The sequence below is a fragment of the Metapseudomonas resinovorans genome, assembly GCF_002003485.1.
Taxonomy (GTDB): Bacteria; Pseudomonadota; Gammaproteobacteria; order Pseudomonadales; family Pseudomonadaceae; genus Metapseudomonas; species Metapseudomonas resinovorans_D.
In genome coordinates this window covers 56,375-114,045 of the sequence record NZ_BDMA01000049.1, presented here as the reverse complement: position 1 = coordinate 114,045, position 57,671 = coordinate 56,375, and the positions used below count along the sequence as shown (strand labels likewise).

The window sequence follows — 57,671 nt, the reverse complement described above, 5'->3', positions numbered from 1 at the left end:
TCGGTGAAGGCGTGTGCCGACGAGGAATCCTTGTTGATGCTCCACAGCACCATCGGCGGGTCGATCGACACCGAGTTGAAACTGTTGGCGGTCAGCCCATAGTCCTGCCCATCCGGGCCTCGGGTGGTGACGATGGTCACGCCGGTGGTGAAGGCGCCGAGCGCCTGACGGAATTGCTTGGGGTCGAAGGGAGAAGTATTCATCGACGGGTACTCCACCGCCACCGGACGGGCCGGCAGCGGCTGAAAATTGTTGAATCGGAGTGGCTCAGCGGTTGAGCAGCGGCATGACCAGACGGCCAAAGCGCTCGGCTTCTTCGTGGTGTGGGTAGCCGGAAAGGCAGAATCCGCTGCAACCGGCATCGACGAACGCCAGCAACTGGTCGGCGACCTGCTGCGGGTTGCCCACCACGGCGATCCCGGCACCGGGGCGCACTTCGGTGATGCCGGTCCACAGGTGCGGGGTCATCTTGCGGCCGACGGTCTTGGAGAGTTCTTTCATCCGTTGGTTGGCAACGGACTCGGCCATCATGGTCTTGACCTGTTCGGTCCAGGCCGGGTCGGCGCCATTGACCAGCGTATCGGCCGCCGCCCAGGCTTCCTCTTCGGTTTCCCGGCAGATGATCTGCAGGCGCATGGCGAACTCGATTTCTTCGCCGCGGCCGTACTTGGCGGCGCGCTCACGCATTTCCTTGATCTGGTCGGCGATGCGCTCCGGATAGTCGCCCCAGAACAGGTGCACGGCGGAGTGCTTGGCGGAAATTTCTGCCGCATGCTCCGAACCACCGCCAAGGAAGAACGGCGGATGCGGTTGCTGGAAGGGGGCTGGTATGACTTTCGGGCCGTGTGCCTGGTGGTACTTGCCGTCGTACTCCACGCCTTCCTCGGTCCACAGCCGTTTCATCAGCTCGACTTCTTCTTCCAGCTGTTCGTAGCGCGCTTCCTTGGAAACGATCTGCCCCTCGGCGTAGGCGTCTTTCTCACTGAGGCCGGTGATCAGGTTGATGTAGATACGCCCCTTGGACAGCTGGTCGAAGGTCGCGAACATCTTGGCCTGGGCGACGGGGTGGATGAAGCCGGGCTTCACCGCCACCAGGGCTTTGAGCTTCTGGGTACGGGCGATCACGAACGAGGCGGTCACCCAGGCATCCCAGCAGAAGGGCGTAACGGGGACCAGTACGTAATCGAACCCGGCCTGTTCGGCGGCGAAGGCTACCCGCTCGAAATGCTCAAGGGACTGGGGAATGCTCTTGCTGGGATCGCTGAAGGCAGTGGTATCGCCAATGGTTGGAATGAACCAACCCATCTGCAGGGGTTTCTTGTTGTTCATGTGGGGCTCTCGCGCAGTGAAACTGTGGAGCCACTACAACAAAGCCTTTGCGATGAAGGAAGTGAATATGTAGCATTCGACGAATGCACAATATTAATACAAGAACCCTCGACCTGAACCTGCTGGTGGTCTTCGCCACTCTGTGGGAAACCCAGAACGTCACCCGCGCCAGCGAGCGCCTGTCGCTCAGCCAATCGGCTGTGAGCCACGCGCTGCGTCGCTTGCGTGAGCGTCTTGGCGACGAGCTGTTCGTGATCGGGCGCGGCGGCCTGGTGCCGACGGCACGCGCGGCCGAACTGATCGGCCCGGTGCGCGACGCGCTGTCCCGGCTGGACGACGCTTTGCAAGGTTCTGCGCCCTTCGTGCCGGCAGCGGTGCAGCGCAAGTTCCGCATCGCTTCCGGCGACTTCGTCGAGTTCCTGATCCTGCCGCGGCTGATCCAGCACATCGCGCGCCAGGCACCGGGGGTGATGATCGAGGTGGTGCCGCTGCCGCCGAAGAATGCGGTTTCAGCGCTGCTGGAAAGCGGCGAAATCGACCTGATCATCAGCGCGCCGATGACGCTTGGCGCGGTCCTGCGCCAGGAGCCAATCACCACCGTTTCGTTGCTCACGCTGATCTGGCAGCGTGAAGGCCTTCCGCCTGGGCGCTTCCCGCTCGACCTCTACCTGGAGAGGCCGCAGGTGATGATCGAAATGCATCAACGGGATGGCAACATCATCGACCAGACGCTACAGGCCCAGGGGTTGGCGCGGCGCATTGGCGTACTGGTGCAGAACTTCATGGCGATGCCGGTGATCGCCTCGCAGACCGGCTACATCTGCAACCTGCCGGGGCCCATCGCCGAGGCGTTCGCGGCGACCTTCGGTCTCAGTTGCCACGAGCCGCCAGTCGACTTCCCGGCGCCCGAGCTAGTGGCGTACTGGCACTCGCGGTTCGACGTCGACCCGGGTTTGCAATGGTTGCGCGACCAGGTGAAGAGCTGCGCCGTTCAGCTTCCGTGAGTGACACAGCCTACGCACCATTTTGAGTGATCGCGGGGGTTGGTGCGGGTATCCATATGCATGCCCTACATATGTGAGATTTCAAGAATTCATTTTACTCATTGCATTACTGCCAATTCCAATGGAGGCCAGCCCAACAATAAAACGCACAGGGACAGCCATGACCGCCATTGATCCGCGCACACGCCTGCTATTGGAAGCCCCCATCGTGCCGACCGTCCTGCGACTGGCGGCACCCAATGTAGTGGTAATGATCGTGCAGGCCTCTGTCGGCCTCATCGAAACCTATTTCGTCGGCAAGCTTGGCAGCGACGCGCTGGCTGCAATGGCGCTGGTATTTCCGATTGTCATGCTGATGCAGATGGGTTCCGCAGGTGCGATAGGAGGTGGCGTCGCCTCGTCGATCGCGCGAGCCCTCGGTGCGCAACGCCGGGAAGATGCCAATGCTCTGTTGCTGCACGCGATGATCATTGCGCTCGGTTTCGGCCTTGCATTCACGCTGGCCCTCCTGCTGGGAGGGCGGTGGCTGTATGCGCAGATGGGCGGCACCGGGGCGTCGCTGGAGGCGGCGTTGGTGTACTCGCACTGGGTATTTGCGGGCGCTGTGCTGGTGTGGCTGTTCAATGCGTTGTCTGCGGTAATCCGGGGCACCGGCAACATGGCAGTGCCCGCCAACGTGACTGTCGCAGGTGCTGTCGTGCTTATCCCACTGTCGCCCTTGCTCATCTTCGGCTGGGGGCCGGTTCCCGGCATGGGCATCGCGGGCGGCGCGGTGGCCCTGCTCCTGTATTACCTCGGCGGTACGCTCGTGCTCTGGACGTATCTGCGCTCACCGCGCAGCCTGCTCAAGGCGAAGCTGATGGGCGTGCGGCTTCGCTGGCCGCTGTTTCGCGACATCCTGCGGATTGGCCTGGTCGGTCTGATCGCAACGGTGGCTACCAACCTTTCAATCGGCATCGCGACGGCGCTGTCGGGGCACTTCGGCCCGGATGCGATTGCTGGCTACGGCACCGCCGCACGTCTTGAATACTTGCTGGTGCCGCTGGCATTCGGCTTTGGTGCACCGCTGCTGGCCATGGTCGGTACCTGCATCGGTGCCGGTGACAGGGCACGTGCCCTCAAGGCCGCGTGGGTTGGCGCGGCGATAACCTTTGCGATTACAGAAACGATAGGGCTGGCGGCGGCAATCTTCCCGCGCCCTTGGCTGATGCTGTTTGGCAATGAGCCGGCCATGCTTGAGGCTGGCACCCAATACTTGCAGGTGGTCGGTCCGTTGTACGGTTTCTTCGGCCTGGGGCAGGTTTTGCATTTCGCATCGCAGGGCGCGGGGCGTCTGTTCTGGCCTGTGATTGGCAACCTCGCACGTCTGGTTGTGGCGGGCCTTGGTGGCTGGCTTGCCTTGCACTGGGGCGGCAACCTGATGCACGTATTCGTCGCGCAGGGCGTGGCGTTCGTGGTGTATGGCCTCGTCGTCACTGCCACCATAGCCGGTGGTGCGTGGTTCGGCCGCGTGAGTTGGCCGCGCAGCACTACCGCCTTGATGCAGCGGATCCAGTCGACTTGATCATTTCGGCAGAGAACGACGAACTCGGCGTGAAGGCCTTCCCTTATGCGTGCTTGCTCGATTAGGAAGAGGATGGGCTATCACCCACCCAGCGCAATGATCGCGAATATCAGCGCCGTGCCAACGAGTGCCAACACCGCGCCTGTGGCCCACGGGTTGCCGCCGGAATAGCGGGCCAGCAGCCAACCTGAAAGAAACAGCATCGCCAACGACACCAGGTTGGAGGTTCGAATCGCCGGTCCGGTCTGGTCGATCAGCAGGAAAGGTATGACCAGGGGGAACGTCGACAGCACGACCAGCAGGAAGGTGCCCAGTGCCCCGACGAAATCTTGCAGATCCAATCGTGCGCGAGCGGGTTTTTCCGCATTGGCCTGTAGGCGCGAACGCAACGCTTCCAGTCCGTCCGGGCCTGCGGCCTCGGTAATGCGCAGTGGCAGGGCGTCGGCTATCAGCTCCCGACCTTCGGCCGGACTTGCACCGCTTTGCAGGCGCGCGAGCAATGTGCGGCTGCGGGTGCGTTCGGTCCAGGTACGCAGCAGGTAGATGACGGCATCGGCCAGGCCCCATGCGAGGTTGCAGCCGAACGCCGCGATCAGCATGGTTCTGGCTTCTTCACGGCCTGCCGTGGCAACGCTCAACGATCCAATGAAGGTCATTGCCATCAGCAGTCCGAATATCACTTCGGTGATACGGTCGACGGGTTCGAGTATTCGCTGCCGGGTGTCCCTTTCTTCGTGTTCCATCGCATCCCCTCGCTCTGTCAGTTACGCGAGAGAAGTGTAGGCAAGGTGTCAGCCGCGCGCGGGTTTAAGGTGCAAGAGGAACCCGCTTTCTGGCTGCAGTCGTGATCCGGCGCATGCCTCTGAATAGTCTGTGATGTGGACTGGAACTCGGCATGCCGCCAGCTACGCTTGAGCCTGTCCCCCCAGCGGGGATCGCCCTGACCCTCGGCCTTATAGCGGGAGCGGAGGCGAGGAGTCCGATTCTCTTTTCCGCACTTTGCATCCTGTTTTCCAGGCAGCTGAAGGCGGAAATTCAGGTTTTTCCAAGGGGGTTTCACCATGCGTTCGAACTTGATTGCGGTAACGGTCGCTGCACTTCTGGCCACGGGGGGATGCTCGAGCACAATGGTCGAGCCCGCCAAATACTCGGGGTTCCTCCCCAACTACAAGGTGCTGCAAGAGCAGGAGTCTGCCAGTGGGGTGAAGGTGGCGCGTTGGATAGATCCCGACATCGACCTGTCGCGCTATAGCAGCGTTTATCTCGAGCCCAGCCAGTTCTACCCGCGTCCCCAGTCCAGCTCGCAGATACCCCAGGCGACGCTGGATGAGATCACCCGCTACTACGATGCAGCGCTCAAGCGAGAGCTTGGATCGGTGGTGAGGATCAGCGACACGCCCACAGCCGACAGCGTCATCGTGCGTCCGGCCATCACGGCTGTTTCGACGTCCACCGAGGGGCTCAAGCCTTACGAGGTGATTCCCATCGCCCTTGTCGTCGCCGCGACGTCCACCGCGATTGGCACCCGAGACCAGCAAGTGGAAATCGCCACCGAAGCGATGTTCCTCGATGGGGGTAATACCAAGCTTCTGGCAGAGGTCGTGCGCAAAGGCACCGGCGAAAGCCTGGAGAACAAGGAAGCCGTGCTTTCGGTGAAGAACATCCAGCCGGTAATCGACGGGTGGGCGAACGACATGAGACTCGCCTATCTCCAGCTCCAAAAACGTCCCTGACTCAGGCCTGCTGCCGCAAGGTGATCCGGCCAGGGAGCAACGTCAGTCTCGGCACAGCTCTCTCTCGCACGCAAAAAAAGCCCGCCTCAAGGCGGGCTAAACGCGTCCAGGCTTCGGCGGTCAGGGCCTTGCTGGCGCGGTCGATCAGGCGCAGATGAAAGTCACCGCTGCAGCAATCAGCCCCGTGGTGAGCGACACAAAGGAAATGAATGAAACCAGGCGAAATGCCTTGGTGCTGTCCACTTTTTTGGAAAACGCCATTGGGACGAATGTCAGCGGGTTAACCACCCCACCGAATATCACCAGCGCGGCGGCCCAACCGGGAAGCTGAGGAACGGCCAGTGCGGTGACGGCCATTACCGTGCCCATGATGATCCAGTCCAGGTGCGCTTGGCGCAGCCGCATCGGGTTGATAACGCCTGCTGCACGCAGCATCGCCGGATAGTCGACGGCGGCGAGCACCGCAAAGCCGGAAAGCGCACCCAGGGCGATGGATAGCAATGCGGTAGCCAACAGTATTTGAACCATGAAGCAAACCTTTGTGAGATCGGGTGGAGCTGTGCGGCGCCACCCGGAAAAGAGTGGGGAGCGGAATCAGGCGTCGCAGATGTTCACACCGGTGCGCATGCGCCGATCGATCGAGAGCTCGAAGACATCCGGACGAGCGTAGTGCCCGACCACGTCCAGGTCATGGCGCTGGGCGTCGATTTGCGAGAGGTCGATCTTGCTCAGCACAATGCCTGGTTCACCGAAAAGTGGGCTCGTTACCCAGGCGCCGTCAGGCCCGATTACACCCGAACCGCCGTTGAACAGCAGGCCCGCTTCTGGCGCCTCGCGCCCGACGCCGCGGCGATAGGCCGCCAGCAATTCAGCCGGGACATCATCGGTGGACAGGTACTGCCCTGCGCAGAGCACGAAGCAGCGGCCTTCGAAGGCATATGACCGGGCGGCGATATGGTGCATCTCCGGGATGTCTGGCCAGGCCGCCACGTGAATCTGCTCGTCTTGCGCGTGCAACGCCTGGCGTGCCAGAGGATGCCAGTGCTCCCAGCACACCAATCCCCCGAGACGGCCAACTTCGGTTTCGACCACCTTCAATCCGGCGGCATCACCGCTGGCCCATACCGTGCGTTCGGTATGTGTGGGGGTCAGCTTGCGGTGCACATTCAGGATCACGCCATCAGGACCAATGGTGACCAGCGAGTTGTATAGCGAGCCGCCGTGCTGGCGGGAACGCTCGTTCATGCCCATCACGACGATGACTTCGTTGGAACGTGCGGCCTCGCGAAGTACCGCCAGGTCATCGTCCATGGCGTCAGGCGCTCCGATAGCCGGGCTGTCGGCCAACAGCTTTGCATACCAGGACTTCGCTTGTGCATCGTCCCAGCCGGCCATGCCAAACACCCAGGCCGGATAGCAGCTGAGCCAGGTTTCAGGGAACACCACGAGTTCTGCGCCCATACGCGCGGCGTCACGAATATGCTCGGCGGCCCTGCGCATTGATTCGGCGGAATCCAGTACCGCTGCGGGCATTTGCACGATGGCGACAGTTTTTTCTCTATTGCTGGTCATTCCAAATACCTTATTTATGTTGGTTGCTTTGTTCGCCTGCTCGCCTGCTCGCCTGCTCGCCTGCTCGCCTGCTCGCCTGTGCAGCAGCCGGAACCAGGAGGTCAAAACGTCTAGCCGGAAACGCTTTCAAGCAGCATCTGGCTTTGGCGTTGCGCGGTAATTTCCACCGAACGCTCGAGATTGCGTGCCAGCAGGTAGTACAAACCGCCCGCAATCAGCAGCCCGGGAATGAATGCGATATCTGCGCCCCCCAGTGCCTCAGCTGCAGGGCCGACAAAGAACGGGATGGAGAAGAACGGAATCATCGCCACGAAGCCGACCGCATAAGCGAACACCCCACGCCAGGCCCAGCGTCCGTACACGCCGTGCGGATTGAAGATTTCGGCGATGGCATATTCGCCCTTGCGGATCGCGTAGAAGTCGACGAGGTTGACCGCCGTCCAGGGGATCAGGAAGTACAGCATCAGCAGTACAAAACCGTTGAAGCTGGCCATATAGGCTTCGGGTAATGCGAGGGCAACACAGAGCGACACCACGCCGACAACGGTCAGCCCTGTCACCCGCAGCCGGATGGTCGGGCGCACAGGGCGGAAGCCATCAACCGCACTGATGCCAGTCAGCATCGCGCCATAACAGTTGATGCCGGTCACCGACAACTGCGCAACGGCGCCTACCAGCACGGCAACGGTGCCGAAACCTTTGAAAAAGTAGTCACCGGTCTGCACCAGCGAAACAATGCCATCGGCGCCGGGTATGTAGCTGGCAAGCACCGCCCCCAGCGACATCAGCCAGGCAGCGGACGCGGCAGCGCCCAGATAAGTCCAGGAGATCAGCTTGGAGCTGGACGAGTGTTCGGGAAGGTAGCGCGAGTAGTCGGAGACATACACCGAGTAGCTGATGTTGTAGCCAGCGGCCAGCGACAGCTGCACCAGGAACGCGGTGGTATTCCACCCGGCCTCTACCGGTGCCGGGGTGGCCGCAGGCAGCGCAGTGACGGCCATGACGGTGACGATGCCGAATATGGCGATCAGCAGATAGCTCAGCCAGCGCTGCACGAAGTGCAGCAGGTCATATCCGAACACCGCGATGACGATACTCACGGCAATCAGCGTCGGGTACCAGAACCACTTCGAACCGGGCAGCACCAATTGCAGCGCCTGGGTTACCAGAATGACGCCGAACACGATAAAGCCCACGTAAACGAAGAGCGTCGCGGCAAAGGGAACGATGGCGCCACGGCTGCCGAACTGTGCCCGCGACTGAATCATCTGTGGCAAGCCCATCTTCGGCCCCTGATTGGCGTGGAGGGCCATGAACAACGTGCCGAAACCAGCGCCTGCGACAACGGCCAGAACGCTCCACAGGATGCTCAGCCCCATGCTCGGGCCAACAAAGCCGACCATCATGGTGAGAAACACGAAGTTGCCGCTGAACCAGAAGGGGCCCTGGTGCCAGACCTTCCCGTGCCTTTCTGCCCGCGGTACATAGTCGATTGAGCGGGCTTCGATTGTGGGTCTGCCTGACTCGCTATTGGGTTGAGATGCCATGCCGCACTCCGTCAAGGATTGATTCTTTTTGTTGGTGGTGTAGCGCTCGCGTAGGCCGCTGCTGTGGTTTTCAGCGCCTGAAACGATCGCCGCCCTGGAGTGCCGCGAGTATCGGAACAAGCAAATGGCCGGTAAATCCTCAAACGCAGAAGCTGACTTACTCGAAAACGCAACTAAAGCGAGCCGTTGTTCTGTGCTGAGTTCAGGTACTTCAGGGGGGCGTGGGAGACAACGGGAGAGCAATCGGGCGGATAAACCGGCGGGCTAAAGCTGGTATAAGACCCACCCTCATGGTGGTCGTGAATGTGTATCGGAGGTCTTCATGCTGACCAACCTTTCAGACGTGGATCTGCGCAGGCTGCGCATCTTTTGTTCGGTCGTCGAAGCCGGCGGTTTTACCGCCGCGCAGGTGCGCTTGAATACCAGCCTGCCACGCCTGAGTACGCTGGTTCGAGAGCTGGAAGTTCGCCTCGGCTACTCCTTGTGCCGACGCGGCAAGGGCGGTTTTCAGCTGACCGAGCAAGGCGCGCAGACCTACGCTGCCGCGCAGGAGCTGTATGCCGATATCGATCGTTTTCACCAGCGGGTGGTGATGCTCAATGAGCAGTACCCGGAGTTCCTGCAGATCGGCAGCGTCGACAACCTGCTTTCACATCCCGAGGCACCGCTACCGCTGGCCCTCAGTTTGTTCCGCAACGAGTCGCCGCGCACCCGAATAGACCTGCAGATCATGCGCGCCGATGAACTTGAACAAGCGGTGCTCGAAGGGCGTCTGCACCTGGCAATCGGTTGCTTCAACCACCAGCTATCGGGCCTGCACTATCAGCCGTTGTTTGAAGAGGAGCAGAACCTGTATTGCGGGCGCGGGCATTCGTTCTTTGAGCGCCCGGATGAACAACTCAGCAATGAGGAAATCGAAACCGCAGACTATGTGGATCGCGGCTACATGCTCGAAAGCCGCAGGCCTTACGACTTGCGTTTTGGCCATTGCGTGAGCGCTTTTTCAATGGAAGCGATTGCCACCTTGATAGCTTCTGGGACTTGCATCGGCTATCTACCCACGCACTACGCCGACATTTGGGTCGCCCGCGCAATGCTCCGTCCGATCGCGCCGCAGAGACTTGCGTACAGGGCAGCGTTCCATTGCATAACCCGACAAGGACAAACGCCAACAAACGCGTTGGCGAGGCTGCTTCAAGCTCTAGATACCGCGCAGAGCTCGTTGACCTTGCACCACTCTCCACGCCCGTAACCGAAGAAGCGCGGCCGCCGATGGCCGCGCTATTCCCGCCTTACAAAACCGAGCGCCCAACCGGCAACGTCAGCGTCTCTACCAATCGGCAGAAATCCGCGCTACGTAGCGGTCGACCTGGGAGCTGCTTCAGACGGCCGATTCTTGCCAACGCACTGCCCATCTTCGACAGAGTCCAGCCAAATCGGTCGTTCGCCGCTTCGCGTCGCTGCGGCTGACAGCGCCATTCCGCCCTACGCCGTGTGCACGGCACGGCTGTCCACATGGTTGATCGTCGCCAGGATCTGTTCCGGCTCCGCCAGCGCCGGTGCCATGGTCCAGCGCTGGTAGACGTCATTGCCGATGCGCACCATGCCCGAGTGGTTCGCCAGGTTGCCGTCCACCTCCGGGTTCACATCGTAGAAACCGAGGCTGAAGCGCAACTGCTCGATGTCCTCCGGCGCGCCGGTCAGGAACAGCCAGCCGGGCCCGACGTGGTGCCTGTCGACGAAACCCTTCAGCTGCTGCGGCGTATCCAGTACGGGCTGCAAGGTGATCGAGTACATGAATACGTCGCGGCCTACGCGTTCGCCGAGCATTTTCTGGACGCGCAACAGGTTCGCCGTTGCAATCGGACAGCGCCCAGTGCAGGACACGTACATCATGTTGATCGCGACCACCTTTCCACGGATCAGGTCGTCGTAGAACCTGACCTCCTTGCCCTCGTGAGTCAGAAGTCGCGCATTGGGGAAGTAGCTGCCGTCGTCGGCGTCCCTGGTCGGGCGCGGCCGCTCGACGGTGATACCGGGCAGGGCGATCAATCCGAGCGCGGCGACGCCCATGCCAGTTACCAGATTTCTGCGCGTGTTCATATGCAACCCTCCGCCCTATATGTCCAATTGCCGCGCCACTCAGACGATGTCCCACCTCAGCATCATCGCGTGATCCTCGTGGATCAGGTTGTGGCAGTGCATGACGTACTTGCCTTTGAAGTCACGGAAGCGCAGGAACACTCGCAAGGTAGTGAACTCTTCGATCACGTAGACGTCCTTCCGACCTCGCTGTTGCGCGGGCACTGGCACGCTCACGCCGTTGACGATCTTGCCGATGATCTGCCCCTCTTCGAAGTGGATATGGATCGGGTGGGTCCAGCCATCCTCGGGGTTCACCAGCTCCCAGATCTCGGCGCGGCCTTGGGGGATCAAGGCGCGCGGAGCTCGTACGTTGACGATCTGGCCATTGATCGTCCAGATGCCGCTGTTGCGCGCGAATACCCAGCGCCGCACTGGTGCGGCGGCGATTTCCGCTGCAGTGATCGGTGGCAGCGGGCGCAGCACAGCAGGCACCTGGCTCAGGTCCTGCTCGGGCGGGACGCGATCGACGATGATCTTCAGCACGCGCGTGCCCGGGTCCTTGATGTCCTTGCCTTCACGGGTGTCTTCCTGGCGCATCTTGTTGACCAGGTAGAACACGGTGCCTATCGGGTATTTGGAGAAGTCGACGACTATGTCCATGCGTTCGGCAACGCCCATCTGGAAACTGGTCTGGTTCAGCAGCGGCGCCGGCAGCAGGTTGCCGTCGTTGGCGATGAACGTGAACCGCTGCATCACGCCGCCGGCGGTCATTAGATAGATGGCGTAGAAGCGGCTTGGTCCGGTGTTGAGGAAGCGCAGGCGATATTTCCGCGCCGCTACCTTCAGGACCGGCTCGATGAGTCCATTCACCACAACCTTGTCGCCCAGCACCCCCTCGGGGTTGACCTGGTCGTAGAACAGGATGCCATTGGCGTCGAATCGCCGGTCCGAAAAGTCCAGCTGATAGTCGTAGGGAAAGCTGGGCAACCTGAGCGCGCTCGGGCTCGGATCGCGCTCGTTGCCCGAGTCGACGTCGTCGAACAGGAGGTAGAAACCGAACAGCCCGCGCACCAGGTTGGGGGCGGTGAAGTCCAGGGTGTGGTCATGGTAGAACAGCGTGCCCAGGCCTTCGCGCGAATCACCGATATGGTTTTGCAGCTGGTCGTAGCCGGCGTAGATGTTGGGATAGAAGTGGTCCTTGAAGGCACCGGGCGAAGCCAAGGTCGGTCCTGCCTTGTTCGCGCTGTAGTAATCACCGGGGAAGCCGTCGCTTTCCGATCCCGTGTGGGCATTGTGCAGGTGGGTCGATATTTCCGGTGTGCCGAAGCCTACGTGATTCTGTGGCAGCTGGTTGCGAAAGCGCACGATGACCGGCTTGCCATAGCGGGCATAGATGACCGGACCGGGGGTGACCGCGCCCGGCGTGTTGCCTTCGTAGCCCCAGATGCGTTGCGGCGGATAGGCCGGGTGGAACACCCAGTCGGGACGCTCCTTGGCCTTGAGTTCATACAGCAGCGGCGCACCGAGCACACCAGCGAGTTCGGCGTAGCGCTGGTGGGGCGCGCGTCCGGCTTCGCCACCCGCGGTATTGGCCACCACCGTGGGGCTCGGGGTCAGTGTCGCGACCGCCTGCAGTGGTGTGATCTGATTGGGCAAGGTGGACAGCCAGGGGGTAGTGGGCGGGCTGGGCGGAAACACCGGCGCGTTTGCCGCACTGCTCCTGCTCGATCGCAGCAGCAACGGCGACAGCAATGCAGCGGCACCGAGCTTGAGGAAGTCGCGTCGGCCGTCTTCAGCGTCTGGCTTCGCCGTGGGCGGCAAATGTTTTTTTTGGCGTTTCGAGTCTGCGTTTTTCATGGCTGTCCCTCCCTCGGAAGGCTGCTCGCATTTCGCTGACTGCATCGCTGCGCTTCCTGCCGTGGCGGAGCGCCAGCTTTGTAGACGTACCAGGAGCTTGGCTGCCGGGTACGGGAAGAGGACCTACAGCCGAACGCCGCTGACGCGCTTTCGCTTTTCAGCATGAAGCTGCATGGGTGGCTGTGCGTGGATGATGTTGGGTACGCAGTCGGATTCGAGTGGGGGAGGAAGGGCGCAGCTTCGCAGCAAGAGGGTGGTGTTCAGTGGTGGCGCAGACGTGTGCGCGAGTGCTCCTCTGCTCATGATCGGCTCCGTCGTCGCTCAGGCCAGGACATGAGGAGCGACTCTTCTTTGGTGAACCGCGGTGTCTCTGCCAGTCGCGCACAGGTTGGAGGCCGGAACGTGTTGCAAAAGATTTCAATTCTCAGTTTAGATCAACAAGCTGTCCTTGAACTGTGCAACTTATTGTTTCGGAAAGATTTTGATAGACCGATGCGGCCCAAGGGCAATGGCTGTTAGGTCTGGAGGATATGTATTGCAACCTGCCTGAATCGACCTTGATTTCATAAGCAGCCTGTCGAATCTGGAAGCCTCGGCCAAGAGCAAACTCTCAGGCGCACCTATGGAGCTAGAAGCGACTCACGACTCTGATTGACACGATACCGATACCCTACGACTCCTTTGACGCCAACCCGACTAAATATGATTCATCCCCAGCTACTTGCCAGAACTGGCAGGCTGCGCCTACAGCGTCAGCACGCCGCTATACAAGCTATAGGCGGCGAAGCCCGCTGCGACGACGACGCAAACAAAAATTCCCTTTTCGATATGAGTAAACAGCGGCTGACCTTGCTCACGTTTGGCCTTGGCAAAAAGCACCACGCCCGGCGCATAGAGCAAGGCGGATAGCAGCAGGTACTTAACCCCGCCGGCATACAACAGCCAGATTGCATAGCCGAGTGCGACACCGCTGATAAGCAGATCCCTGGTGCGTTCCGTCCTGGCCTGTTCGTAGGTTTCGCCACGCTGGGTCAGCAGCAGCGCATAGGCCGCCGACCATAGGTACGGCACCATGATCATCGACGAGGCAAGGTAGATCAGGCTGGTGTAAGTGCCTGCAGAAAACAGTGTGATCAACAGGAAAAGCTGAATCATTGCATTGGTCAGCCATAGCGCATTGACCGGCACATGGTTGGCGTTTTCCTTTCTGAGAAACGCCGGCATGGTGTTGTCCTTGGCGGTGGCGAACAAGATTTCCGCGCACAGGAGCGCCCAGGACAACAAGGCGCCGAGCAATGAAATGGCCAGGCCGAGGCTGATGAACAACGCCCCCCACGGACCGACAATACGTTCGAGCACCCCCGCCAGCGATGGGTTCTGCAGGGCGGCCAATTCCGGTTGGCTCATGATCCCAAGCGACAGCAGGTTCACCAGCACCAGCAGCGCCAGCACGCCGAGGAAGCCGATAACCGTGGCGCGGCCGACGTCGGCCCGCTTCTCGGCCCTGGCTGAATAGACACTGGCGCCTTCGATACCGATGAACACGAACACCGTCACCAGCATCATGTTGCGCACCTGATCCATCACGCCGCTGAAGTCCGGGTTGCTACGCCCCCAGATATCGCGGGTGAAAATGTCCGCATCGAAGGCCACGGCGGCAATCGCAATGAAGGTGACCAAGGGCACCACCTTGGCCACGGTGGTCAGCTGATTGATGAACGCCGCTTCCTTGATCCCGCGCAGCACCAGAAAGTGCACGCACCACAGCAGCAGGGACGCGCAGGCGATGGCGATGGGCGTGTTGCCTTGGCCGAACACCGGGAAAAAAAAGCCGAGGGTACTGAACAGCAGAACGAAATAGCCGACATTGCCCAGCCAGGCACTGATCCAGTAGCCCCATGCCGAAGAAAAGCCCATGTAGTCGCCAAATCCGGCCTTGGCGTAGGCATACACCCCGGAGTTGAGCTCCGGTTTTCGGTTCGCCAGCGTCTGGAATACGAACGCCAGGGTCAGCATACCCACTGCGGTGATCGCCCATCCAATAAGCACGGCCCCGGCATCAGCGCGCGCGGCCATGTTCTGCGGCAAGGAAAAGATTCCGCCACCGATCATCGACCCCACTACCAGGGCAATCAATGCGCTCAAACGAAGCTTCTGCGTCGGTTCTGACATTCTCGCGTCTCCTTGGCCGGCGCATGTCTCTCTACGAGGCCGTAACACCCTGTTTTAACCAAGCACAGAAAGTAAAAACCTGCTGATGAAATTCTCGGAGATCGCAGCAAGGGTTTGCCCAGGGGTCGCACACTTTGAACCATGGGCAGATCTCTGCATGCTGCGCCAGCCAAGTGACTTGCGGACGCTGACCAGCTGCTATTGGCCGAAAGCAAACGTTTAGAGCACGAAAAATCTGCCCCCTTGGCCGACGAACCTAGCCAAGACTGAATACAATTGGTGCCCGATTACCTTGGGCCATGAACATGGCTGTATCGAACAAGGAACTCGCCTCCATGGCTTCCCCAAATAAACAGCAAAAACGTGCCCAGCGAGCCAAGGCCAAGGCCAAGCAGAACCGCTCGGGCAAAGCCAAAGCCAATGTCGTACATCCGCTGCTAGCCAATCCGCTGGTCAACGAGCCATTCGATGATGTCGAAATTGACCTGAGCACCTTCGACTTCAAAGACATCGAAGAGCACGGTTTCGACCCGGCACACTTTGACGATCTGTTCCAAGCGATGAAAGTCGGCGAAGACATCAGCCTGCTGGCGATGTGTTTGGTATTCCTGCAATACCCGGTATTGGAGTTGGTGGTCGCGGAGGAATCGCAAGAGTCGGCGATCGACTTCATGATGGGGCTGCTGATCGTCTATCGCGGGATCTTCCACGATGAAGACGAAGAAGCGGCAGTGAATTGGGTCGGTGGTGACGCATTCCAGAAGGCCTACAACGAAGCCTCGATGATCCTGGAGAAGAAGAACGCTCGCGGCGCCTCAAGCGCCCGAGTTTAGCCGCGCGCCGAGCGACTACTGGTGGCAAGCCCATTCGGCTGAGCGCAGTCATTGCGCTGGGACTGCCCTATGGCTGCTCTTGGCCGAAAACAGCCCCTCGCCAATGGCAGAAATCGGCCAAAAGCCGTCAGTCGCAAATGGCTGTTTCCGGCCATTTTTCTGCCGGTCCTCATCCATAACTTCGGGCGTCAGCTATCGGTCAGCAGCGGTTCATCGAAAACGTGCGCCATGGGGATTTTTGTCTAGCCGAGGCGCATCGAAGGCGATGTGTATTGGCACTGATGGTGTTCACGGGTGGAGCGTTATCGCCACTTGACGAGGCTATCGCTCTGTCCGTTCGCTTTGTGCTGGAAAACGTCGCGCAGGTGATCAACGAAAAGAGACACCTTTGCAGATAGGTTGAGGCGCTCCAGATAGACGGCATAGATGTCCGCAGGCGGCGTTTCATATTCCCCTAGCACCTCTACAAGGCGACCATCTCGGAGGTGACTGGCGAGGTTCCACTCGGCGCGCATCAAGATACCGTGCCCCTCCAGCGCCCAATTCAATGCCACCTCGCCGTCATTGGTGCTGAGGCCACCGCGTACCTTGATCGATTCACTGTGCTTGCCTCGACTGAACCGCCAGATACCGAAGGCGGCATCGTTCTGGCGCAAGACGATGCAGTTGTGCCGTATCAGGTCCTTGGGCGACTCCGGCGTACCGAAGCGTTCCAGGTAGACAGGTGCTGCGCACAGGCGACGGCGATTGGCGGCGATTTTGCGGGCGATCAGCCGGGAGTCGGGCAACTCACCAAAGCGGATGGCGACGTCGATGGCATCGTCCGGCAGATTGATCGGCCGGTCGGTCAGGTGCAGTTGCACCTCGACTTCCGTGTAGCGCGCCACGAAGGAAGAGATCGCCGGCCCTACATGGGTACGACCGAAGCCCAGCGGCGCGTTGACCCGTAGCAGCCCCTTGGGCTCCGCCCGGCTGCTTGCGATCTGGCTCTCCATTTCCTCAATTTCGCCGAGGATTCGCTGGGCGTTGACCAGATAGAGCTCGCCCTCGGCGGTGAGGCTGATGCTACGCGTGGTGCGATTGAGCAGCCGCACACCCAATCGCTGTTCCAGCTGCGCCAGCCGCTTGGAGACAGCTGGTGGCGTCAGGTTCAGCTCACGCGCCGTGGCCGCAAGGCTGCCTAGCCTGACCAGCTGGGTGAAGAAGGCCAATTCGGATACCGGACTCATTAGTAACCCCAAAGAAACAATGAAATAACTTTCATTGTATTACTCAATTTAGGGGAAACCATTAACTTTGACTCCGTGAATTGCCCACACGAACGCTGGGGCATTTGCCCGCCATAGCCCGGTAAAGCCGCCCGGGTGAAACCCAAATCCGACTCACAACAATAATTCGGAGAAAACCATGGCCAAGCGATTCCTAGGAAAGCTCTATGTCCAGGTCCTGATCGGCGTAACCATCGGCATCCTGCTCGGTGTGTTCTGGCCGCAATTCGGTACCGACCTGAAGCCGGTCGGCGATGCCTTCATCAAACTGATCAAGATGGTCTTCGCACCGATCATCTTCGCCACCGTGGTGCTCGGTATCGCCAAGATGGAAAACATGAAGGAACTCGGTCGGGTCGGCGTCCGCGCGCTGATCTACTTCGAGGTCCTCTCGACCTTCGCCCTGATATTGGGCCTGGTCGTGGTCAACTTTGTGCAGCCCGGCCAGGGTATGAACGTTGACCCAGCCACCCTCGACACCAAGAGCATCGCCTCCTACACGGCGACTGCGGCGAGTGGCTCCGGCAGTTTCACCGACTTCCTGCTGCACATCATTCCTGCCAGCGTCACCGATGCTTTTGCCAAGAATGAGATCCTACAGATCCTGCTGTTCTCGACCTTGTTCGGCATCGCCCTGTCTCACCTGGGGCCGCGCGGTAAACCGATGGTCGATGTGCTGGAAGCCTTTTCCCACGGCATGTTCTACATCGTCGGCATGGTCATGCGCGTCGCACCGCTGGCCGCCTGCGGCGCGATGGCCTTCACCGTCGGCAAGTACGGGCTGGGCTCGATAGTTTCGCTCGGCAAACTGATGGCGACCATGTACCTGACCTGCTTCCTGTTCGTGGTCATCGTCCTCGGTTTCATCGCCCGCCTGTCCGGTTTCAGCCTGTGGAAGTTCCTGAAGTACCTCAAGGAAGAGCTGTTTACCGTGCTGGGTACCAGCTCCTCGGAATCGGTAGTGCCGCAGCTGATGAACAAGCTGGAGCATGCCGGCGTATCCAAGCCGGTGGTGGGCCTGGTGATCCCCTCGGGGCTGACCTTCAATCCCGACGGCCAGTGCATCTACTACACCATGGCAGCCATCTTCATCGCTCAGGCCACCAACACACCGTTGACCCTGACCGATCAGTTGATCGTCCTCGGCGTGCTGCTGCTCACCTCGAAAGGCTCAGCGGGTGTCACCGGCTCCGGCTTCATCACCTTGGCTGCCACCTTGGCTTCGCTGGACAACATTCCGGTGGCCGGCATGGTGCTGTTGCTCGGAGTCGACCGCTTCATGTCCGAGGCGCGCGCTATCACCAACACCATCGGCAACGCGGTCGGGACCATGGCGATCGCTAAATGGGTAGGTGCCCTCGACAAATCCCGGATGGAACAGGTGCTGAACGGTACCGACCGGCCGGAACAGAACCAGGCGCAGGAGTCATCGGCGCCAAACCACACCGTAAAGCCGGTAACGACAGCCAGCGGCGTCTAGTTCACCAGGCACGCCAACGGAATACCAACAGAACCGCCTTGTGATGCAGTGAGGAGAATCAAAGTGGATAACGAATCAGCCGTTCAATCGCTTACCGACGTGATGGCCAAGTTCACCGCCTACATCGGCAAACGACTGCCGAAAGACGTCAAGGAGAAGACTGCGAAGTTGCGCGCCGCGGAAACCAATTCTCTGGCGATCGAAATCTACGACTCGATGGCCGAGAACCAGGACTACGCGGACAAACTGGATCGCCCGAGCTGCCAAGACACTGGGGTCATCCAGTACTTCATCTCCGCTGGCGCCCGCTTCCCGCTGCTGGGTGAGCTGGAAGGCATCCTGCAGAACGCGACCCTGGAAGCCACCATAAAAGGACCGCTGCGCCACAACGCTGTGGAGACCTTCGACGAGAAGAACACGGGCACCAACACCGGCTCGAAGATCCCATGGCTCGACTGGGAAATCATTCCCGACGCCGACTATGCACTGATCGACGTGTACATGGCCGGCGGCGGTTGCACCCTGCCGGGATCGGCCAAGGTGCTGATGCCCGGCCAGGGCTACGAGGGCGTGACCGAATTCGTTTTCGACGTGATCACTTCACGTGGCGTTAACGCTTGCCCGCCGCTACTGGTCGGTGTCGGCGTGTCCACCTCGGTAGAGACCGCAGCGCGCCTGTCGAAGAGGGCAATCCTGCGTCCGGTGGACTCCAGCCACCCCAACGCGAACGCAGCGATGATGGAAAAGCTTCTTGAGGAAGGGCTCAACGAGATCGGCATTGGCCCGCAGGGGCTGACGGGCAATAGCAGCGTGATGGGTGTGAACATCGAATCCTCGGCGCGCCACCCTTCGACCATCGGCGTCGCCGTCTCCACCGGCTGCTGGGCACACCGTCGCGGCAAGATCCGCATCAATGCCGACCTCTCCTACGACATCCTCTCCCACGAAGGAGTAGTACTGTGAAAAAAGTTCTTTCGACCCCGATCAAGGATGAAGACCTCGCGGCCCTCAACGTCGGAGATGTGGTCTACCTGACCGGCCAACTGGTGACTTGCCGCGACGTGGCACATCGCCGCCTGATCGAACTCAAGCGTGAACTGCCGGTGGACCTGCGCGGCGGGGCGATCTTCCACGCCGGTCCCATCGTAAAGAAGAAGGACGACGGCAGCTTCGAGATGGTGTCCATCGGCCCGACCACCAGCATGCGCATGGAGAAGTTCGAACGGCAGTTCATCGAGGAAACCGGCGTCAAGCTGATCATCGGCAAGGGCGGCATGGGCCCGGAAACCACCGCTGGATGCCTGGAAAATAAGGCCGTACACGCGGTATTCCCCGGCGGCTGCGCAGTACTGGCCGCCACCAAGGTAGAGGAAATCGAACGCGCCGAGTGGCAGGACCTGGGCATGCCGGAAACCCTCTGGGTCAACCGAGTTCGTGAGTTCGGCCCCCTGATCATCTCCATCGACACCAAGGGCAATAACCTTTTCGAGCAGAACAAGGCGCGCTTCAACGAACGCAAGGGCGCTGTCATCGAGAAGATCAACAGCCAAGTGCGCTTCATCAAGTGACGTAGGGCGATCTGGGCCGGAGCCGGGATCGCCACCTTTTCAACTGCCAGCGCAAGGAAGGCCATGGACTGGCTACGGCGAGTTTCCGCCCTCCTTGCGCTGGTTTGCGGCGCTTTTCCTCCATTCGCCCATCACTCACTCCGGTCGAATCGGCGACCTACCAACATCTCGACCGTCAGGTACGGGTCTTGCACAGCGTGACCGGTAGTAAGGCTCGATAAAGACCCGAGGGATAAGATCATGCAAAAAGCCTGTCACCACGATCTACGCAGCGCCTTCCGTGCCTTGCTTGAAAGCCCCGCCTGTTATCACACGGCCTCCGTGTTCGACCCCATGTCGGCACGCATTGCCGCCGACCTCGGCTTCGAAGTCGGCATCCTGGGAGGCTCGGTCGCCTCCTTGCAAGTGCTCGCCGCACCTGACATCGCGCTGATCACCCTAAGCGAGTTCGTCGAACAGGCGACCCGCATTGGCCGGGTCGCCCGGCTGCCGGTTATCGCCGACGCCGACCATGGCTACGGCAACGCCCTCAACGCCATGCGAACGGTGATCGAGCTTGAGCGCGCTGGTGTAGCCGCGCTCACACTGGAAGACACACTGTTGCCCGCCCAGTTCGGACGCAAATCTTACGACCTGATCAATGTCGAAGAAGGCATCGGCAAGCTGCGCGCCGCCCAGGAGGTGCGCGACGACAAAGCCCTGTCCATCATTGCCCGTACCCACGCCGGAGTGCAGCCGCTCGCCGATGTTGTCCACCGTACTCGCGCCTACCAGGATGCCGGCGCTGACGGCATTTGCCTGGTCGGTGTGAAAGATTTCACCCATCTCGAAACAATCGCTGAAAACCTGCGCATCCCGCTGATGCTGGTCACCTACGGGAATCCGGAGCTGCGCGATGACCACCGTCTGGCGGAGCTGGGCGTGCGCATAGTGGTGGACGGCCATGCGGCGTACTTCGCGGCTATCAAAGCCACCTATGACAGTCTTCGCGAGCAGCGTGGCATCACCATCGATAACGGCCTCAGCGCATCAGAACTGGTGACCCGATACACCCATCCTGAGGACTACATCAACTGGGCGCTCGATCATATGAATGTAAGGGAATGAGGCTGAACCCTGCACTTGGTCAGAACTGGACGATTCGTTGATGTTGCCTCATTAACGTGCAAGTTGCTGGTTCGCTGGGGGCAGCTATTGGCCGATTCCTGCCCTTGGCGAGGCGCTGCTATCGGCCAATAGCTGCTTCAGCATGGGCTGCTAACGGCCAGAAACAGTCTTTGGATCTGTCTAGAAACTCAGGGCAGTTTTACATCCGAGTAGGCTGGAAAAATTGACGTGCTCAGCGAAGCAGCGACGCTAACCATGGCGCTGCCAGCGCGCCGAGCACAAGGGCTGCCGTCCACCAGAACCACTGTCGTTGCCGTGCGAGTGCGCGGCGTTGGACCGCTGCCCCGTTCACCACGTAGGGCGGAACCAAATAAAGGCGAGTGAGTGCGAAGCCGAGAGAGAGCAAGGTCAAACTGACCAGCACGGGACGATAGGGCGACACCTGGGCCAAGTTCAGCGCCCAGGCACCGCTACCCACCCCCAGGGCCATAAATGCGACTGGCGCATAGCAACACACCGAGGCGGCCATCCCGGCCAGCAGGCTGGCAAACAACGCGCGGGTTACTGTGATGACCACCATGGCAATTGCCTGGAGATTCCGTACCTATCTACTCTTAATCCTGTATCCAAGTACGGATTCAAGAGGTTGTTATGGCCGAGCGACTCAGTATTGGCCAGTTGGCGGCGATGGCAGATGTTGGGGTTGAAACGGTCCGCTACTACCAGCGTCAGGGCCTCTTAGAACAGCCAAGCAAAGCACTGGGTGGTCAGCGGCGCTATGCACCCGGCCACGTCAAGCGGCTGCGCTTCATCAAGCGGGCTCAGGCACTGGGGTTCACCTTGGCGGAGATCAGCGATCTCCTCCAGCTGGCCGACGGCAGCTGTTGTCCGGAGGTCAGGTCCATGGCTATTCACAAGGTACAGCTCATCGAAGCGAAACTGGCCGTCCTGACAGCTTTGCATCAAGCCCTGAATGAACTGATTCACCAGTGTGATGCGAATAGCAGTGATACGTGCTGCCCGATCATCGATCTGCTGGGCCAGGATTGATTGCGTGTGACTGGCAAGGTGGCCGGAAGGCCCCAGGAACCTCGGAAAGCTTCCGAGGTTCCTGGGGCGGCAGGCGCCGCTCAGGCTCCGCCTCGATCATCTCCGGGCTCGCCGGTCGCACGCCCGCCATGATCATCGCCGACATCATGGTCGGCCCCATCATCAGCTCCATGACCCACACCGTGGGCTTCGCCTACGTCATGCCCTGGTCCATCGTCGGCACTGTGCCCCACACCATGAGGTCCGCCTGCCTCATGACTAGCACCGTGATCGTCACCACGCCCACTGGTTGCGCCACCGTGTCCACTGTCGCTGCCGCGCCCCGCGCTATCCCCTCCATGGCTTGAGCCGCCGTGTCCACCACCATCGCCGCCATGACCACCACCACTGCCATTTCCTCCATGGCCGCCACCTCCGCCGTGGCCACCCCCACCATGACCACCGCCACCGCCACCGCCACCGCCACCGCCACCGCCACCGCCACCGCCACCGCCACCTCCACCATGACCGCCACCACCACCACCACCACCACCACCGCCACCACTACCGCCACCTCCACCGCCACTACCGCCCCCGCCACCGTCCTTGGCATATACGCTGGAGAAGCTCGAAATGGAGTCGGGCACTAGCACGGTTGCTGCGGATAAGGCGCCACCGATTGCCAGCGCCAACAAGCATTGTTTTATAAGCATGGTGAATCTCCGTTTCGGTATCGTCTCGATACGCCCCCAACCTGGGGGGCGAGCTATGCGACAACCAGCACGAGATCTGTGTCCAAATGAGGAGCCGTGACTCGACCTTAGTACGATGTCTCGATCAATGCCTCTCCACCGGGTGGGACGGATCGGACGTAACCAAGACGGCCGTGACAAATCATCCAACTGGCTGCGGTGTGCATTGATGTAACCGACCCCACAGCCGGCGTGACGGACGCCTGAAAAGACACTGGCTTGCAATCTGAGCAAGACTTCTTGGGCGACCTTGGCTCCACCGGCCGGTCACCGGGAACCAAGCAACTGCCATACCACCGACGCTACCCCGGGACAGAATGGCTATGGAAAAGGCACCGAGGCGTTCGCCTACCCTGTCGGAAAAAAACTCCCCCGTTTCTGTGGGTGATAACCCCCAGCATTGGGTGTTTCTCGAGGCGCCATAATTCAAGGAAGGTGGTACCAGCTACGGTTGGGGGCTGGCACAGCTTAGGCACTTGCATGGTGGGGCGACATTGAAGATCTGGATCCAGCGCCCGGAGTTACGGGCACCGATGTGCCAGAAGTGTTCGATGGCCCAGTCTCCCGGGGAAACATACCTGCCACACATGGTGTTGCCCTCTACTGTCATCGGGGACGTAGCCACACGCTAAGCCTTACTTTGGCAACGTCCGCGTTGCTGTTGTATAGGCGGGCAGGGTGCGGAGCCGTACGAACAAAACACGCAGCAGTCTCCAGGCTTGGGCCGCAGCAGTGCATTGCAGTGGCTGCACTGGTAGAAGAACTGGCAGGCGTCCGTGGGCATGGTTTCCTGCTGGGTATGGCCGCAATGAGGGCAGGTCAATACTGATTCGAGAATGACGGGCATGTTCAGGAATGTCGTTGGGGAAAAGAAGCCGCTACTGCTTGCGAGCATTGCGCATGGAGGAGGGGGTGCCGTAACGGCCTTAAGGCAACTGGCTCCGCACTTTGCGGGGCTACTTTAAGTGTAGTGGACTGGGCAGGGTCCACTGGCACGAATGGACCGCTACAAGGGGCAAGGATGGAAAGGGAATTCGTTCTGGCAGTGACAGCCGCCGCCATCTGGTTAATGCATATGGGGCTAATTGCTGCTGTCAGCTACACCGGCGATGCAGACGAAGAAAGAAGCCTGAAACTGGTGAATGCCCTAGTGCTTGCAACGGTTGCCACTACCAGTTGCTTTGCCCTGTATCTGGTGATGACGCTCCCCTAGCGTTCCCCGCTCCAAATAGGAAAGCCACCGCGTTCCATTGCCCGATGGGGAGGGGGCGTGCGATGGCTTTCTGTCCTTCTTACGGGACACTTTCACGATACACCCGGCGTACGTGGGCACGGGCGGGGCTGATGGACGGCGGACCGAAAGAAAACCGCCACGATGCGCCGCTGCTCTGGGCGCCACTGCCACAGCTGATTCTTACCCCGATGTTCGGTCGTTGACTCCTCGGGAGACAGAACTAGCCTGACCTCGTGGGAAAATTTCCCACGCATTAAACGATGCTGACTGGTTTGGAAGGATGGTGCGGTACCGCAGTTGCGTTATCACGCTGCAGATATTGGCCGTGCTGGTTGGCTGGCCGCTCCCCACGGGCGACTAGGTATGGACTGGTTGGCGTTCCCCTGTGTGCATGAGGATCACATCATGAACAGCCGATTGGAGTTACCTGCCTCAGAGACAACTTTCCCCACAAAGAAGCCTGACCTGATGAGGGCTGGATTGCTTGCGTTTGCGGCATTGTCATCAGGATTGCTGGGCCAGCAGGCTTATGCCGCTAAAGATGCGGGCTGTGAGGGGGGCGGATTTACCGTCGAACTTCCGGGTGGGCCTGTTAGCGGACTAACCGAAACGACAATCCCCGCGAGCAGTTTAGGTACCAGCTTCACGGTTCGGGGCAAGTTCGTGGTGTTTGTGGTGGACGCGGCCACGCTGGGTGTTCGCAACTACACGCTGACCGGCGCGCCAAATCCGCTAGACATGACCGGCGGCGTCCCGACGACGATCTTCGCCAGCAAGACTCCTGATCTCCAAGGGGTGGCGCTTAATGGAAATCTGACGCTTGAGCTGGATGGCCCCGATGTTCTGCTGGCAAGGAGCGGTCCCGGCGTCGGGATGAAGATCCAGGCCAAGGACTGTGCCCAAGGTGGGGTGTTCCAGATGGAGCCGGAACGTGCCGATGGCCTTACTACCGACTTCACCCACGTACTGGCAGACGGAGTTTTCTACTTCGATAACCCCAACTTCAGGAACGTGAACTTACCGCTGTGCGTCCCTCCGAACTTCAACCCCAGTTGTGCGCCGGTGCCGGTGACGCCACGGGTCAACTTCGCCAATGACCTGTCTCCCAAGTTTGTAGGGCGAGACAGTACCCAAGTTGCCACCCGTGTGAGCCAGTTCGGCGGTGTTTCGGTGTGGCGGGTTGCCAGTGGCGGGCGAATGGGTGGTGTGCTGGGTGAAGACTCCGTGGAAGTGGCTCCGCCGTCCACAAACTGCGTCAAGAACTGCCAAGCCCAGAACCGTGTACGCGGCAAGTTCCCGGTGCTTGGCTTCCCCTTCCCTGTGCCGCAGGAAAATAGACTGACGCCACGTTCGCCGTGAGGCAGCAGGCACGCCTTTATCGGAGGGATAGTCAGTGGTGAAAAGAGGCCGCCACGGCTGCGAGCATTCACTTCGGGGAGGGGTGAAGTTTCCGTGACGGCCTTAGAAGTTTGAAATGGCCGCCACGGGCGCTGCGCCAAAGTGCCAATGATGGGGGGGCCGTAGTGGCCAATTGTCCTCTCTCTAGGACAACTTTAAGAGTAGCTGACAGGTTTACATACGCAGCTGCAGGTGATGGATGGACTGACTGGTACATCCGGAAACGAGCAAGACTCTGGCCGCCTGTTATCCTCCCTGTACTTCCACCCCTGCGAAGGGCAAGACCATGTCTGAGTTGATGTTCGATGGGATTGTTCGCCGAATGGCCAGAAAGATGGCACAGAAGCACATCACTCATGCCCTGGAGGCATTGCACTATGGAGGGCTGTTCAACTTTGAAGAGTGCAAGCGGGAAGCCAGCCAGAGCTTCTGGGCAAAGAAGAACAAGTTCGCTGTGTTCGACCAGGCTTACTACGGCGAGTGGTACTGGCTGGGGTCAGACGATGCCCTGAAGGGCTGGCGTCGATTCGAACGAGTGGAAGGCTACCAGGATGGCTGGAGAGCCCAAGTGCTGTCCTTGGCCTACAACGGCTGGGTGAATGCACGGGTCATCGAGCAATTTGGTTGGGTAGATGAGGTAGTGGGGCAGCAGTACATCAACTGCAAGCGGCATCTCGATAAGCTGAACTGGGTGGACGCGCCACATGACGAGAAGAGCGTTGGCGCACAGGTGGGATGATCGGAGCGAAAACCCTATCACGGGGGACTGTGTACCAACCTCGCTGATTGCAACGCCACGGCGACACTATTCGTTCGCCGTGGCGGATATCGTGTCACATGGGATATCAGGCACCTATTACGAAGTCGCTCTGATTGATTGACCCGACGTTGACCCCTACCAGGGTGATGCTGTCGCTACCGATGGTCACTACGGTCTGGGCAACGGTGCCGCTGATGGACACCAGTGCGGCAAAATTTGCTGCGTTGATGCCGAGCGCGGCGACATCCAGCAGATCTTGACCTCCCACCGGATTACCGTCGAAGCCGATGATCTGGTCGTGACCGAAACCGGCGGCGAACTGGAAGATGTCGCTTCCGGTTCCGCCATCGAGGATGTCGTTGCCCGTGCCCCCCACGAGTACGTCATTACCCGTTTCACCCTGCAGCACGTCGGCGCCGTCCCCGCCAAGGAGCACATCGTCACCTGAGCCGCCAGCCAGTGCATCGTCGCCTTCCTGGCCTTCGAGCAAGTCGTTGCCGATACCACCGATCAGCGAGTCATTACCCAGCCCCCCAAGCAATACATCGTTGCCCGTGCCGCCATCGAGTGAGTCATCGCCATCCAGGCCGATCAGCGAGTCGTCGCCACCGTTGCCCAACAGCACATCGCCGCCAATGCCCCCGGTGATCTGGTTGGACACCGTATTGCCGACTACATAGGTAGCGTTACTGCCAACGAAGACCAGATTTTCCAGATTGGCGGCCATGACATAGCTGAGCAACTCGGAGTAGGCCAGGTCCACACCGCCACCAGCGGCCTCGACTATCACATCGCCCGTCGTATCCAGACGATAGGTGTCATTGCCGGCGCCACCCACGAGTCGGTCTGCACCTGCACCTCCATCGAGCGTATCGTCGCCAGCGCCACTCGTGATGGTGTTCGCCAGTTCATTGCCAATACCGCTGAAGTTGCCGCTGCCTACGTAGGTCAGGTTCTCTACATTGGCACCGAGGGAGTAGGTTGCCAGAGTGGTATCGACCCGGTCCGTGCCGCCAGCGGTGCCGGCAAGTTCTTCCATCACCTGGTCGCCCAGGTCATCCACCAGATAGACATCGTTGCCGGCACCGCCTTGCATGAGATCGACACCCACACCGCCATCGAGTGTGTCGTTACCGGCATCCCCCTGGAGGGTGTCGTTGCCTGCGCCCCCCAGCAGCGTGTCATTACCCACGCCGCCCTGAAGCGTGTCGTCGCCCAGCTCACCGTGAAGCGTGTCATTGCCGTTACCGCCCGTGAGCAGATCGTTTCCAGCCAGGCCAAACAACTGATCGTTGCCGTTGTTGCCGTGGGCGATATCGTCTCCCGCCGTGAAACTCAGGATGTCGGCTGTGGCGCCCACCCCGTTCCACAGGTCGCCGACCACTTGTGTCGAGGCGGAATAGATCACCTCTGCGGTGCCCTGGTCATCGGTGTAGCTGACCATCACCCGCAGCTCCTTGCCGACTTCGGCCTGGGTGGGCGTGAAGGTCGCAGCAATCGCGCCAAGTATGTTGACGAACGCCAGTCCGTTGAACACCTGCCACTGGTAGGCAAAGGTGGCGTTACTAGTGCCGTTGACGTCGGTGAATGCACGGGTCGCAGTAAGCATCTGGCCTTCTGTGGGCGAGGTGTCGCTGATGCTGACCGTACCCACGGGTGCCTGGTTGCCAATGAACACCTCCTGATCGAGGAAGCGCAGCACTTCGATATTGCGCAGGCGATCCGTGCCTTCCAGCTGGGTTCCGCGCGCATGGACCACGGTCCAGGAACCATCGTCGTTGCGGGACCAGTCATAGTTCGTGGCCAGGTCCGAGAACAGTGCCACGTCGCGGTCGCCGGTGTTGTTGGTGAAGAGGATTTCGCGGACGATCTCCAGCTGTCCCGGATTCAGCTCGCGGTTGAACATCCGCGTTTGCAGTTCTACCAGGCTGTTGACGCGCAGCTCGGCGCCGCTGGCGTCCACCACCGGCACGCCGTTGGCATCCAGCAGGCGCAGCTGGACATTGAGCCAGGCGTCGCCGTCGATGAAATCGTCGCCGCCGCGACCCTCGATCAGGTCGCTACCGCCGCCGCCCAGCAGGATGTTGCCGCTGTTGAAGGCGATCAGGCTTTCCGGATCGACGCCGGGCACGGGCGAGTATTCCGGGATCAGCTCGCCCAGCAGGTCGCGCAGGCCGTCGATGCGGTCCACCCCGGCCTGGGACAGGAAGTTGTTGTTGTCGAGGATGAACTCCGGCTCGGCGGTGGGATCGTTGCCGCGATCATCGCCGCGCAGGGTGTCGTTGAGGTTCCAGCCCGACAGCGCCTCCACTTCGCTGAAGCGATCGCGCAGTACCTCGATGGGCATGTTCGGGAAGATCGTCTGGTTCAGGTCCGAGTCGGCCACCACCGGGCTATTGAGATGAATCGCCCAATCGAAACCCCACATGCCGATGTTCTTCTGGATGCCCGCACTCTGGAACATGATGTCGTCGCCCGACTCGGCGTCGTAGTCGGTATCGCCGCCACCGCCATTGATCACGTCGTGGCCGATGACCTTGCTCTCGAAGAAGATGTCGCCGTTGTCGCCGGCGATGTAGTCGAAGCCGGCTCCGCCTTCGACCCAGTCGTCGCCCTCGTTGCCGAACAACGCATCGATGCCATCGCCGCCGTAGATGAAGTCATCGCCGGCTCCACCTAGCACCTGCTTGCCGTCGGTACCGCCGATGATGAAGTCCTTGCCGGCGCCACCAAACAGGAGGTCGATGCCATTGCCGCCACTGATGACGTCGTTGCCGTCTTCGCCCTTGAGGTTGTCGTCGCCTCCGATGTCGGTGATCACATCATCCCCGGAGCCACCATGGAGGATGTCGTTGCCGTAGCCGCCTTCCAGGGTATCGTCACCGCCGTCGCCCCACAGGGTGTCATCGCCGGTGCCAGCCAGCAGCCATTCATTGCCTTCGCTGCCACCCAGCACCACGTGATCGTCTCCGTGGTACTTCAGTACGCCCGGCGCACGCTCGACCATGGGAGTGAGTGCCTGAAGAATCGGGTTGCTCCAGGTGGGGTCTGCACCGATCTGCAGGGCCTGATTGATTTCCAGGATGTAATCCACCGCGGCGAACAGGTCGCCCGGCAAGTGCGAAGAACCGGGTGCCCCCAGGTCGGTGTTGACCATCACCAGGGAGGCGAAAGAGTTGGCTTCCAGCTCGCCCAGCAAGTGCTGCCCCTGTAGGCGCGAGAGGTAGTAGAAGCGGTCGGCGTTTTGCAACGTCTCCATCTGGGTTTCGAAGACGAAGTTGAAGGTGGAGCCAAGCATGCCGCCGAACAGCATCTTGCGTTCGGCCAGGCCGCCGATCCAGAAGTCCACCAGGTTAAGGCCCGATTCCTGGGCCGCCCAGGTGCCGCTGCTGTTGAGGAAGTCCACCCGGTCCGCCGGGGCGTTGGTACCTCCGAGTACCAGTACTTCCGCTGCTGCGCGCTTGTCGGCCACCGTGGTGGCCGCGGTGATGCTGTCGTGGGTGCCGTAAGCGGCGATGAAATTGATGATGGACGCGGGGTTCTTTAAGTTCAGCGCGAAGTCCACCCAGCTCACATAGGGCTTGAGGTTGGCATCGTTGGTCATCTCGAAGAACTGCTCCCGCGCGTGGTTCAGCGAGGGCACGCCGGTGTCGCGACCGCGAGCGATGTTGATGGCCGCCAGGTCCAGCGGCAGCCCCACCAGGTTGTTGCGCAGGGCACCGGTGATGAATTCGTCGATCTCGTTGCCCACCTGCCGGGTCATGCCACGGATGATGGCGCCCGCCGCCGCGTCGGCATCCCCGGCGCTGCCGAATTCCACCGGGTTGAGGAAGGCCTGGATCAGGCCGATCTCGCCGCTCTGCATGTTGATGTCCAGGCGCTCCACCGTCTCGTTCAGCATGGAGTGGCCGAAGCGGTACACCACATGGGCGAACTCCGCGACTATGGCCGGGTCCAGCTCGACGTTGGGCTGCACCATGAACACATCGGTGAAGGGCTGAATCTTGCGCACGAACTCCTCGAACACCAGGTGCTGGTACTGCATTTCGTTGGTGAAGCGCGCCGCCTGGAACAGCCGTTCACCGTCCCAGGCCAAGGCATCGATTTCGGTCTGGTTGGCGGGCCAAGTGGCGACGTCTACCCGTAGCCACTGATTGAGGAACGCGAGGTCGCCGTCCTCCAGCAGGGTGGTCTTGATCTGCTCGATCAGGCGATTGTGTTCCGAGTGGAACACATGGTGCACGGCGGTCAGGCCGATGTTCTCGTTGCCTCGCCCGTCGCCGGTGATGTAGTGGGCATCGAGCAGCTCGTTGTCGTAGCTGGTCAGGGTCGGCAGGTTGCCGGGGCCAATTGGCAACGCAGGGTTGAAGTTCGGATTGGGTATGGGGGCCCCACCGAGGCCGAGCGCGTCATCGCTGTCGGCGACCTTCATGCTGCCGTCACTGTTGCGTGGCGCCGCGTCGTGAGCGATGTCGTCAAGGAATGCGTGGCCGGTGCGAATCGCATTCGCGGTGCTGATCGGCGCAACGGGATTGCCTTCCACCAACCCACTGCCGGTTACGATCTGGGCAAAGCCGTTGGCGCCCCGTTCGAACTGGCCGTACTCGTCGGTTGCCAGCAGCGGAAGGTTCGTGACGTCGGCATCGCCGAGGTCGATTCCCAGCTTCTCGCGAGCCTGATGCTTGATGTCCGCCCAGGTGGCCAGGCCGCCGCCTGCGCCATCCAGCATGCGTCCTGTGGCAACGGGAATCAGCAGCGGTTGACCATTGCCATCCAGGATTGGCTGCCCATTGGCATCCAGCTTCGGCACCATCTCGTATTCACGCAGGAACACCTGGTGGGACGGATGCGAGGTGTAGGTCTGGTTCTGATCGACGAAGGGTGTGGTCTGGTTGATGTGCTCGCGGATGTCGTCCGCAGTGCCCAGTACGCCGTCCGCTCCCGGCTGGTTGGTGGCACGGGTAAGCACCATGAAGTTGGTGTGCGAGTTGGGGTCGTAGAGCGGGTCGTCCGGTTGCAGCGGAATGTACACGGTGCCGCTGCCGCCCTTGTTCACCAGGTCCAGGCCATGATCGAAGAACTGGCCGAAGATGGCCATCCAGGCGTTGTAGGGGGCGGAGATGCCTTCATCCGGCGCAATGTTGGGAATGAACAACAGGTCTGGGGTATCCGGGTTGCCATCGTGGTCGAAGGCGAAACTGCCCTCGGTGGCATTGGCGGCCGCCACTGCGGCCGGGTTGGCGGCGGACTGATCTGAGATCAGATTGCTGATGGTGCGCGGCGTGGAGTCCACCACGTAGCCAGTGGTTTGTTCGTAGGAAGTCTGGGTGGAACTGCCAGGGAATCCGGGCGGGGCTCCGGGACCATCGATACCGAACTCCGCGTCGCGAAACTCGGGCGCAAGCATGCGGGGCATGGTCTGGTCCGCCGAACCGTAGTTCTCACGTCCGGGAACCAGGTTGTTCCAAGTGCCGTTTACGGTGCGCAGGCCGATGGGCAGCAGTGGATTACCCACCAGGTCGTAGAGCGACTCGCCGGCAGCATGGCGTTCGGCGATGACGATCTGGTCGAGGATGAAGGCCAGGTCTTGCTTGATCAGAGTGATCATTTTGCTTTCCTTGGGGCAAAGCGCCCCCATTGGCCATTCGCTTGAAGAGGCGAAGGGCCTGCTTCTCAGGCTTCAACGTTTTTCTGGCAGACGACGTCCTCACACAGCAAAGCGGACTGCGCGTTGTCTACGAGGTTTTGAGTGGGCCGACGTTAATCGGTGACTGCGCCAGCAGGTGGCCCATGAATCAATTTGTGAAGGTGCCACCGACAGCGCATCGCTATTCGCAGGGCACCGGAATAAGGCCAATCCAAGACGCCTCCCTGACGCCTTGTTTCCTTGAAATGGCTGGAACAACGACTGTTTATCGACCGGAATCTGGCGTCGTGCTCAATTAAATACTGTTGCGGGAGGTGGTCAAGAGACTGTCACAAACTTAAGTCGACTCAGAATTATTGAGTAACTATCTGAAAAATAAATAAAAATATTGAACGTTCAAATTATTGAATAAATCGACCAAGAGAACCCCCATGGCTGGGGGAACATTCCCCAAATGTGCACGACAGAAGGGCTGGTATAGCGCTTTTTATTCCCCAATATGGCCCCGAACATGGGTATTCCATCCGCCGATAGCTGGATAACAGGTCCGTTTATCCGGAAGACTCATCGTTTGTATCAAGCTGTGTCGTTTGGCTATAGGGAAAGTGATCTCGAAATCATCTGGCTCGACATTCCTAGCTAGAAGGAAGTTATGGGGGCTTGCCCAGGCAGTCGATCGCCACGGGCGGTTAGCGATGTACTCTGCCTGATTCACCCTTGCCTCCCTTCAACGCGGAGGACAATCCATGGAGGCATCAGGCCAAAGTTCCATGACGAAGAACCTCCTCGCGGGCTTCTGTCCACGTCGACGTCAACTTATGGATCAAGGGGAGTCCTGCCGATCAGGTTTGTCGACCGCTTCGAAGGGGGAGCGCTTCCAGCGGAGCCGGATGGCCTGCCCGGATGCGTTCGAAGAAACTGCGGTATTCATCGAGCGCCGCTGCCTCTGCAACGGAAATTCGCTCAAACTCCAGAACCTGGGCAGTTGACCAAGGCACCGTCGCCTGCTCCAGAAAAGCAACCATGGCGATATGTGCCGCTGCGACATTCAAGGACAAGCGGCGCAGTTCCGACAATGCGAGAGAGTTGTCCACTGTACGCTCCTGGTCTGCCTGACTTGCGTCATTGACTAGTTCGTATCTGCCGGTGACGCGACGTCAAACGTCGATTTACGACTAAAGTCTGCTCCGCCACTTCCCCGAACCCGGAATAAGGGATCGATGCGGGAGTGCTGTCGCGAGTCGGTGGTCACTGCCTGTTGCGAGCCCTCAGTACGAGGGTGATGGTGCCTTCTGTACTAGATGAGACATACGCGTCCAGCTCCGGGTACAGATCTGCTGCCCGCTCCACGAGCGTCTCCCCCGCAAGTTGAATCCGTTCACGGGTAGGGTTTTTAAGCCTGATGCTCTCTTTCGCAATGCGGCCGGCAGTGATGCTGGTGGCGGCGCGTTCCAACATTTCATCCAGCAGGATCAGCGTTTCTTTATCCATGGATGTGTCCTTGAAAGTGAGTGTCTTTAGTCGACGTTGGGCCACCTTTATTTATTCCCCGGACACGGACTCATATCTGCGCCCGGACGATGCTGTCGTGAGCTATGCAAGCGGCGCGCCTGATCAGTGAAGGACATGATTTGCTCAAATGACTACGTCGGTGTCGCATAGCCCATTAGGCGTTCGGCGCCACGTCGAGTGCGGGTTTGGGGAAATGTCGACTCATGACAAGAGACGCGGAGTCCACCCGGGGGAGTCGACGCAGAACCGCAGGCAGGGAGGCGAGAGGAGATTGAGGCCCAATCTTGCGCGAACTGCCGCCCCTACTTTGGGGAAACGGAAAGCGTCATTCCCCGCGCTCGCAATCGTGCCTCGCAAAATCGCGGCGGCAGCTTTTCGATGATTGACGACTGGGTAGCACCGTGACGGCGCTGTTAGTACAACACGGCGATCAGAATCCAGCCGGATGATCCAACGCACTGGTTTCGAGTTTCGTCGCGCTCAGTGACAGGCCTATCTGCCCAGTCACCTGCGTCATCCGTGTGATTTCCACCTTCAACTGGTCCTTGCCCAGCAGGTAGTCCACCAAGCGCTGGGAGAAGGGCCAGTAGTTCAGCTCAGCCGTGAGTGTGATAGGGGTGACGGCATCCCTCGGCACTTCGAAGCTGAACTCGCGGATGTCGTATCCCTTGGGCAGGATGCGGTTGTCCGAGAGGATCTGGGTGGCGTTCCACACCTCGATGTCCAGTTCCTTGCCGTCCTTGTCGCCAAGATGGACCTTGAAGTTGCGGGTATCGGGTTCGGTCGCGCCGTCCCTGATCGCCCCCAGCCGGTAGAACTCGCGGCCCGCCCCATCCACGGCGCGGAAATCAATCCAGATTTCTCGGCCCTCGGGAAATCCGGTAGGCAACTTGTGCCCGGCGCCAACGTTAGCGACCTTCACTCGCACAGTCGCCTTCTCTCCCGGCGCCAAGTAGTCCGGCATCGACTCGAAGCTGATTTGAGCGGCCCTGGCCAGGTTCTCTCGGGCGCGCTGAGCTGCCTCTTTCTGCCCCAGGTATTCCAGTACCGCCGCGTTGGCTCCGGTGAACCAGTGGGACGCGACGTCGGCGCGATCCGGCCCCATGGTCGCCGCCTTGCCGGCGAAGCTCGGCATGTGGCAGCTCTGACAATTCTCGCCATTGAAACTGTAGGGACTTTCCAGCCATTCGTCATAGGTGCGCTCTACCGCTACAGAACTGAAGGGGTGAGTGACGTTGTGGCAGGTGGCGCAGAAGTCCGAGCGGGTATGCAGGTCCGAGTAGACCGTGTCGTGGTATGGGGAAACCGCGTCACTCCGGGGGCCGAACTTGGTTGGTTTTCCGTGGGCACGCGGGCTCAACACATAGGCGCCGTTGTCCAGACCAGTGCGTGCGCTGATGTTGTGGCAGGTCTCGCAGTCCACCCCCGGCATTGGATTTTGTTGGGCCGTGAGCTCCACCGAAGCACGATTGATCTGGGAATTGATCTGGCCTGTGGTGAGGCCGATCGGGGTGTGGCAGCCAGTGCAGAAGTTGTCCACTCGCCCCTCGGTAGCCTCGCTGGCATGCCTGAGCAGCGCCCGGTAGATGGGCTCCTCCCAGGAGTGGGCCATCATCGAAGTGCGCCACTGCCGGTAGATCTCGGTATGGCAGGCGCCGCACACCTGTGCGTCATCGAAGTCCGCTACCTTCAGCAGGACGTTGTTCGGTGTGTTGGCCCGATGAGGAAAGAACGGCAACCCCTGCTTGTTCTCCATCAACCGGGATCGCGCCGGCTCCAGCCATTTGTCGTTAGCCTGGGGAACTTCAGCAGCGATGACCTGGATGGCCAGCAGGGAGATGAACAGCCAGAACATCAACCTTGAAACCGTCGAGTCTAGGCATCCGCGAAATAAACACGACGCAAGCTGCTGTGGAGAGACGCGCATGATTGTTCACTCCATCCGTACGGTGTCTCACCACTAAAGAGGGACTACTCACAAACGAGTGCAGCCTCTCAGCTTCGTGCCCCTCGAGTAGCCCAAGCGCGATCCAGATGCCGACTGATCCAGGTCGTGTCGTGGCGCGACATCTCAATGCCGTGGGCTTCAGCGCATGTGCGCGGCTACCTTGAGGTACCCTCCAGTACTAGATGGGCGGTCTGAACGCGTCAAAGTCTTGCCGAACGCGCAGGACCCTGCGAATCAATCGCTATCGCATTGATTTATCAGTAAATACTCTGATCAAAAATTTGACGATGCGCCGACGAAGTAGCCTCAACTCGGGTTCATCGGCACCTTGGCTAGTCAATTTTCCCGCTGTTTCGTTCAGGCATTGGCGAGGGCCATCGGGCGCCCAGCTAGGAAAATCCTGAAAAAATCCTGCTTCTGGTGAACCACGTTGCTCCCATTGCCCGAATTTTCGGATGTTTATAGGCCGATTTGTTAGGCGGATTGACGGGCAGCTTCTGGCCGGTTAACGCCCCTTGCACGGCTGCCTCCTTGTCCTCCCTCACATGGAGGACAAGCCATGAACACCATTGCTACCTGCGACTATCAACCTTGGAACAAAGGAAAATTGGTCGGGCAGAAAGCCCCGCTTCGACTCAGAGATATCTGGGCCATTCGGGTAAGGCTCCAAATTGCGGAGAGAACCCGGGATCTGGCTCTCTTCAATCTGGCCATCGATAGCAAGCTGCGAGCCTGCGATTTAACCAAGCTCCGTGTGCGCGACGTTGCCCATGGTGATCACGTGTCATCGCGAGCCATCGTGATGCAGCAGAAAACTCAGCGACCAGTGCAGTTTGAGATTACAGAGCAAACACGGTCGGCTCTGGAAGCCTGGATATATCAAGCCCAGCTCAGCAGCCAGGATTGCCTTTTTCCGAGCCGGTTGCATACCTCAGACCATCTATCCACCCGGCAATACGCTCGAATCGTCAAAGCGTGGGTGAAAGACATTGGCCTTGATCCAGCCATGTATGGCACCCACACGATGAGGCGTACTAAGGCAACGCTGATCTATCGCAGAACGAAGAACCTGAGGGCTGTCCAACTCCTGCTGGGCCATACGAAGCTTGAGAGTACTGTTAGATACTTAGGAATTGAGGTCGATGACGCTCTGGAGATGGCGGAGCAGACCGAGGTCTAACTATGCATAGCGGCGGTCGAAGTCAGGCCGTCGCTAACCGGCCAATAGCCGCCCTGTCGTAACCGGCTGAAATCGACCCAGGCTGTGTGAAAACGCCGGTCTCGCCTAGAGTTGCTGAAGCAACGTCAGCGGGGGCGGCGTATGAAGCGATTCATCGAAGAGTCGAGCCGGACGCAGGTCAGCTTGCTGCCCGAATGTCTGGATGATTTCGTCTCTGAAGACAATCCGATCCGGGTGGTCGAAGCCTTCGTCGAGCAACTCGACCTAGCGACCCTGGAGTTTGAAGGGGTAGCGCCGGCTGTAACCGGTCGGCCGTCCTATCACCCCGCCGTTCTGCTGAAGATCTACCTCTACGGTTACCTCAACCGCATCCAGTCCAGCCGGCGTCTGGAACGTGAATGCCAACGCAATCTTGAGCTGATGTGGCTGACCGGACGGCTGGCGCCGGACTTCAAAACCATTGCCGATTTCCGCCGTGACAACGGCAAGGCCATCCGCAATGTCTGCCGCCAGTTCGTCGTGCTGTGCCGACAATTGGAGCTGTTCTCACAGTCGCTCGTGGCCATCGACGGCAGCAAGTTCAAAGCCGTTAACAACCGTGATCGCAACTTCACTCCGGGCAAGATCCGCGCCCGCATGGAGCAGATCGAGAGAAGCATCGAGCGCTATCTGGCGGCAATGGATACCGCCGACCGGACGCAATCCGATGTCGCCGAAGCCAAGGCCAGCCGCCTGCAGGACAAGCTCGAAAAGCTCAAGCAGCAGATGCAGGCACTCAAGGAAATGGAGCAGCAGTTGCGTGAAGCACCGGACGGACAGATCTCCCTGACCGATCCAGATGCGCGATCCATGGCCACCAGTGGCAGAGGCACCGGCGTGGTCGGCTACAACGTGCAGACGGCCGTCGATACTCAGCATCACCTCATCGTCGCCCATGAGGTCACCAATGTCGGCCATGATCGCTCCGCCCTGGCGACAATGGCCAAGCAGGCGCGTAGTGCCATCGGGGTTGAAGGCCTTACCGTCGTCGCCGACCGTGGTTATTTCAAGGGTGAAGAAATACTTGCCTGCGACCAATCTGGCATCACCGCCTATGTCCCTAAGCCGCTGACATCCAATAGCAAGGCGGACGGGCGCTTCGGCAAGCAGGATTTTGCGTATGTGCCGGAGAAGAATGAGTACCGCTGTCCCGCAGGGCAGAGCCTGATCTATCGCTACACGAATCTCGAGGCCGGCCTGACGACACATGCGTACTGGAGCTCGAACTGCAAGCAATGTGCAATCCGATCGCAATGCACCAGTGAGCCATTCAGGAGAGTTCGACGCTGGGAGCACGAGGACGTCATCGATGCCATGCAGCGTCGCCTCGATCATCAGCCAGAGATGATGGGCATCCGCCGCCAGACCGTCGAGCACCCGTTTGGCACGCTCAAGCACTGGATGGGCTCGACGCACTTCCTGACCAAAACGCTACCCCGAGTGAGCACGGAGATGAGCCTGCATGTGCTCGCTTACAACCTCAAACGGTTGATGAGTATCTTGGGCATCCGCGAAGCGGTGGCAGCCTTGCAGTCCTGAGGAGGACTTTTTCCACGCCCCTTGCCGTCTCCCGAAGCCATCGGAGACCTCAGAGACCTACTACCGCAAGCAGAACGCTATGTCGGCCCAAATCCCATCTCAGCCCTTGCCATGGACCAGGAGCGATGCAGAACCCCGAGTTTTGCTCTTTTCACACAGCCTGGACCCATTGCAGCCCTTGCCGCAGGTGCAGGCTTACCGTCCAGTAGCAAAGTACAAGAATCGTTCGTGGCATTAGCTCACCGGCATTTCGTGCAATGTCTACTAGATTGATGAAGTGCTTCCTCCAGAAATACTCGCCACGTGAACTTGCCGGGTGCTGACGTCATTGCATCTTCCCCCCTGGCAGTGGGCAGATGTTTGGCGAGGGCCTTAGCTCAGAGCCGGGCAGGTGCAGAAGTTTCACACTTGGAATCCCAGACTCGACGGTCCTTTCCGAATGGTCCCGAATTCTCTTGATAGTGACGAGTTGTCCAGCGACGCACGGCTCATGCGGGGGCTGGCTCGCCTGCGCGGTACTGTGGCTCTATCTGTGCTGCTGTGGTTACTCGTCGTGGCTGTGGTCGCCTGGTTGCATGGCAGACGTCAGCTCGAAGATGAAGTCGCGGAGCTTGCCACTGATACGGCGCTATACCGCGACTCTGCAGTGCGCATCGCCAACCAGAATTTCCTCGAGCTGAGCAAGATTACGGCATTGCTCACCGTGCGTACCGACGTGCTCGCCCTTTCCGAAAAATACAGTGCACTCGGCCGAAGCTTTGCCGACCTCGCACTAGCGCAGCGCATCGCGCAGCTCAAGGATGACGCGCAGGTTCAGTCGACCAGTGCGAGGCTGCAGGAAGTTGTTGGCGACTTACGCTACGACCAGATCTTCGTAGAGGATCGCTTCGGAACCATCATCGCCAGCAGCGACGCCGATAAACCGGACACCGTGCTGGGGCTGAACTTCGCTGATCGCCCCTCGTTCCAGGAGGCGATGAAGAACGAGGAAGGCTCGATGTTCGTCGTCGGGAGCACTTCCCGAGAGCTTGGCCTGAATTTCAGCTCGCGGATCGGCAAGTCCCAAAGCGAGGCAACCGGGGCCGTCGTGGCCCGGCTGCCCGTGGAGCGATTCGTCGAGCACCTGTCGCGCAAGGGCTACGAGTTCATCATCATCGACAGCTACGGCATGATCGTGGCCTCAGGAGATCCCGGTTTGCTGCTCAAGCATGTTGGGCCTCTGTCACCTAGGCGCCCCGATGACGAGCGACTGAAAACGTACTACCGGCAGGACCAGCTCAAGACGATCAATCTGGCCCCCTATGAAGGCCGCTTGCATGATCTGCACTGGGCTCTCAACGGAAAGCCGATCCTGCTGAGCCTGGCAAACCTTGGCAACAAGGGTTACCAGCTCGGGGTCTTCAGCAGTCTTCACGAGAAGGACGAAATCGACCGCGCCTACTTCGTCATCGGCTTGCTCGTCGGTTTCATGGGTATTCCCGTCGGCATTGCGCTGTATTCCCTCTTTGCCGGGCAGATGCGTCGCGCTGCCTCCGGACGACGCCTGAAGGCCGTCAATGCGCAGTTGGAGCGCGCCAACGCTGAGAAGAATCGCTACCTGGGTATTGCCGCGCATGATCTGCGCAATCCCCTCAGCTCCTTGCGCGGGTTAAGCCAGCTGATGCTGGAAATGGATTTGCCGGAGGAGCAGAGGCTTCAGTTCGTCAACGTCATCCACCGCACTAGCGACGAGCTGCTAAACCTCGTTAACGACCTGCTGGATGTCTCCCATATCGAAGCCGGTCGTATCGAGCTGTCGCTATCGCTGGTCGATCTTCCTGCGCTCATTCGCGAACGCCTTGAGCACCTGACGCTCCAAGCCTCCCGCAAGCAGATCCGTATCGACCTGATCACCGACGACATGACGGCGACGCCACTGGATAAGCGCCGCTTCGGCCAGGTAATCGACAACCTCGCCAGCAACGCCATCAAGTTCTCCCCACTGGGCTCGGTCGTCACCGTGCGTGCCGCGGACAGCACCGATGGGGTGGAGTTTTCGGTCGAGGATGAGGGCCCCGGGATCGGCGAAGCGGATCGCGAACTGCTGTTCAAGAGCTTCCAGAAGCTGAGCGCCAAACCGACCGCCGGGGAAAAGAGCACTGGACTGGGCCTTTCCATCGTCAAGAACATCGTCGAGGCCCATGGCGGGCGCATCGACGTTGAAAAGGCCCCGAACGGGGGGGCGCGGTTCGTTGTATTGCTGCCGCGCTCCCTAACGACTGCCGAGGAGACCTGATGCGAAATGAAGAACGTCAAGACACTGATCGCTGACGACGAGGATCATATTCGCCTGTTCGTGAAGACCCTGCTCATGGGCATGGGGTGTGACGTCGTCGCCGAAGCGCGTAACGGGCAGGAGGCCATTGCGCTGTTCGAGCAGCACCATCCCGACCTCGTTCTGCTCGACATCAACATGCCGATCCTCGACGGTCGCGCGGCCCTGCGCGCCCTGCGTGCGCAGTCTGATGATGTGACCATCATCATGCTTTCCTCCCTGGCCGGCGCCGATGTCGTCGAAGACTGCCTCGATGCCGGGGCGGATTATCTGCTGCGCAAGGACTTGCCGCTGGAGGACCTGCGTCGCGAAATCGCGCAGATCTGGCAGTCCCGAGAAGAGGGCTAGCGCGGTGAAATACGACCTCAACCAGATGCTCGAAGACATTCGTCGGGACGAGCCCCCGGAGCCGTCGTCGCCCGACCGGAACATTCTGAGCCAGGACGAGATCCGCAAACTGGCTGCGTCGCGCAGGCGCCGAGGGCGAGCAGCCGCGTCCATGCCCGAGGCTGCGCCGGAGCAGGAAAAAAATGAGCGCGATTCCTAACCCCGGCTTTGTCCTGCAGATGCTGGAGCGTGGTCTGGTCGACCGGGACGAGATGCGGCGCCTCATGGGCGGCGAAGAAGATGCCCTGCCGCTGGTTCGGCATCTGCTCGCCGTCAATCGGCTGCCGTCACAGGAATGCATGATGGCCTGGGCCGAAGGGTTCGGACACACCTGGATCGACCTGGGCGCGACGCTGGTGGACCACGCCGTGATGTCGCTCTTGCCGCGCGAACTCGCGGAAAGCCAGTGCGTCATGCCGATTTACCAGCTCGGAGGAAAGGTGACCGCCGTCATCGCCAATCCAGACGACAGGGCTCTCGTGGCGAAGGTGGCGGCGATCATCAAGACACCGCTCAGCCTCGTCGTGGCACTGCCGGAAGCAATTGCCGAAGCGGTGCAACTCAACTATCCCACCGAAGCGGATATTTCAAACCTCGAGTCGTCGGCACTGCAGATGGACACTGTGTGCAAGACCGAGGAGGACATCAATTCCGCCGCCAAGTCGGAAGAAATCATCCGCCTCACCGATGCACTCATAACCCTGGCAATCAAGGAGCGAGCAAGCGACATCCACATCACGCCGCGCGAGACCGATGCAGCCGTCCGCTTTCGCGTCGACGGAGTCCTGGCGACGCGTTTCGTGCTGGCACACGCGGTTCAGCAGCGCGTAGCGGCGCGTATCAAGGTGCTGGCCAAGATGAACATCGCCGAGCGGCGGTTGCCACAGGATGGGCGCCTCGCCATCGACCTGCCGACACGGCGGGTGGAGTTCCGGGTGTCATCCGTTCCCAGTCTGTTCGGTGAGAACCTGGTGCTTCGCATCATCGCGACCTCGGCCGGGCGCGATATCCCGAAGCTGAGAGACCTCGATCTCAGCGCGGACAACCTGCGTGCCCTGGAGACCATGCTGACTCGTCGCGCCGGACTGATCCTGGTAGTGGGACCTACCGGCGCTGGCAAGACCACAACACTGTTCTCGGCCCTCAACAGCCTGGATGCCACTCAGCAGAACATCCTCACCGTCGAGGAGCCAGTCGAGTACGTCTTGCCTGGCGCGACCCAGGTTGCGGTCAATCGGGGCGTCGGCCTCGGTTTCGTCGAGGTCCTGCGTGCCTTCGTGCGGCAGGACCCGGACATCATCATGATCGGGGAAATACGTGATCGCGAGACGCTGACGATTGGTTTCGAAGCGGCGCTGACCGGGCACTTGGTGCTGGCATCGATTCACGGAAACAACGCGGTGCAGTCGCTGATCAGACTGCGCCAGCTCGGCGCGCAGGACGAGTGGCTGGCCAGTGCGCTATTGGGCGTCGTCGCGCAACGGATTGTCCGCCGCATCTGTCGCGCGTGCCGAACCCCCTATACCCCTTCGCATGAAGAGCTCGCCCGGTATTTCGCCTTCGAGGGAAACCCGTCTGTCAGCTTCTACCGTGGTGTCGGATGCGAGAAATGTCGGCATACCGGGTACAGAGGTCGGATTGCGATTCATGAAGTGGCGGAACTCCTGCCCGAAGTCCAGGATTTGGTGATTTCCGGTGCCCGGCCCTCGGAGATTTTCGCAGCGGCTTCGCGATTGGGGCTGCGCCCGCTGCGATACGACGGACTCAAGAAAGTGCTGCGCGGCATGACGACCATCGACGAACTGGACAGGGAAATCCCGCCCTGACCGGAAGTACCTGCCTGTGCAGGCGGTTGGGGCGAAGGACAAGAGGATCGCAACGGGTTTGCCTATGACGAGTCCTTGCGTCTGCGTAGCGCGTTGCTGCTGTGAATCGACAAACCCATGATGGACTTTCGTTACGACGTGGTATGAATTATCCCCGATTTTTTGGACGCTTTTTAGCGGCTTTCAGCCACTAAGCAGGCATACAATCCGGATTTCGCGAAGGTCTGCTTCGGCCAGCGCGCGTGTGCAGGTCATCGGGTAGGCTTCAGAGTGAAGCGGTCACTTGAATGACTGGCGTGCGGTGCAGGTGACTGACCACTTCTGGCCGGATAGCGACGGTCTGGCATCAACCGTCGCTATGCATGGTCAGACCTCGGTCTGTACCGCCATTTCCAAGGCGTCATCGACCTCAATTCCCAGGTATCGGACGGTGCTTTCAAGCTTCGTATGGCCGAGCAGGAGTTGGACTACCCTCAGGTTCTTCGTTCTGCGATAGATCAGGGATGCCTTCGTACGCCGTAGCGTGTGGCTGCCATACATGGCTGGGTCAAGGCCAATGGCTGTCACCCAGGATTTGACGAATAGAGCGTATTGCCTGGTGGAGAGATGATCTGAGCCGTGCAACCGGCTCGGAAACAGGCAGTCCTCGCTGCGGAGCTGGGCCTGATGTATCCAGACTTCTAGAGCCGTTCGGGTTTGCTCAGTGATCTCAAATTGCACCGGGTGCTGAGTTTTCTGCTGCATCACGATGGCTCGCGACGACACATGGTCTCCATGGGCAATGTCCCGCACACGAAGCTTGGTTAAGTCGCAGGCTCGCAGCTTGCTGTCGATGGCTAGGTCGAATAGAGCAAGATCCCGGATTCTCTCCGCGATCTGGAGCCTTAGCCTGGCGGTTGAGCCACGAGGTCGAGGGATTAATCGCAGCACTGGACCTCGGTCGTTGGGTTTCGCTTCGCTCTAGCGGAACGCCGCCCGCACCAACCTACGAACCGCCAGACCTGCTCGCGGGCAAAAAAAAAAGCCCGCCATAAAGGCGGGCTACAAGCCGTCCAGCTTAAAACTCAGTAGGCGTTATCCATCCCATCGTCGATGGTGATGCCTTTTTCGCGCATCTGCTTGATCAGGCCGGCGCGGGTGTCCGGCAGGTTGAGCAGGGTGACGCTGCGGATCTTGGCGACTTCAGCCTCGGAGTAGGGCTTGTAGTCGTCCGGCACGCTGCTGCCGGCAATGCCGTCCTTGCGCATCATCCAGTTGATCAGATCGGCCAATTGGGCGTTGTTCAGCGCCGACTGGGACATGCCCGGCACCCGTACCAGGAACTCACGACCGCCTTCCACTTTGAGGAAGTTGCCGACGAAGCCTTTCATCTTCGGCGTGTCGTTGGCCTTGGAGCCGGTACCGTCGCCCAGGTGGCAGCCAGCGCATTGCAGCTGGTAGTTCACCGGAGTGCTGTAGCCGGCCTGGGAGATGGGCTTTTGCGGCGCTTCGTTGCCCGGCGCGTGCTTCTGGTTCGGGTCCGGAATGGCACGGGCCATGGCCAGCGGGGCCGCCATTGCGCACATCAGTCCGGCAATCAACAGGTAACGCATGGCAGCCCTCCGGCGGGTCAGATCGCGACGCCGCGGATGATGGAAACGGTGCAGTGGTAGATGTGCGACTTGGCCGCCAGGCACCAGTTGACGTCGTTGTTGTTGAACGGACGGTACGCCGGTTCCTCGCTGTCGTTGCGGGTACAGGCGCACTGGGCGCAGCTGTGCTTACCGCAGCAGTCGTTGTAGGAAATGATGTAGTCCTTGTTGTCGGCCGGGTTGCGGCAGGTGCCGATCCAGGTCACCTGCGAGGCCTCGGTGCCGGGCGGGCAGGAGGTCACCGAGCCGCCGCAGCAGCTGCACAGGAAGCCGTCGACGGAGCAGTAGCGCCAGTAGTCGCAGCTGTTGGGATCACCCGGGTCGCCGGCCATCGGCTTGTCGGCGGCCAGGGCCTTGCTGGTGCGGTCGATCGGCAGCAGTACCGGCAGGGCGGCGCCGGCAACCATCAGGGAGCCGATGCGGCCGAGGAGTTTGCGCCGGGAGGTGGTGTCGGCGACATGGCGCGTGGAGCGCTCGAAAAGGCGGTCTAGCAGTTTCATGGAGGGCTCCCTTCCTTAGTGGTTGTGCGCGCCGTGGTCGTGCGCGTGGTTATGCAGGTAATGCTGCAGGGTGGCGCTGCCCAGGTGTTCGGCCTCGAACAGGCTGTCCAGGTGCTCGCGGGAGTTCACCAGGCCCTTGGAGCGCAGCACACCGGCCTTGTCGACCAGGGCGGCGTAGGGGAGTTTGCCGATCTGGTAGGTCATGCCCACTTCCGGACCGACCACGTAGGTGGCGTCTTCCAGCTTGTGCTCGGCGATCAGTGCTTGCTGGGCGTCCATGTCGCCGTCGCTGACGTAGATCACTTCGAGGCGGTCGGCCTGGTCCTTGGCGATGGACTTGATGGCCGGCAGCAGCGATTTGCAGATCGGGCAGGTGGGCGAGAGGAAGAACAGCAGTTGGGCTTTCTCGCCGGCGTAGCCGAAGTTCACCGGGCGGCCGTTACGGTCGGCAGCGGTGACTTTCGGGGCGGGTTCGTTGACGGCCACGCCTTTGTCGACCATCAGCGCGCCGGCCGGGGCCAGACGGCCGTGGAGTACACCAATTTGACGCACCAGGCCCATGACGGCGAAGGCCAGAGCGATCAAGAGGCACCAGAGCAGGACGTTGGAAACGATAAGGGCTTCCATGATTCACCTTCCAATGAGTTTGAGCAGACGGGGAGCGTTGGCCATCAGGCCATCCGCAGCGGCATAAAGGAGCAGCGTCGCGGCGCTGGAGGCGATCACGACGAAGATGTCGAATGCACCCAGCTCGCGGCTGTAGGGGGCGACGCTGGCGACCAGCGCCAGGCTCACCAGTACGGCGTTGCGCGCCAGCAGCACCGGGCGGATCGGCTGGGCCTGTTCAGGGCCTGCGCAACCGCAGTCGATGTCGCGACGACCGCGCCACAGGTTGATGGCGATGGCCCCGGCGTAGCCGGCCAGCAGCGCGGCTGCAGCCAGTGCTGCAGCGTGACGGCTAGCGGGCACCAGCAAGGCGAAGGCCACGGCCACTTCGATGAAGGGCACAAGACGCGACACCGGGCGTACCAGACCGCGCGGCAGCAACTGGTAATCCTCCACCTGGTTGGCGAAGCGCGCTGGCGCACGCAGCTTGTGGGTCGCCGCGCTGGCCAGGATCACCGCAACCGCGAGGGCGGCGGCGATGACGAATATGGGATCAAGTTGCATGGCTGCACCTCGTCAGTGGCTGAGGATCTGGGTCGCGGTCTTCTGGATGCGTTCCATGGTACCGGTGTGCTTGCCGCTCTTCAGGTCGAACACTTCCAGACCGCCGGCGATGTTGGTGCCCAGCAGCAGGGGGTTTTCGTCGCTGGTGGCCTGCAGGCTCCAGATCGGGTTCGGTGCTTCCAGGGTACCGATGCGCTTGTGCGTCTTGAGGTCGTAGACCCAGACGATCGGGCTCGGGTCTTCCCACTTCATCGCCTCATGGGCGTCATGCATCAGCACATACAGACGATTCAGCTTCGGCGCGACGGTGATCAGCTGCCAGCCGCCCGGCGCCCAGCCAGCCTTCTTCTCGGCGGCGTCGGTCACCAGTTCCCAGGCTTCGAGGACCTTCGGCTCTTTGCCGGAGAAGTCCACGCCGCGCACGGTGCCGGTGGTGGTGACGAAGTAGTAGATGTCGCCCACGGCGTAGGCGCGCTCAACCAGCTTCTCGGCGTTGGGGTCGAAGAAGGCGGTGTGGGTGCGGGAGACTTCCTTGCCTTCGTCGTTCAGCGTCACCAGTTGCACGCTGCCGTCACCGCACAGTGAGGCGAAGGAACGCTTGCCCACCGGGTAGTTCAGTACGCAACCGGGGATGGAGATTTCGCCGGCTACGGACTTGGCCTTGACGTCGACCACGGTCACCGAGGTGGACGGGGTGAAGTTGTAGACGTAGACGAAGCGGTCATCGGTGCTGGTGCCCAGGGAGTAGCGCTGGGTCAGGGCCTCGGCGCGCTTGGTGGGGATCAGCACTTCGTAGGAGGGGGACAGGGTGCTGGTGTCCCACGCGGTCAGCACGTCGGTGCGGGTGCCACGGGTTCCACGGGAGTAGAACAGGTCGGCGGTGAAGAGCGTCTTGCCGTCGCGGCTCAGGGTAGAGGGCGCGGCGAAGCCGGTGGGCACCATGCCGAGCATTTTCTTCTTCTCGGGGTCGACCACAGTCACACGACCGGCGACGAAGCTCTCGAACTCTACGTCGACGATGTACGCGCGGTGCGGTTCCGGCGGGAAGGGCAAGGTGGTCTGGCCGATGCCTGTATCGGCCGGCAACTCGGCACTGGCATTGCCGAGGCCGATGAGCGAGACGCCCAGGGCCAGCGTTGATTGGGCGAGGATCCTGGTTATTCGCATAAGGGCGGCTCCCTGAATTATTGGTCTTTATCGCGGGTGCAGGGCAGAAGTCTGCAGTCCTAGTCTGCCCCTGGCCGTCGGCGGGGAGCTTGTTGTCCGTGCCAACCCCTTGTGTGCCTGTGCCACTTCTATTGGCAGGCTGCCAACGCTTTGGAGAACGCGCCAGAAAGCATAGACCCGGTGCGGGATGTGATGGGGGAGGGGGCTGATCGGCTGGGGGCGCTGGATCGCAGCGATGGGGCAGCTGCGCTGCCCTTGGCGAATGAATTCGCCCCTACAGGGCATGTGGCCTGGGGCGCTCCTGTGGGAGCGAATTCATTCGCGATTGAAATCGCTCCCACAGGTTTCGGTGTCGCAGGGGAAACCCTGCCAGGCCGTCAGGTCCCTGACTTCAGCTTCGTCCAGGCGCGGGTGCGGGCGCGTTCGGCATTGCGCTCCAGCGGCAGCAGGGTGAAGAGGGTGGCCTGGGCTTCGGCGGTGGGATAGAGGTTCGGGTTGTTGCGGATTTCCGGGTTGACCAGGGCGGTGGCGTCCTTGTTCGGGTTCGGGTAGCCGACAAAGTCACTGACCGGAGCGATCACCTGGGGCTGCAGCAGGTAGTTGATGAAGGCATGGGCGTCCTCGGGGTTCTTCGCGCCCTTCGGGATGGCGAGCATGTCGAACCACACCGGTGCACCTTCCTTGGGCAGGCGCATGTCCACCACCACACCGTTGCCGGCTTCCTTGGCGCGGTTGGCCGCCTGGGAGAAGCTGCCCGAATAACCCACGGCCACGCAGATGTCGCCGTTGGCGATATCGGCCATGTACTTGGAAGAGTGGAAGTAGGCGATGTTGGGGCGGATTTTCTGCAGCAGCTCGCCGGCCTTGTCATAGTCCTTGGGCTGGTTGCTGTTGGGCGGTAGGCCCAGGTAATGCAGGGCGATGGGCAGGATTTCCGATGGCGAATCCAGCAGGGCCACACCGCATTGTTTGAGCTTGGCGATGTTCTCTTCCTTGAAGATCAGGTCCCAGCTGTCCACCGGGGCGTTTTCGCCCAGGGCGGCTTTGACCTTGGCTGGGTTGAAGCCGATCAGCACGGTTCCGTACATGTAGGGCACGGCGAAGCGGTTGCCCGGGTCGTTGGCCTCGATCAGCTTCATCAGCTGCGGATCGAGGTGATTCCAGTTGGGCAGCTTGCTGCGGTCGAGCGGCTGGAACACATCGGCCTGGATCTGCTTGGCGAGGAAGACGTTGGACGGCACCACCACGTCATAGCCGGAGTTGCCGGTGAGCAGCTTGGCTTCCAACGCTTCGTTGGTATCGAAGATGTCGTAGATCAGCTTGGCGCCGTTCTCTTTCTTGAAGGTGTCCAGGGTCTGCGGGGTGATGTAGTCGAACCAGTTGTAGACGCGCAGGGTGCGTTCTTCGGCCAGGGCATGGGTGGCAAGTACGCCGCACAAGGCGGCGCCCAGGAGGCGGGGGAGTCTGTGCTTGATCAATTGCGGCAACCTTTGGGTGGGCTTGAGTTAGGCCTAAATCGATATCTATCTGTTTAGGTTGCAAATCTGAAAGCAAATGCCGCGCCATATAAATGTAAAGGCCGATATAGATCGGTTAATTGGCCGAAAGACCGAGCATTAGTGAGCGTGGGGATTACCGGGCGTAACGGACAGTGGCACCGGGCTACCCACCATTGTTCGGGGATTCGAATCCGATGTAGGGGCGAATTCATTCGCCAACCGGGCCGCAGGTCCGGCCTCCTGATGTTTCAGGGGCAGCTGCGCTGCCCTTGGCGAATGAATTCGCCCCTACAAGAACCCGGTCTGCTGGCTAGCCAGAGTGTTGGATTCAGCTAGCCACCACCCGCACCAGCTGCCAGGCGGCGAAGCCCAGCAGGAAGACGCCGGCAGTACGGTCGATCCATTGCATGGCGCCTACACCCAGACGGTGGCGAACGGTGGATACGCCCAAGCTCAGTGCCAGCCACCAGAGGGCCGAGCCGCAGAACACGCCCAGCACCATCACCAGCCCGCCCGCACCGGACAGGGCCTCGCCGCCGGACAGGGTGGCGAAGATGGCGACGAAGGACAGGATGGTCAGCGGGTTGCTGAGCGTCAGCAGGAACACCGAGGCGAAGGCCGGCAGCGCCCGGACCGGGTCGACGGCACTGGCGGCGCGTTCCGGTGGCGTTGCGCGCAGCATTTTCAGGCCCATCCAGGTCAGGAACAGGGCGCCGGCCAGGGCGAGTGGCGAGGCCAGCGCAACGAAGGCGCTGGTGATGGCGCCAATGCCAAACGCGCCAAGGGCGCCGTAGCAGGCATCCGCCGCCGCCGCGCCCAGGCCGCTGATGAAGCCGATGCGCGCGCCGTGGCCGAGGGTGCGCTGGATGCATAAGAGGCCGATGGGGCCGACCGGGGCCGCGATGGACAGGCCGATCAGGAGGGATTTGAGAAATAGCAGGGCTTCCATGCGGAAGGCTCCGGGGCAGTGGACACGGGCAATATTCTGCGCTGCACTGCATCGGGCCTGAATGGAAGGATTACGGTAGTTTTTTGGCTTTGCCTGAATATTTCACGAGTTTTGAGGAGGAGGCCTGAGAAATATGGAGCTGGATGCAAAGTCCTGGAAAATCCTGCAAGTCGTGCAGCGCGAGGGACGCATTTCGCTGACTGACCTGGCCTCGCGAGTGGCGCTGTCCCTGCCGGCGACTTCCGAACGCCTCAAGCGTCTGGAGGAGGCGGGAGTGATCGAGGCGTACCGTGCCACGGTTGTGCCAGAGAAGGCCGGCTACCAGGTGATGGCGTTGATCGGCATGACCACTCCACAGCCGGAAAAGGCGCGGCTGATTGCCCAGTTGCAGCAGATGCCGGAGGTGCTGGAATGCCTGCACGTCACCGGGCAGGACTCCTTCATCCTGCGCGTGGTGACCCAAGATATCCGCCACCTGGAGCGCTTCGTCGGCAGCATCAACCACTTCGGCGAGACCCGCACCTCCATCGTCATGTCGGCACCCATTCCGCTGCGCGGGGTGGAGCCGCCGCGTGACTGACCTTTCGATATGGGGCGGAACCTTGTGGGGGCGAAATCATTCGCTGACCGCGCAGGTTCGGCTTCGATCCTTCAGGGGCAGCTGCGCTGCCCAGAGCGATTGAAATCGCCCCCACAGGGTGTGTGTCCTGGAGGTTTCTCCTGTGGGAGCGAATTCATTCGCGATTGAAATCGCTCCCACAGGTCACGGTATTGCCGGGGAAATTTCTTGTGGGGGCGAATTCATTCGCCAACCGGACCGCAGGTTCGGCCTTCGGATCTGCAGGGGGCAGCTGCGCCGCCCTTGGCGATTGAAATCGCCCCTACAGGTGTCTGCCGTTCATAGGTAAACAATTCACTGCAACACTCGTTCTTTCAGATACCGGCAATCTGCCATGCGGTGCCACCGGGCCTTCCTGAGTTTGTTTAGAATGCGTCCCGTTTTGCCGCCCGCCTGGGGCGGCTTTCCGCTTGATAGGTTTTCCATGCTCACGGGCAGCTACGACTACTCCCTTGTTCTCATCTCCCTCCTGGTGGCCATCCTCGCGTCCTACACGGCGCTGGACTTGGCCGGGCGGGTTTCCAGCAGCCAGGGACGTGGCGCGGTGCTTTGGATCGGCGGCGGTGCCATCGCCATGGGCATCGGTATCTGGTCCATGCACTTCATCGGCATGCTTGCGTTCAGCCTGCCCATCGCGCTTGGCTACGACTTGCCGCTGACCTTGCTTTCGCTGCTGATCGCGGTGCTGGTATCCGGCTTCGCCCTGTGGCTGGTGAACCAGCCCGAGCAGCCGCCTGGCAGCTGATCTGCGGCGCGGTGACCATGGGCGCCGGTATCAGCTGCATGCATTACCTGGGCATGCACGCCATGCGCATGCTGCCGGGCATCGACTACGACCCCGGTCTGTTCTACCTATCCCTGGCCATAGCGGTGGCGGCGTCGGGCGCGGCGCTGTGGATCGCCTTCCGCCTGCGCCACGACACGCCCTACGTACGCTTGGCGCGGGGCGGGGCGTCGCTGGTGATGGGGGTGGCCATAGTCGGCATGCACTACACGGGCATGGCGGCGGCCAACTTCCCCCTGGGCAGCATCTGTGGCGCTGCAATCACCGGCCTCGACAGCCGCTGGCTGGCCAGTCTGGTGATCGTGGTGACACTGGCGATCCTGGCCATCGCCCTGCTGACGTCGGTGCTGGATGCCCGCCTGGCGGCACGTACCGCCCAGCTCACCGATTTGCTGGAGCAGGCCAATCAGGAACTGACCCACCTGGCCCTGCACGACAACCTCACCAAGCTGCCGAACCGCACCCTGCTGGAAGACCGTATCGACCAGGCGATCCACACGGTCAACCGCACCGGCGGCTGCTTCGCCCTGCTGTTCATGGACCTGGACGGCTTCAAGCCGGTCAACGACGCCTTCGGCCATCACGTCGGCGACCTGCTGCTGCGTGAGGTGGCCCAGCGTCTGCGGGAGCACCTACGCGCCGAAGACACCCTGGCACGTATCGGCGGCGATGAGTTCGTACTGCTGGCCAGCCTGGGCGAGCCGAACGATGCGGTGACCCTCGCCAGCCAGCTCGTAGCGCTCGTGGGCAATGCCTTCAACGTGGCCGGCCAGGAGCTGCGTGTGTCGACCAGCGTCGGCATTGCGCTCTATCCCGGCGACGGCGTGAGCCGTGAAGAACTCCTGATAAATGCCGACGCCGCGATGTACCACGCCAAGGGCGCGGGCAAGAACGGCTACAGCTTCTTCGAGCAGTCGATGAATACCGATGCCCGGGATCATCTGCAGCTGCTCCATGACCTGCGCCAGGCGCTGGATGCCGGGGAGCTGGTGTTGCATTACCAGCCCAAGTTCGCCGCTGGCGACACGCAACGGGTGATCGGTGCCGAGGCACTTCTGCGCTGGCAACACCCGCGCCGCGGCTTGCTGATGCCGGACCAGTTCATAAGCCTGGCGGAAAAGACCGGCCTGATCATTCCCATCGGTAACTGGGTACTGAACGAAGCCTGCCGGCAGATGAGCCAGTGGTTTGCCGAGGGCCGGCGTGACTGGCGGGTGGCGGTGAACCTGTCGGCCCTGCAGTTCTGCCACGCAGGGCTGATCGCCAGCGTGCAGGCGGCCCTGCAACGCTATGCGCTGCCGGCCAACTGCCTGACCCTGGAAATCACCGAAACCACTGCCATGCAGGACGCCGACACCAGCCTGGGCATCCTTCGTCAACTGGCCGACATGGGTGTGGACCTGTCCATCGACGATTTCGGTACCGGTTACTCCAGCCTGCTTTACCTCAAGCGCCTGCCGGCCAACGAGCTGAAGATCGACCGCGGTTTCGTCCGCGACCTGGAACGCGACAGCGACGACGCGGCGATCGTCTCCGCCATCGTCGCCCTCGGCCAGGCGCTGGACCTGCGCATCGTCGCCGAGGGGGTGGAGACCGAGTCTCAGCAAGCCTTCTTGACGGGGCTGGGTTGCGATTCGCTGCAGGGCTTCCTGTTCGGCAAGCCGGTGCCGGCGGATCAGTTCATGGCCTGCTCTGAAGCGTTGGCCTGAGGGGCAGGGGAGCGCTGGGCGAGACGGGCGCCCAGGCTGACGTCATACTCCCCCCGGTAATCGCCAGGAGAGGCAATCGATGACCAACCCCGTGGTAGCCGCGCACCAGGACGCCATGCTCAAGCGTCTGGCCCGCATCGAAGGGCAGCTTCGCGGCCTGCAGGCGATGATTCGCCGTGGCGAGGACTGCGAGGCAATCGCCCAACAGTTCAGCGCCTCGCGAAAAGCGCTGGACCGGGCCTATCAGCAGATGCTGGTCTGCCTGCTGGAAGAGGCCATGCTCGACCCGGCCCAGGACGCTAGCGAGACCCTCGAGCGCGTTCGCGCCATCTTCACCAGGTACACCTGATTGCGGGGGCGGCAACTGTCGTTGCCGATCATCCGGGTCGGTTGCCGGCTAGGTTTGCATACCCCTGGGGGTATATGATCGCGTGATTCCAATTGCCGTGGCCGGTCTGGCCAGGAGTCCCGATGTATATCGACTGGCCTGCTTTCACTCCCTGGAGCGCCCTGGCCGGCGGCGCACTGATCGGCTTGTCCTCCAGCCTGTTCATCCTTGCCAATGGCCGTATCGCCGGCATCAGCGGCCTGCTTGGCAGCCTGCTTCAGCGAGAGGACGGTGGGCTGGGTGAAAAGGCCCTGTTCCTGCTTGGCCTGCTGCTCTCACCACTGCTCTGGGTGGCCCTGAGCGAGGCGCCCGAGGTCCGGATCGAGACGGGCTGGGCGGGCCTGCTCATTGCCGGTCTGCTGGTGGGCGTTGGCACGCGCTTGGGTTCTGGCTGCACCAGCGGACATGGTGTTTGCGGGCTGGCCAGGCTGTCACTGCGCTCCCTGGTAGCGACCCTCTGCTTCATGGCGACGGGGTTCCTGACCGTCTTCGTATTGCGCCATCTGTTGGGAGGTGCGTTGTGAACCGGCTCAGTGCCTTTATCGCCGGTCTGGTCTTCGGCTTGGGCCTGATGTTGGCCGGGATGACCAACCCGGCGAAGGTTCTTGCGTTTCTCGGCCTGGCTGGTGCTTGGGACCCGTCTCTGGCCCTGGTCATGGGCGGCGCAATCGCGGTGGCCCTGCCGGTGTTTACCCTTGTCCAGAAGCGGCCCGTATCCTTGCTTGGCCGGCCAATCCAGCTGCCGCCGAGGCGCGACCCCGATCGTCGCCTGATGGGTGGCAGCCTGCTGTTCGGCGTGGGTTGGGGCATTGCCGGAATCTGCCCGGGGCCGGCCATCGCGCTGCTGCTGACTGGTCACTGGCAGGCCTGGGTATTCTCCATGGCCATGGTGGTGGGAATGCTTCTCTACGGGTACCTGGCGCGGCGGCAACTAAGCTTGAGAAAACCTGGCCAGGAGAGCCCCCTATGACCCCCCGTGTTGAAGCATTCTTCGACCCGGCCACCTGTTCCTACAGTTACGTCGTCAGCGATCCGGCCAGCGGCCATGGCGCCATCATCGATCCGGTGCTGGATTACTGCGCCGCCAGTGGACGGACCTCCCACGCCGGAGCCCGGCGCATTGCCGAGCATGTGCGGGCGCAGGGGCTGATGATCGACTGGCTGCTGGAAACCCATGTGCATGCCGATCACCTGTCCGCAGCGGCCTGGCTCAAGCACGAACTGGGCGGGGCGCTGGCCATCGGCGGACATATCACCCAGGTACAGCAGCGCTTCAGCGCGCTGTTCAATGCCGGAGAGGACTTCGCCACCGACGGCAGCCAGTTCGACATCCTGCTGCAGGACGGCGATCGCCTGACCATCGGTAACCTGGAGCTGTTCGCCATCCACACGCCGGGCCATACCCCAGCCTGCATGACCTATCTGATCGGTGACGCCGCGTTCATCGGCGACACCCTGTTCATGCCCGACTATGGCACCGCCCGTTGTGATTTCCCCGGTGGCGATGCCCGCGCCCTGTATCGCTCCATCCGCCGACTGTTCGCGTTGCCGGATGCGACGCGGCTGTTCCTCTGCCATGACTACAAGGCGCCGGGGCGCGACGAGTACCGCTACGAAACCACGGTGGCGGAACAGCGCGCGCAGAACGTGCATGCCCACGAAGGCATCGACGAAGAGGCCTTCGTCGCCATGCGTATCGCGCGGGACGCCACCCTTGCGATGCCGGCGCTGATCCTGCCGGCGGTGCAGGTGAACATGCGCGCCGGGCAGTTGCCACCCGCTGAAGACAATGGAATCCGCTATCTGAAAATCCCCTTGGACGTGCTCTGAACCCCAGGCGGTGAGGTAGCGGGGCAGGGTGGCTCAGTTGGCCAGGCCCAGCTCCTTGGCCCGGGCGATGGCCTGGGTGCGGCGCTCCACACCCAGTTTGAAGTTGATCCGCTGGGCGTGGGTTTTCACCGTATGCAGGGAGATGAACAGGCTTTCGGCGATCTGCTGATTGGAGTGGCCGCGCACGATCAGTCGCAGCACTTCCAGCTCGCGCCGACTTAGCAGGGACGCGGGCGCGCTGTTGTCGCCTCCCGCACTTTCGCCAGCCCAGCGCATCATCGCCGGATTGCGCAAGGCGAATGCCCGTTCGACGCTGGCCAGTCCCATCTGCCGGGCGAGCGCCAGGGCGTCGAGCAGGGCCTGGCGGGCCCTCGCCTGGCGGTTGTCGGCGTACAGCCCTTCGGCCAGGCTGAAGCCGATTTCGCAGGCCAGCGGGCGGCGTCCTTGTGCGGTGGCCTGTTCGAGCATGGTCTCCAGCTCGACCAACGATTCGCCTACCGCGCCATTGGCCAGGCGCGCCTGCACCAGCAGCAGGCGCAAGCGAAGATGCAGGTCCGGGGCACCATAGGGCGCTATCTCGAAGGCCTCGGCAGGCAGGGCCAGCAGCGCTTTTTCGGCGTGGCCGGAACGTCCCTGGCGCAACCAGAGCCGCGCCTTGGCGCGTACCAGCAGGGTCTGGTAGAGCGTCGGGCTGATGCGTCCGTACTGCATCACCCGCTCGGCGTCGGCCACACGGGAGAAGGCACTGGCCAGGTCGTCCTGCAGGGCATCCAGCTCGGCCAGGCCGAGGAAGCCCCAGAAGGCCGCCGGGTCCGCGCAGTTCTGGCACTCCTGCAAGCCGGCGCGATAGGACGCTTCCGATTCATCGAAGCGCCCCTGCTGCATCAGGATGGCGGCCCAGCGCAACTGCACGCGGCCACGCATGGGGCTGGCCTCTTCGCCCCAGGCGGCGGTCAGTTCGCTGAACAGGCGCTTGAGCAGGGTTTCCGCGCGCAACAGCTCGCCGCGCAGCTCCAGCAGTTTCACGTGGCCCAGGGCGAAGACGCTTTCCATGGCCAGGCTGGCGTGTTCACGGGCCTCCCTGATGGCATCGCGGTTGAGGTCCTGTGCCTCGTCCAGACGACCATCGATCAGCGCCAGCTCGATCTGCAGGGTGCTGCAGAACAGGCGTTGGGCCCAGGCGCCTTGCGGTAGCTCAGCGATAGCTTCCTGCAGCAGCACGGCAGCGGCCGTGAGTTGGCCGCGATGGAAGGCCAGGTTGCCGGCCAGGGCCTTCCATTGGGCCAGCAGGCCCTGCTGGCGACGTCGGTCGGGCTGGGGCAGGAAGCGTGCAAGGTTGTCGGTCAGTTGCTGCGACTCTTCCAGACGGCCGCAGAGCAGGAGCGCCCAGGCATTGAGCAGCACCAGGCGTGGTGTGCTTTCCAGCAGGCTGTCGGGCAGTTCGGCGCGCCACTGCATGAGCAGGGCGAGGCTGCGCCCCTGTAGCAGGCGGTCGCGGGTGTAGTGCTGCATCAGGCTCGCCGCCACTTCCGGCTGGTCCGCCTTGAGGGCGTACTCCAGCGCCGGACGAATCTGGTCCTGGCTCATGTACCACTGGCAGGCGCGGCGATAGAGGGTTCGCGTCATGCCCGTGGGCATTTGCGCGGCGAGGGCGGGAGCGATGGCGGGCGGAATTCGCAGGGTGCGCTCGTCGTTGCCGGGTGCCTCGATGAACAGTCCACACTCGCGCAACTGGGCCAGCAAACGACCGCCTTCGCCGGTGCCGAAGAGCTGCTCACAGAGCGCCAGGTCGAAGTGCGGGAAGTGCGCCAGGGTGAACAGCGCCTGCTGCCAGTCGCTCGGCAGCGCGTCGAGCAGCTCGTGGCGCAGGTAGTCCTGCAGCAGTGAACGGTACAGCTCCGCCGCCTGCTGGGGGCCGGCCTTGAGGCCCAGCATCCGCAGCAGGGTCCCGGCGCACCAGCCGCGCATTTCCTGGTGCAGCTCCTGGGCGGCCGACCAGGAGGCGCCCTGGCCGGCGCGCTGGAGCAGTTCAGCGGTTTCTGTGGTGCTGAATGCCAGTTCGCTGTTGCCCAGTTCGAACAGGTCGCCATCGAGCAGCATGCGCGCCAGCTGGAGTTGCGGCCTGCGGCGGCTGGCGATCCACCACTGAACTTGGCGCGAGCCGGCCTGGACCAATTCGTTGAGCAGGCGGTCCAGTTCCACCGCGGGGAAGCGCGAATAGTCATCCAGCACCAGCCACAAGGGCTGGCGCTCCTGGGCCAGCAATTGGCGCAGGGGGGCGAGTTCGGACGTGTCGCTGCCCAGGGCAGCGGCCAGGCGTCGGGTGAAGTCGCTGGGCGAGAGTGTTTCGCCGCGCAGGTCGAGGTAGGCCAGGCGCGTGCCTTCCGGGAGGTGCTGGAGACATTCGGCCAGCAGCACGCTCTTGCCGTAGCCGGCGGGGGAGCAGAGCAGCCGCAGGCGGCAGTCGCCCTGAAGCAGCGCTTCATGCAGGCGCGGGCGGGGCAGGTGGCCGGGAGGCAATCGCAGGGGGTGTCTGGACGGCATGAAGGCGCTCGAAGACGTCACGCTGGGTGAATTCATCCTTGCAGAGGAAAACGCAGTACGCAAAAAAGGCGGCCCCTGGGGGCCGCCGAGTTCAGGAGTACATCGATGACACAACGGTGCGTTCGCTGATGGCTCAGCGCACGCCCGTCTGGCGCAGGGCTGCCGGGGTGTAGTCGGCGGCCGAGGCCGTAGCGCCG

At 61.3% G+C, this 57,671-nt stretch carries 51 protein-coding genes and 3 pseudogenes (2 of these 54 running past the window's edge); 27 read left to right on the top strand and 27 right to left on the bottom strand.

All coding sequences use genetic code 11. The annotated features are described in order from the left end of the window. Both MnOB_RS29220 and MnOB_RS13080 read right to left on the bottom strand, forming a co-directional pair. Nucleotides 1–203, bottom strand: partial view of a flavin reductase family protein gene (locus MnOB_RS29220; RefSeq protein WP_234358249.1) — the beginning only. The gene continues 796 nt to the left of window position 1, outside the view; the window shows 203 of its 999 coding nt (coding positions 1–203); its start codon is at nt 201–203; its stop codon lies off the left edge, out of view. 64 nt (nt 204–267) lie between these two features. Continuing rightward, nucleotides 268–1,329: an LLM class flavin-dependent oxidoreductase gene (locus MnOB_RS13080; protein WP_077524660.1), complete on the bottom strand. Its 1,062-nt coding sequence runs from the start codon at nt 1,327–1,329 to the stop codon at nt 268–270. 83 nt (nt 1,330–1,412) lie between these two features. Between MnOB_RS13080 and MnOB_RS13075 the strand changes: the two genes are divergently transcribed. Further along, on the top strand, nt 1,413–2,333 hold the full coding sequence (locus MnOB_RS13075; RefSeq protein WP_077524659.1) for a LysR family transcriptional regulator: 921 nt from the start codon (nt 1,413–1,415) through the stop codon (nt 2,331–2,333). A 160-nt stretch (nt 2,334–2,493) separates the two neighbouring features. Further along, nucleotides 2,494–3,897 carry an MATE family efflux transporter gene (locus tag MnOB_RS13070; protein WP_077524658.1) on the top strand — a complete coding sequence of 468 codons (1,404 nt, stop codon included), beginning with the start codon at nt 2,494–2,496 and terminating at the stop codon, nt 3,895–3,897. A gap of 80 nt (nt 3,898–3,977) precedes the next feature. Here MnOB_RS13070 and MnOB_RS13065 read toward each other — a convergent pair whose 3' ends face one another. Further along, nucleotides 3,978–4,640, bottom strand: coding sequence for a hypothetical protein (locus MnOB_RS13065; RefSeq protein WP_077524657.1), 663 nt, complete (start codon nt 4,638–4,640; stop codon nt 3,978–3,980). 318 nt (nt 4,641–4,958) lie between these two features. On the opposite strand from MnOB_RS13065, the gene MnOB_RS13060 reads away from it, so the two are divergent. Next, nucleotides 4,959–5,630: a DUF3313 domain-containing protein gene (locus tag MnOB_RS13060; RefSeq protein ID WP_077524656.1), complete on the top strand. Its 672-nt coding sequence runs from the start codon at nt 4,959–4,961 to the stop codon at nt 5,628–5,630. A gap of 144 nt (nt 5,631–5,774) precedes the next feature. On the opposite strand, the gene MnOB_RS13055 is transcribed toward MnOB_RS13060, so the two are convergent. From MnOB_RS13055 to MnOB_RS13045, 3 genes are all read right to left on the bottom strand, one after another. Further along, entirely contained in the window at nt 5,775–6,158 is a 384-nt protein-coding gene (locus MnOB_RS13055; RefSeq protein ID WP_077524655.1) for a hypothetical protein, read from the bottom strand. 66 nt (nt 6,159–6,224) lie between these two features. Then, nucleotides 6,225–7,202 carry a carbon-nitrogen hydrolase family protein gene (locus tag MnOB_RS13050; protein WP_077524654.1) on the bottom strand — a complete coding sequence of 326 codons (978 nt, stop codon included), beginning with the start codon at nt 7,200–7,202 and terminating at the stop codon, nt 6,225–6,227. 110 nt (nt 7,203–7,312) lie between these two features. Beyond that, a complete protein-coding gene (locus MnOB_RS13045; protein ID WP_077524653.1) occupies nt 7,313–8,749 on the bottom strand; it encodes a purine-cytosine permease family protein in 1,437 nt (478 codons plus the stop codon). Nucleotides 8,750–9,071: 322 nt separating this feature from the next. On the opposite strand from MnOB_RS13045, the gene MnOB_RS13040 reads away from it, so the two are divergent. Further along, a complete protein-coding gene (locus MnOB_RS13040) occupies nt 9,072–10,001 on the top strand; it encodes a LysR family transcriptional regulator (protein WP_077524652.1) in 930 nt (309 codons plus the stop codon). A gap of 233 nt (nt 10,002–10,234) precedes the next feature. On the opposite strand, the gene MnOB_RS13035 is transcribed toward MnOB_RS13040, so the two are convergent. From MnOB_RS13035 to arcD, 3 genes are all read right to left on the bottom strand, one after another. Then, on the bottom strand, nt 10,235–10,852 hold the full coding sequence (locus MnOB_RS13035; protein WP_077524651.1) for an SCO family protein: 618 nt from the start codon (nt 10,850–10,852) through the stop codon (nt 10,235–10,237). Nucleotides 10,853–10,891: 39 nt separating this feature from the next. Then, on the bottom strand, nt 10,892–12,691 hold the full coding sequence (locus MnOB_RS13030) for a multicopper oxidase family protein (protein ID WP_077524650.1): 1,800 nt from the start codon (nt 12,689–12,691) through the stop codon (nt 10,892–10,894). 744 nt (nt 12,692–13,435) lie between these two features. Continuing rightward, on the bottom strand, nt 13,436–14,863 hold the full coding sequence (gene arcD / locus MnOB_RS13025; RefSeq protein ID WP_077524649.1) for an arginine-ornithine antiporter: 1,428 nt from the start codon (nt 14,861–14,863) through the stop codon (nt 13,436–13,438). 335 nt (nt 14,864–15,198) lie between these two features. Between arcD and MnOB_RS13020 the strand changes: the two genes are divergently transcribed. Beyond that, a complete protein-coding gene (locus MnOB_RS13020) occupies nt 15,199–15,696 on the top strand; it encodes a hypothetical protein (RefSeq protein WP_077524648.1) in 498 nt (165 codons plus the stop codon). 302 nt (nt 15,697–15,998) lie between these two features. Here the strand turns inward: MnOB_RS13020 and MnOB_RS13015 are convergent, their stop codons facing one another. Next, the gene (locus tag MnOB_RS13015; RefSeq protein ID WP_077524647.1) at nt 15,999–16,925 is read right to left on the bottom strand and encodes a LysR family transcriptional regulator; all 927 of its coding nucleotides are present in this window, start codon (nt 16,923–16,925) and stop codon (nt 15,999–16,001) included. A 178-nt stretch (nt 16,926–17,103) separates the two neighbouring features. On the opposite strand from MnOB_RS13015, the gene MnOB_RS13010 reads away from it, so the two are divergent. From MnOB_RS13010 to MnOB_RS12995, 4 genes are all read left to right on the top strand, one after another. Then, nucleotides 17,104–18,444 carry a dicarboxylate/amino acid:cation symporter gene (locus MnOB_RS13010; protein ID WP_077524646.1) on the top strand — a complete coding sequence of 447 codons (1,341 nt, stop codon included), beginning with the start codon at nt 17,104–17,106 and terminating at the stop codon, nt 18,442–18,444. Between the two features lie 63 nt (nt 18,445–18,507). Further along, entirely contained in the window at nt 18,508–19,407 is a 900-nt protein-coding gene (ttdA, locus tag MnOB_RS13005) for a L(+)-tartrate dehydratase subunit alpha (protein WP_077524645.1), read from the top strand. After that, on the top strand, nt 19,404–20,012 hold the full coding sequence (gene ttdB, locus MnOB_RS13000; protein WP_077524644.1) for a L(+)-tartrate dehydratase subunit beta: 609 nt from the start codon (nt 19,404–19,406) through the stop codon (nt 20,010–20,012). The genes ttdA and ttdB overlap by 4 nt, the downstream gene beginning before the upstream one ends. A gap of 240 nt (nt 20,013–20,252) precedes the next feature. Continuing rightward, nucleotides 20,253–21,119: an isocitrate lyase/PEP mutase family protein gene (locus MnOB_RS12995; protein ID WP_077524643.1), complete on the top strand. Its 867-nt coding sequence runs from the start codon at nt 20,253–20,255 to the stop codon at nt 21,117–21,119. 232 nt (nt 21,120–21,351) lie between these two features. Here MnOB_RS12995 and MnOB_RS12990 read toward each other — a convergent pair whose 3' ends face one another. Next, entirely contained in the window at nt 21,352–21,699 is a 348-nt protein-coding gene (locus tag MnOB_RS12990; RefSeq protein WP_077524642.1) for a mercuric transporter MerT family protein, read from the bottom strand. Nucleotides 21,700–21,770: 71 nt separating this feature from the next. On the opposite strand from MnOB_RS12990, the gene MnOB_RS12985 reads away from it, so the two are divergent. From MnOB_RS12985 to MnOB_RS29600, 3 genes are all read left to right on the top strand, one after another. Beyond that, nucleotides 21,771–22,169: a MerR family transcriptional regulator gene (locus MnOB_RS12985; protein ID WP_077524641.1), complete on the top strand. Its 399-nt coding sequence runs from the start codon at nt 21,771–21,773 to the stop codon at nt 22,167–22,169. Between the two features lie 128 nt (nt 22,170–22,297). Then, a complete protein-coding gene (locus tag MnOB_RS29605; RefSeq protein ID WP_158713812.1) occupies nt 22,298–22,516 on the top strand; it encodes a hypothetical protein in 219 nt (72 codons plus the stop codon). Between the two features lie 6 nt (nt 22,517–22,522). Next, a complete protein-coding gene (locus MnOB_RS29600; RefSeq protein WP_158713811.1) occupies nt 22,523–22,798 on the top strand; it encodes a hypothetical protein in 276 nt (91 codons plus the stop codon). A gap of 730 nt (nt 22,799–23,528) precedes the next feature. On the opposite strand, the gene MnOB_RS29215 is transcribed toward MnOB_RS29600, so the two are convergent. Beyond that, complete coding sequence (locus tag MnOB_RS29215) at nt 23,529–23,747, bottom strand: GDCCVxC domain-containing (seleno)protein (RefSeq protein WP_077524638.1); 219 nt, start codon at nt 23,745–23,747, stop codon at nt 23,529–23,531. 174 nt (nt 23,748–23,921) lie between these two features. On the opposite strand from MnOB_RS29215, the gene MnOB_RS12965 reads away from it, so the two are divergent. The 3 genes from MnOB_RS12965 (at nt 23,922) to MnOB_RS12955 (ending at nt 26,271) form a co-directional block, all read left to right on the top strand. Next, nucleotides 23,922–24,113 (top strand): hypothetical protein, encoded by a 192-nt coding sequence (locus MnOB_RS12965; protein ID WP_077524637.1) that lies wholly within the window; start codon nt 23,922–23,924, stop codon nt 24,111–24,113. A 426-nt stretch (nt 24,114–24,539) separates the two neighbouring features. Continuing rightward, the gene (locus MnOB_RS12960; RefSeq protein ID WP_077524636.1) at nt 24,540–25,493 is read left to right on the top strand and encodes a hypothetical protein; all 954 of its coding nucleotides are present in this window, start codon (nt 24,540–24,542) and stop codon (nt 25,491–25,493) included. A 325-nt stretch (nt 25,494–25,818) separates the two neighbouring features. Continuing rightward, nucleotides 25,819–26,271, top strand: coding sequence for a hypothetical protein (locus tag MnOB_RS12955; RefSeq protein WP_158713810.1), 453 nt, complete (start codon nt 25,819–25,821; stop codon nt 26,269–26,271). 106 nt (nt 26,272–26,377) lie between these two features. Here MnOB_RS12955 and MnOB_RS12950 read toward each other — a convergent pair whose 3' ends face one another. The 4 genes from MnOB_RS12950 to MnOB_RS12940 all read right to left on the bottom strand — a co-directional run bounded on the left by MnOB_RS12950 (nt 26,378) and on the right by MnOB_RS12940 (nt 35,306). Beyond that, nucleotides 26,378–31,900 carry a peroxidase family protein gene (locus tag MnOB_RS12950; RefSeq protein ID WP_077524634.1) on the bottom strand — a complete coding sequence of 1,841 codons (5,523 nt, stop codon included), beginning with the start codon at nt 31,898–31,900 and terminating at the stop codon, nt 26,378–26,380. Between the two features lie 881 nt (nt 31,901–32,781). After that, entirely contained in the window at nt 32,782–33,033 is a 252-nt protein-coding gene (locus tag MnOB_RS28835) for a hypothetical protein (RefSeq protein ID WP_158713809.1), read from the bottom strand. Between the two features lie 154 nt (nt 33,034–33,187). Continuing rightward, nucleotides 33,188–33,430, bottom strand: a complete 243-nt coding sequence (locus MnOB_RS12945; protein WP_077524633.1) for a hypothetical protein — start codon at nt 33,428–33,430, stop codon at nt 33,188–33,190. Nucleotides 33,431–33,881: 451 nt separating this feature from the next. After that, complete coding sequence (locus MnOB_RS12940) at nt 33,882–35,306, bottom strand: multiheme c-type cytochrome (protein ID WP_107504072.1); 1,425 nt, start codon at nt 35,304–35,306, stop codon at nt 33,882–33,884. Between the two features lie 652 nt (nt 35,307–35,958). Here MnOB_RS12940 and MnOB_RS12935 point away from each other — a divergent pair. From MnOB_RS12935 to MnOB_RS12910, 6 genes are all read left to right on the top strand, one after another. Then, entirely contained in the window at nt 35,959–36,579 is a 621-nt protein-coding gene (locus MnOB_RS12935) for a tyrosine-type recombinase/integrase (RefSeq protein WP_077524631.1), read from the top strand. A 141-nt stretch (nt 36,580–36,720) separates the two neighbouring features. After that, complete coding sequence (locus MnOB_RS12930) at nt 36,721–38,157, top strand: IS1182 family transposase (protein WP_077524630.1); 1,437 nt, start codon at nt 36,721–36,723, stop codon at nt 38,155–38,157. 469 nt (nt 38,158–38,626) lie between these two features. Continuing rightward, on the top strand, nt 38,627–40,432 hold the full coding sequence (locus MnOB_RS12925) for a sensor histidine kinase (protein WP_158713808.1): 1,806 nt from the start codon (nt 38,627–38,629) through the stop codon (nt 40,430–40,432). A gap of 6 nt (nt 40,433–40,438) precedes the next feature. Continuing rightward, nucleotides 40,439–40,819: a response regulator gene (locus tag MnOB_RS12920; protein ID WP_077524628.1), complete on the top strand. Its 381-nt coding sequence runs from the start codon at nt 40,439–40,441 to the stop codon at nt 40,817–40,819. 4 nt (nt 40,820–40,823) lie between these two features. Continuing rightward, the gene (locus tag MnOB_RS12915; protein WP_077524627.1) at nt 40,824–41,018 is read left to right on the top strand and encodes a hypothetical protein; all 195 of its coding nucleotides are present in this window, start codon (nt 40,824–40,826) and stop codon (nt 41,016–41,018) included. Continuing rightward, a complete protein-coding gene (locus MnOB_RS12910; protein ID WP_077524626.1) occupies nt 41,002–42,684 on the top strand; it encodes a GspE/PulE family protein in 1,683 nt (560 codons plus the stop codon). Before MnOB_RS12915 ends, MnOB_RS12910 begins: the two co-directional genes overlap by 17 nt. A 366-nt stretch (nt 42,685–43,050) precedes the next feature. Here the strand turns inward: MnOB_RS12910 and MnOB_RS12905 are convergent, their stop codons facing one another. The 8 genes from MnOB_RS12905 to MnOB_RS12870 form a co-directional block, all read right to left on the bottom strand. After that, the gene (locus MnOB_RS12905; RefSeq protein ID WP_077524625.1) at nt 43,051–43,614 is read right to left on the bottom strand and encodes a tyrosine-type recombinase/integrase; all 564 of its coding nucleotides are present in this window, start codon (nt 43,612–43,614) and stop codon (nt 43,051–43,053) included. Nucleotides 43,615–43,748: 134 nt separating this feature from the next. Further along, on the bottom strand, nt 43,749–44,276 hold the full coding sequence (locus tag MnOB_RS12900) for a cytochrome C (protein WP_077524624.1): 528 nt from the start codon (nt 44,274–44,276) through the stop codon (nt 43,749–43,751). Between the two features lie 17 nt (nt 44,277–44,293). After that, entirely contained in the window at nt 44,294–44,815 is a 522-nt protein-coding gene (locus MnOB_RS12895; RefSeq protein WP_077524623.1) for a methylamine dehydrogenase light chain, read from the bottom strand. A gap of 15 nt (nt 44,816–44,830) precedes the next feature. After that, nucleotides 44,831–45,442 carry a methylamine dehydrogenase accessory protein MauD gene (gene mauD, locus MnOB_RS12890; protein WP_077524622.1) on the bottom strand — a complete coding sequence of 204 codons (612 nt, stop codon included), beginning with the start codon at nt 45,440–45,442 and terminating at the stop codon, nt 44,831–44,833. A gap of 3 nt (nt 45,443–45,445) precedes the next feature. After that, entirely contained in the window at nt 45,446–45,985 is a 540-nt protein-coding gene (locus tag MnOB_RS12885; RefSeq protein WP_077524621.1) for a MauE/DoxX family redox-associated membrane protein, read from the bottom strand. 12 nt (nt 45,986–45,997) lie between these two features. After that, nucleotides 45,998–47,152: an amine dehydrogenase large subunit gene (locus MnOB_RS12880; protein ID WP_077524620.1), complete on the bottom strand. Its 1,155-nt coding sequence runs from the start codon at nt 47,150–47,152 to the stop codon at nt 45,998–46,000. Nucleotides 47,153–47,529: 377 nt separating this feature from the next. After that, complete coding sequence (locus tag MnOB_RS12875; RefSeq protein ID WP_077524619.1) at nt 47,530–48,630, bottom strand: extracellular solute-binding protein; 1,101 nt, start codon at nt 48,628–48,630, stop codon at nt 47,530–47,532. A 349-nt stretch (nt 48,631–48,979) separates the two neighbouring features. Beyond that, on the bottom strand, nt 48,980–49,600 hold the full coding sequence (locus MnOB_RS12870; RefSeq protein ID WP_077524618.1) for a LysE family translocator: 621 nt from the start codon (nt 49,598–49,600) through the stop codon (nt 48,980–48,982). Between the two features lie 133 nt (nt 49,601–49,733). Between MnOB_RS12870 and MnOB_RS12865 the strand changes: the two genes are divergently transcribed. From MnOB_RS12865 to MnOB_RS12840, 6 genes and pseudogenes are all read left to right on the top strand, one after another. Next, complete coding sequence (locus MnOB_RS12865; protein ID WP_077524617.1) at nt 49,734–50,180, top strand: Lrp/AsnC family transcriptional regulator; 447 nt, start codon at nt 49,734–49,736, stop codon at nt 50,178–50,180. Between the two features lie 463 nt (nt 50,181–50,643). Then, nucleotides 50,644–52,712 (top strand): annotated as a pseudogene (locus tag MnOB_RS12860) (putative bifunctional diguanylate cyclase/phosphodiesterase). Between the two features lie 79 nt (nt 52,713–52,791). Next, nucleotides 52,792–53,061, top strand: a complete 270-nt coding sequence (locus MnOB_RS12855) for a metal-sensing transcriptional repressor (RefSeq protein WP_077524616.1) — start codon at nt 52,792–52,794, stop codon at nt 53,059–53,061. A 122-nt stretch (nt 53,062–53,183) separates the two neighbouring features. Continuing rightward, nucleotides 53,184–53,624, top strand: a complete 441-nt coding sequence (locus tag MnOB_RS12850) for a YeeE/YedE family protein (RefSeq protein WP_077524615.1) — start codon at nt 53,184–53,186, stop codon at nt 53,622–53,624. Next, nucleotides 53,621–54,070 carry a DUF6691 family protein gene (locus MnOB_RS12845; protein WP_077524614.1) on the top strand — a complete coding sequence of 150 codons (450 nt, stop codon included), beginning with the start codon at nt 53,621–53,623 and terminating at the stop codon, nt 54,068–54,070. Before MnOB_RS12850 ends, MnOB_RS12845 begins: the two co-directional genes overlap by 4 nt. After that, a complete protein-coding gene (locus MnOB_RS12840; RefSeq protein WP_077524613.1) occupies nt 54,067–54,930 on the top strand; it encodes an MBL fold metallo-hydrolase in 864 nt (287 codons plus the stop codon). Before MnOB_RS12845 ends, MnOB_RS12840 begins: the two co-directional genes overlap by 4 nt. Nucleotides 54,931–54,963: 33 nt before the next feature. Here the strand turns inward: MnOB_RS12840 and MnOB_RS29860 are convergent. The 3 genes and pseudogenes from MnOB_RS29860 to MnOB_RS12830 all read right to left on the bottom strand — a co-directional run. Further along, nucleotides 54,964–55,158, bottom strand: a pseudogene (locus tag MnOB_RS29860) (response regulator transcription factor); the annotation flags it as partial. 105 nt (nt 55,159–55,263) lie between these two features. Next, nucleotides 55,264–57,474, bottom strand: a pseudogene (locus tag MnOB_RS12835) (winged helix-turn-helix domain-containing protein); the annotation flags it as partial. A 133-nt stretch (nt 57,475–57,607) separates the two neighbouring features. Then, a protein-coding gene (locus MnOB_RS12830) for a DUF1329 domain-containing protein (protein WP_077524611.1) crosses the window boundary here: on the bottom strand, nt 57,608–57,671 show its end. The gene runs 1,307 nt beyond the window's last position; 64 of the gene's 1,371 nt are visible here — the last part of the coding sequence; its start codon lies off the right edge, out of view; its stop codon occupies nt 57,608–57,610.

Coding starts and splice junctions, on each gene's coding strand:
- MnOB_RS13080 (WP_077524660.1), bottom strand. CDS start 1,329: ATGAACAACAAGAAACCCCTGCAGATGGGTTGGTTCATTCCAACCATT.
- MnOB_RS13075 (WP_077524659.1), top strand. CDS start 1,413: ATGCACAATATTAATACAAGAACCCTCGACCTGAACCTGCTGGTGGTC.
- MnOB_RS13070 (WP_077524658.1), top strand. CDS start 2,494: ATGACCGCCATTGATCCGCGCACACGCCTGCTATTGGAAGCCCCCATC.
- MnOB_RS13065 (WP_077524657.1), bottom strand. CDS start 4,640: ATGGAACACGAAGAAAGGGACACCCGGCAGCGAATACTCGAACCCGTC.
- MnOB_RS13060 (WP_077524656.1), top strand. CDS start 4,959: ATGCGTTCGAACTTGATTGCGGTAACGGTCGCTGCACTTCTGGCCACG.
- MnOB_RS13055 (WP_077524655.1), bottom strand. CDS start 6,158: ATGGTTCAAATACTGTTGGCTACCGCATTGCTATCCATCGCCCTGGGT.
- MnOB_RS13050 (WP_077524654.1), bottom strand. CDS start 7,202: ATGACCAGCAATAGAGAAAAAACTGTCGCCATCGTGCAAATGCCCGCA.
- MnOB_RS13045 (WP_077524653.1), bottom strand. CDS start 8,749: ATGGCATCTCAACCCAATAGCGAGTCAGGCAGACCCACAATCGAAGCC.
- MnOB_RS13040 (WP_077524652.1), top strand. CDS start 9,072: ATGCTGACCAACCTTTCAGACGTGGATCTGCGCAGGCTGCGCATCTTT.
- MnOB_RS13035 (WP_077524651.1), bottom strand. CDS start 10,852: ATGAACACGCGCAGAAATCTGGTAACTGGCATGGGCGTCGCCGCGCTC.
- MnOB_RS13030 (WP_077524650.1), bottom strand. CDS start 12,691: ATGAAAAACGCAGACTCGAAACGCCAAAAAAAACATTTGCCGCCCACG.
- arcD (WP_077524649.1), bottom strand. CDS start 14,863: ATGTCAGAACCGACGCAGAAGCTTCGTTTGAGCGCATTGATTGCCCTG.
- MnOB_RS13020 (WP_077524648.1), top strand. CDS start 15,199: ATGGCTTCCCCAAATAAACAGCAAAAACGTGCCCAGCGAGCCAAGGCC.
- MnOB_RS13015 (WP_077524647.1), bottom strand. CDS start 16,925: ATGAGTCCGGTATCCGAATTGGCCTTCTTCACCCAGCTGGTCAGGCTA.
- MnOB_RS13010 (WP_077524646.1), top strand. CDS start 17,104: ATGGCCAAGCGATTCCTAGGAAAGCTCTATGTCCAGGTCCTGATCGGC.
- MnOB_RS12995 (WP_077524643.1), top strand. CDS start 20,253: ATGCAAAAAGCCTGTCACCACGATCTACGCAGCGCCTTCCGTGCCTTG.
- MnOB_RS12990 (WP_077524642.1), bottom strand. CDS start 21,699: ATGGTGGTCATCACAGTAACCCGCGCGTTGTTTGCCAGCCTGCTGGCC.
- MnOB_RS12985 (WP_077524641.1), top strand. CDS start 21,771: ATGGCCGAGCGACTCAGTATTGGCCAGTTGGCGGCGATGGCAGATGTT.
- MnOB_RS29605 (WP_158713812.1), top strand. CDS start 22,298: ATGATCATCGCCGACATCATGGTCGGCCCCATCATCAGCTCCATGACC.
- MnOB_RS29215 (WP_077524638.1), bottom strand. CDS start 23,747: ATGCCCGTCATTCTCGAATCAGTATTGACCTGCCCTCATTGCGGCCAT.
- MnOB_RS12965 (WP_077524637.1), top strand. CDS start 23,922: ATGGAAAGGGAATTCGTTCTGGCAGTGACAGCCGCCGCCATCTGGTTA.
- MnOB_RS12960 (WP_077524636.1), top strand. CDS start 24,540: ATGAACAGCCGATTGGAGTTACCTGCCTCAGAGACAACTTTCCCCACA.
- MnOB_RS12955 (WP_158713810.1), top strand. CDS start 25,819: ATGTCTGAGTTGATGTTCGATGGGATTGTTCGCCGAATGGCCAGAAAG.
- MnOB_RS12950 (WP_077524634.1), bottom strand. CDS start 31,900: ATGATCACTCTGATCAAGCAAGACCTGGCCTTCATCCTCGACCAGATC.
- MnOB_RS12945 (WP_077524633.1), bottom strand. CDS start 33,430: ATGGATAAAGAAACGCTGATCCTGCTGGATGAAATGTTGGAACGCGCC.
- MnOB_RS12940 (WP_107504072.1), bottom strand. CDS start 35,306: ATGTTCTGGCTGTTCATCTCCCTGCTGGCCATCCAGGTCATCGCTGCT.
- MnOB_RS12935 (WP_077524631.1), top strand. CDS start 35,959: ATGAACACCATTGCTACCTGCGACTATCAACCTTGGAACAAAGGAAAA.
- MnOB_RS12930 (WP_077524630.1), top strand. CDS start 36,721: ATGAAGCGATTCATCGAAGAGTCGAGCCGGACGCAGGTCAGCTTGCTG.
- MnOB_RS12920 (WP_077524628.1), top strand. CDS start 40,439: ATGAAGAACGTCAAGACACTGATCGCTGACGACGAGGATCATATTCGC.
- MnOB_RS12910 (WP_077524626.1), top strand. CDS start 41,002: ATGAGCGCGATTCCTAACCCCGGCTTTGTCCTGCAGATGCTGGAGCGT.
- MnOB_RS12900 (WP_077524624.1), bottom strand. CDS start 44,276: ATGCGTTACCTGTTGATTGCCGGACTGATGTGCGCAATGGCGGCCCCG.
- MnOB_RS12895 (WP_077524623.1), bottom strand. CDS start 44,815: ATGAAACTGCTAGACCGCCTTTTCGAGCGCTCCACGCGCCATGTCGCC.
- mauD (WP_077524622.1), bottom strand. CDS start 45,442: ATGGAAGCCCTTATCGTTTCCAACGTCCTGCTCTGGTGCCTCTTGATC.
- MnOB_RS12885 (WP_077524621.1), bottom strand. CDS start 45,985: ATGCAACTTGATCCCATATTCGTCATCGCCGCCGCCCTCGCGGTTGCG.
- MnOB_RS12880 (WP_077524620.1), bottom strand. CDS start 47,152: ATGCGAATAACCAGGATCCTCGCCCAATCAACGCTGGCCCTGGGCGTC.
- MnOB_RS12870 (WP_077524618.1), bottom strand. CDS start 49,600: ATGGAAGCCCTGCTATTTCTCAAATCCCTCCTGATCGGCCTGTCCATC.
- MnOB_RS12865 (WP_077524617.1), top strand. CDS start 49,734: ATGGAGCTGGATGCAAAGTCCTGGAAAATCCTGCAAGTCGTGCAGCGC.
- MnOB_RS12855 (WP_077524616.1), top strand. CDS start 52,792: ATGACCAACCCCGTGGTAGCCGCGCACCAGGACGCCATGCTCAAGCGT.
- MnOB_RS12850 (WP_077524615.1), top strand. CDS start 53,184: ATGTATATCGACTGGCCTGCTTTCACTCCCTGGAGCGCCCTGGCCGGC.
- MnOB_RS12840 (WP_077524613.1), top strand. CDS start 54,067: ATGACCCCCCGTGTTGAAGCATTCTTCGACCCGGCCACCTGTTCCTAC.